Origin of the sequence: Sphingomonas sp. PAMC 26605 (assembly GCF_000241485.1) — a bacterium.
GTDB lineage: Bacteria > Pseudomonadota > Alphaproteobacteria > Sphingomonadales > Sphingomonadaceae > Sphingomonas.
In genome coordinates, this window is the sequence record NZ_JH584241.1 from 2389992 (window position 1) to 2444140 (window position 54149).

56 protein-coding genes and 1 tRNA gene are annotated in these 54149 nt (G+C 67.2%); 32 read left to right on the forward strand and 25 right to left on the reverse strand.

The features are described 5' to 3' along the window. The first annotated feature begins 17 nt into the window (after window positions 1–17). The 10 genes from ruvC (at window position 18) to ftsH (ending at window position 10388) form a co-directional block, all read left to right on the forward strand. Window positions 18–503 carry a crossover junction endodeoxyribonuclease RuvC gene (gene ruvC, locus RH90_RS11150; protein WP_029625243.1) on the forward strand — a complete coding sequence of 162 codons (486 nt, stop codon included), beginning with the start codon at window positions 18–20 and terminating at the stop codon, window positions 501–503. 42 nt (window positions 504–545) lie between these two features. Beyond that, window positions 546–1139 carry a Holliday junction branch migration protein RuvA gene (gene ruvA, locus RH90_RS11155; RefSeq protein WP_010185736.1) on the forward strand — a complete coding sequence of 198 codons (594 nt, stop codon included), beginning with the start codon at window positions 546–548 and terminating at the stop codon, window positions 1137–1139. A gap of 22 nt (window positions 1140–1161) precedes the next feature. Next, complete coding sequence (locus RH90_RS11160; RefSeq protein WP_010185737.1) at window positions 1162–1383, forward strand: type II toxin-antitoxin system HicB family antitoxin; 222 nt, start codon at window positions 1162–1164, stop codon at window positions 1381–1383. Continuing rightward, window positions 1361–1579 (forward strand): type II toxin-antitoxin system HicA family toxin, encoded by a 219-nt coding sequence (locus tag RH90_RS11165; RefSeq protein ID WP_010185738.1) that lies wholly within the window; start codon window positions 1361–1363, stop codon window positions 1577–1579. Before RH90_RS11160 ends, RH90_RS11165 begins: the two co-directional genes overlap by 23 nt. Then, window positions 1579–2607, forward strand: coding sequence for a Holliday junction branch migration DNA helicase RuvB (ruvB, locus tag RH90_RS11170; RefSeq protein ID WP_037493372.1), 1029 nt, complete (start codon window positions 1579–1581; stop codon window positions 2605–2607). Before RH90_RS11165 ends, ruvB begins: the two co-directional genes overlap by 1 nt. Window positions 2608–2786: 179 nt before the next feature. Then, window positions 2787–5054 (forward strand): phosphoenolpyruvate--protein phosphotransferase, encoded by a 2268-nt coding sequence (gene ptsP, locus RH90_RS11175; RefSeq protein ID WP_029625245.1) that lies wholly within the window; start codon window positions 2787–2789, stop codon window positions 5052–5054. 117 nt (window positions 5055–5171) lie between these two features. Beyond that, on the forward strand, window positions 5172–6134 hold the full coding sequence (locus tag RH90_RS11180) for a helix-turn-helix domain-containing protein (RefSeq protein WP_010185741.1): 963 nt from the start codon (window positions 5172–5174) through the stop codon (window positions 6132–6134). A 79-nt stretch (window positions 6135–6213) separates the two neighbouring features. Continuing rightward, window positions 6214–7218, forward strand: a complete 1005-nt coding sequence (locus RH90_RS11185) for a tetratricopeptide repeat protein (protein WP_010185742.1) — start codon at window positions 6214–6216, stop codon at window positions 7216–7218. A 1-nt stretch (window position 7219) separates the two neighbouring features. Further along, window positions 7220–8329: a tRNA lysidine(34) synthetase TilS gene (gene tilS / locus RH90_RS24275; protein WP_010185743.1), complete on the forward strand. Its 1110-nt coding sequence runs from the start codon at window positions 7220–7222 to the stop codon at window positions 8327–8329. 91 nt (window positions 8330–8420) lie between these two features. Next, complete coding sequence (gene ftsH / locus RH90_RS11195) at window positions 8421–10388, forward strand: ATP-dependent zinc metalloprotease FtsH (protein WP_010185744.1); 1968 nt, start codon at window positions 8421–8423, stop codon at window positions 10386–10388. 357 nt (window positions 10389–10745) lie between these two features. On the opposite strand, the gene RH90_RS11200 is transcribed toward ftsH, so the two are convergent. After that, window positions 10746–11807 (reverse strand): DUF3667 domain-containing protein, encoded by a 1062-nt coding sequence (locus RH90_RS11200; RefSeq protein ID WP_010185745.1) that lies wholly within the window; start codon window positions 11805–11807, stop codon window positions 10746–10748. Between the two features lie 77 nt (window positions 11808–11884). Here RH90_RS11200 and RH90_RS11205 point away from each other — a divergent pair, with 77 nt between their 5' ends. The 14 genes from RH90_RS11205 to RH90_RS11270 all read left to right on the forward strand — a co-directional run bounded on the left by RH90_RS11205 (window position 11885) and on the right by RH90_RS11270 (window position 21506). Next, a complete protein-coding gene (locus RH90_RS11205) occupies window positions 11885–13153 on the forward strand; it encodes a glutamate-5-semialdehyde dehydrogenase (RefSeq protein WP_010185746.1) in 1269 nt (422 codons plus the stop codon). Between the two features lie 124 nt (window positions 13154–13277). Beyond that, on the forward strand, window positions 13278–13451 hold the full coding sequence (locus RH90_RS11210; RefSeq protein WP_232280346.1) for a hypothetical protein: 174 nt from the start codon (window positions 13278–13280) through the stop codon (window positions 13449–13451). Continuing rightward, window positions 13448–13732, forward strand: a complete 285-nt coding sequence (locus RH90_RS11215; RefSeq protein WP_010185748.1) for a type II toxin-antitoxin system RelE/ParE family toxin — start codon at window positions 13448–13450, stop codon at window positions 13730–13732. The genes RH90_RS11210 and RH90_RS11215 overlap by 4 nt, the downstream gene beginning before the upstream one ends. Continuing rightward, window positions 13729–14346, forward strand: a complete 618-nt coding sequence (locus RH90_RS11220) for a nicotinate-nucleotide adenylyltransferase (RefSeq protein WP_037493375.1) — start codon at window positions 13729–13731, stop codon at window positions 14344–14346. The genes RH90_RS11215 and RH90_RS11220 overlap by 4 nt, the downstream gene beginning before the upstream one ends. Before the next feature lie 8 nt (window positions 14347–14354). Next, complete coding sequence (gene rsfS / locus RH90_RS11225; RefSeq protein ID WP_010185750.1) at window positions 14355–14756, forward strand: ribosome silencing factor; 402 nt, start codon at window positions 14355–14357, stop codon at window positions 14754–14756. Window positions 14757–14765: 9 nt separating this feature from the next. Next, complete coding sequence (locus RH90_RS11230) at window positions 14766–14963, forward strand: hypothetical protein (RefSeq protein WP_010185751.1); 198 nt, start codon at window positions 14766–14768, stop codon at window positions 14961–14963. A 6-nt stretch (window positions 14964–14969) separates the two neighbouring features. Next, window positions 14970–15392, forward strand: a complete 423-nt coding sequence (locus RH90_RS11235; protein WP_010185752.1) for a 23S rRNA (pseudouridine(1915)-N(3))-methyltransferase RlmH — start codon at window positions 14970–14972, stop codon at window positions 15390–15392. 4 nt (window positions 15393–15396) lie between these two features. After that, window positions 15397–16581, forward strand: coding sequence for a peptidoglycan DD-metalloendopeptidase family protein (locus RH90_RS11240; protein WP_010185753.1), 1185 nt, complete (start codon window positions 15397–15399; stop codon window positions 16579–16581). 131 nt (window positions 16582–16712) lie between these two features. After that, window positions 16713–18050, forward strand: a complete 1338-nt coding sequence (locus RH90_RS11245) for a S41 family peptidase (protein WP_010185754.1) — start codon at window positions 16713–16715, stop codon at window positions 18048–18050. Further along, window positions 18050–18523 carry a disulfide bond formation protein B gene (locus RH90_RS11250; protein WP_010185755.1) on the forward strand — a complete coding sequence of 158 codons (474 nt, stop codon included), beginning with the start codon at window positions 18050–18052 and terminating at the stop codon, window positions 18521–18523. Before RH90_RS11245 ends, RH90_RS11250 begins: the two co-directional genes overlap by 1 nt. Continuing rightward, complete coding sequence (locus RH90_RS11255; protein WP_010185756.1) at window positions 18520–19056, forward strand: demethoxyubiquinone hydroxylase family protein; 537 nt, start codon at window positions 18520–18522, stop codon at window positions 19054–19056. Before RH90_RS11250 ends, RH90_RS11255 begins: the two co-directional genes overlap by 4 nt. 11 nt (window positions 19057–19067) lie before the next feature. Continuing rightward, window positions 19068–19499 carry a hypothetical protein gene (locus RH90_RS11260; protein WP_010185757.1) on the forward strand — a complete coding sequence of 144 codons (432 nt, stop codon included), beginning with the start codon at window positions 19068–19070 and terminating at the stop codon, window positions 19497–19499. 14 nt (window positions 19500–19513) lie between these two features. After that, on the forward strand, window positions 19514–20029 hold the full coding sequence (locus RH90_RS11265) for a DUF2306 domain-containing protein (protein WP_010185758.1): 516 nt from the start codon (window positions 19514–19516) through the stop codon (window positions 20027–20029). Window positions 20030–20033: 4 nt separating this feature from the next. Continuing rightward, complete coding sequence (locus tag RH90_RS11270) at window positions 20034–21506, forward strand: hypothetical protein (RefSeq protein WP_010185759.1); 1473 nt, start codon at window positions 20034–20036, stop codon at window positions 21504–21506. Here the strand turns inward: RH90_RS11270 and RH90_RS11275 are convergent. The 8 genes from RH90_RS11275 to RH90_RS11310 form a co-directional block, all read right to left on the reverse strand. Continuing rightward, window positions 21498–21845: a tRNA-binding protein gene (locus RH90_RS11275; protein WP_010185760.1), complete on the reverse strand. Its 348-nt coding sequence runs from the start codon at window positions 21843–21845 to the stop codon at window positions 21498–21500. The two genes, RH90_RS11270 and RH90_RS11275, sit on opposite strands and share 9 nt — an antisense overlap. Beyond that, window positions 21832–22503 (reverse strand): glutathione S-transferase family protein, encoded by a 672-nt coding sequence (locus tag RH90_RS11280; protein WP_010185761.1) that lies wholly within the window; start codon window positions 22501–22503, stop codon window positions 21832–21834. Before RH90_RS11280 ends, RH90_RS11275 begins: the two co-directional genes overlap by 14 nt. Window positions 22504–22575: 72 nt before the next feature. Then, complete coding sequence (locus tag RH90_RS11285) at window positions 22576–23016, reverse strand: hypothetical protein (RefSeq protein ID WP_010185762.1); 441 nt, start codon at window positions 23014–23016, stop codon at window positions 22576–22578. 194 nt (window positions 23017–23210) lie between these two features. Further along, on the reverse strand, window positions 23211–27722 hold the full coding sequence (gltB, locus tag RH90_RS11290) for a glutamate synthase large subunit (RefSeq protein WP_010185763.1): 4512 nt from the start codon (window positions 27720–27722) through the stop codon (window positions 23211–23213). After that, entirely contained in the window at window positions 27719–28300 is a 582-nt protein-coding gene (locus RH90_RS11295; protein WP_010185764.1) for a DUF2059 domain-containing protein, read from the reverse strand. The genes gltB and RH90_RS11295 overlap by 4 nt, the downstream gene beginning before the upstream one ends. Then, on the reverse strand, window positions 28297–29754 hold the full coding sequence (locus RH90_RS11300) for an NAD(P)-dependent oxidoreductase (RefSeq protein WP_010185765.1): 1458 nt from the start codon (window positions 29752–29754) through the stop codon (window positions 28297–28299). Before RH90_RS11300 ends, RH90_RS11295 begins: the two co-directional genes overlap by 4 nt. Window positions 29755–29909: 155 nt before the next feature. Continuing rightward, on the reverse strand, window positions 29910–30719 hold the full coding sequence (locus RH90_RS11305; RefSeq protein WP_010185766.1) for an undecaprenyl-diphosphate phosphatase: 810 nt from the start codon (window positions 30717–30719) through the stop codon (window positions 29910–29912). Window positions 30720–30742: 23 nt separating this feature from the next. Continuing rightward, window positions 30743–31693, reverse strand: coding sequence for a complex I NDUFA9 subunit family protein (locus RH90_RS11310; protein ID WP_010185767.1), 951 nt, complete (start codon window positions 31691–31693; stop codon window positions 30743–30745). A gap of 109 nt (window positions 31694–31802) precedes the next feature. Between RH90_RS11310 and RH90_RS11315 the strand changes: the two genes are divergently transcribed. Both RH90_RS11315 and RH90_RS11320 read left to right on the forward strand, forming a co-directional pair. Next, window positions 31803–31889: transfer RNA gene (locus RH90_RS11315), tRNA-Leu, on the forward strand. 301 nt (window positions 31890–32190) lie between these two features. Next, complete coding sequence (locus RH90_RS11320; protein ID WP_157134573.1) at window positions 32191–33537, forward strand: LysR family transcriptional regulator; 1347 nt, start codon at window positions 32191–32193, stop codon at window positions 33535–33537. Between the two features lie 21 nt (window positions 33538–33558). Here the strand turns inward: RH90_RS11320 and RH90_RS23435 are convergent, their stop codons facing one another. Next, a complete protein-coding gene (locus RH90_RS23435) occupies window positions 33559–33705 on the reverse strand; it encodes a hypothetical protein (protein ID WP_157134574.1) in 147 nt (48 codons plus the stop codon). A gap of 387 nt (window positions 33706–34092) precedes the next feature. On the opposite strand from RH90_RS23435, the gene RH90_RS11325 reads away from it, so the two are divergent. Continuing rightward, the gene (locus tag RH90_RS11325) at window positions 34093–34521 is read left to right on the forward strand and encodes a hypothetical protein (RefSeq protein WP_010185770.1); all 429 of its coding nucleotides are present in this window, start codon (window positions 34093–34095) and stop codon (window positions 34519–34521) included. 80 nt (window positions 34522–34601) lie between these two features. Here the strand turns inward: RH90_RS11325 and RH90_RS11330 are convergent, their stop codons facing one another. From RH90_RS11330 to rimO, 5 genes are all read right to left on the reverse strand, one after another. Continuing rightward, the gene (locus tag RH90_RS11330; protein WP_010185771.1) at window positions 34602–34988 is read right to left on the reverse strand and encodes a hypothetical protein; all 387 of its coding nucleotides are present in this window, start codon (window positions 34986–34988) and stop codon (window positions 34602–34604) included. Further along, the gene (locus RH90_RS11335) at window positions 34985–36373 is read right to left on the reverse strand and encodes a leucyl aminopeptidase family protein (RefSeq protein ID WP_010185772.1); all 1389 of its coding nucleotides are present in this window, start codon (window positions 36371–36373) and stop codon (window positions 34985–34987) included. The genes RH90_RS11330 and RH90_RS11335 overlap by 4 nt, the downstream gene beginning before the upstream one ends. Further along, entirely contained in the window at window positions 36370–37770 is a 1401-nt protein-coding gene (locus RH90_RS11340) for a serine hydrolase domain-containing protein (protein WP_010185773.1), read from the reverse strand. Before RH90_RS11340 ends, RH90_RS11335 begins: the two co-directional genes overlap by 4 nt. 78 nt (window positions 37771–37848) lie before the next feature. Then, entirely contained in the window at window positions 37849–38493 is a 645-nt protein-coding gene (locus RH90_RS11345) for a YiiX/YebB-like N1pC/P60 family cysteine hydrolase (RefSeq protein WP_010185774.1), read from the reverse strand. Between the two features lie 10 nt (window positions 38494–38503). Further along, on the reverse strand, window positions 38504–39835 hold the full coding sequence (gene rimO, locus RH90_RS11350) for a 30S ribosomal protein S12 methylthiotransferase RimO (RefSeq protein WP_010185775.1): 1332 nt from the start codon (window positions 39833–39835) through the stop codon (window positions 38504–38506). Window positions 39836–39967: 132 nt separating this feature from the next. On the opposite strand from rimO, the gene RH90_RS11355 reads away from it, so the two are divergent. The 4 genes from RH90_RS11355 to RH90_RS23440 all read left to right on the forward strand — a co-directional run bounded on the left by RH90_RS11355 (window position 39968) and on the right by RH90_RS23440 (window position 42526). Continuing rightward, a complete protein-coding gene (locus RH90_RS11355; protein ID WP_029625250.1) occupies window positions 39968–40462 on the forward strand; it encodes a hypothetical protein in 495 nt (164 codons plus the stop codon). Beyond that, on the forward strand, window positions 40459–41034 hold the full coding sequence (locus tag RH90_RS11360; RefSeq protein ID WP_010185777.1) for a DOMON-like domain-containing protein: 576 nt from the start codon (window positions 40459–40461) through the stop codon (window positions 41032–41034). Before RH90_RS11355 ends, RH90_RS11360 begins: the two co-directional genes overlap by 4 nt. Next, the gene (locus RH90_RS11365) at window positions 41031–42227 is read left to right on the forward strand and encodes an exo-beta-N-acetylmuramidase NamZ family protein (RefSeq protein WP_010185778.1); all 1197 of its coding nucleotides are present in this window, start codon (window positions 41031–41033) and stop codon (window positions 42225–42227) included. Before RH90_RS11360 ends, RH90_RS11365 begins: the two co-directional genes overlap by 4 nt. A 155-nt stretch (window positions 42228–42382) precedes the next feature. Beyond that, complete coding sequence (locus tag RH90_RS23440; protein WP_157134576.1) at window positions 42383–42526, forward strand: hypothetical protein; 144 nt, start codon at window positions 42383–42385, stop codon at window positions 42524–42526. Between the two features lie 7 nt (window positions 42527–42533). Here RH90_RS23440 and RH90_RS11370 read toward each other — a convergent pair whose 3' ends face one another. The 10 genes from RH90_RS11370 to RH90_RS11415 all read right to left on the reverse strand — a co-directional run bounded on the left by RH90_RS11370 (window position 42534) and on the right by RH90_RS11415 (window position 53508). Further along, window positions 42534–43712: a vWA domain-containing protein gene (locus tag RH90_RS11370; protein ID WP_010185779.1), complete on the reverse strand. Its 1179-nt coding sequence runs from the start codon at window positions 43710–43712 to the stop codon at window positions 42534–42536. Between the two features lie 9 nt (window positions 43713–43721). After that, the gene (locus tag RH90_RS11375) at window positions 43722–45107 is read right to left on the reverse strand and encodes a hypothetical protein (RefSeq protein WP_010185780.1); all 1386 of its coding nucleotides are present in this window, start codon (window positions 45105–45107) and stop codon (window positions 43722–43724) included. A 57-nt stretch (window positions 45108–45164) separates the two neighbouring features. Continuing rightward, the gene (locus RH90_RS11380; RefSeq protein WP_010185781.1) at window positions 45165–45710 is read right to left on the reverse strand and encodes a CHAP domain-containing protein; all 546 of its coding nucleotides are present in this window, start codon (window positions 45708–45710) and stop codon (window positions 45165–45167) included. Between the two features lie 117 nt (window positions 45711–45827). Continuing rightward, window positions 45828–46682, reverse strand: a complete 855-nt coding sequence (locus tag RH90_RS11385) for an AAA family ATPase (protein ID WP_010185782.1) — start codon at window positions 46680–46682, stop codon at window positions 45828–45830. A gap of 72 nt (window positions 46683–46754) precedes the next feature. Next, complete coding sequence (locus RH90_RS11390; protein ID WP_010185783.1) at window positions 46755–47417, reverse strand: DUF6975 family protein; 663 nt, start codon at window positions 47415–47417, stop codon at window positions 46755–46757. Between the two features lie 140 nt (window positions 47418–47557). Beyond that, a complete protein-coding gene (locus tag RH90_RS11395) occupies window positions 47558–48445 on the reverse strand; it encodes a hypothetical protein (RefSeq protein ID WP_010185784.1) in 888 nt (295 codons plus the stop codon). A gap of 191 nt (window positions 48446–48636) precedes the next feature. Continuing rightward, window positions 48637–50667: an RNA polymerase sigma factor RpoD gene (rpoD, locus tag RH90_RS11400; protein WP_010185785.1), complete on the reverse strand. Its 2031-nt coding sequence runs from the start codon at window positions 50665–50667 to the stop codon at window positions 48637–48639. Further along, window positions 50667–52544 (reverse strand): DNA primase, encoded by a 1878-nt coding sequence (dnaG, locus tag RH90_RS11405; RefSeq protein WP_010185787.1) that lies wholly within the window; start codon window positions 52542–52544, stop codon window positions 50667–50669. Before dnaG ends, rpoD begins: the two co-directional genes overlap by 1 nt. After that, window positions 52541–52984, reverse strand: coding sequence for an endonuclease domain-containing protein (locus RH90_RS11410; RefSeq protein ID WP_010185789.1), 444 nt, complete (start codon window positions 52982–52984; stop codon window positions 52541–52543). The genes dnaG and RH90_RS11410 overlap by 4 nt, the downstream gene beginning before the upstream one ends. A gap of 56 nt (window positions 52985–53040) precedes the next feature. Next, the gene (locus RH90_RS11415; protein WP_010185790.1) at window positions 53041–53508 is read right to left on the reverse strand and encodes a GatB/YqeY domain-containing protein; all 468 of its coding nucleotides are present in this window, start codon (window positions 53506–53508) and stop codon (window positions 53041–53043) included. Between the two features lie 116 nt (window positions 53509–53624). On the opposite strand from RH90_RS11415, the gene RH90_RS11420 reads away from it, so the two are divergent. After that, on the forward strand, window positions 53625–54149 hold a 525-nt coding region (locus tag RH90_RS11420; RefSeq protein WP_010185792.1), incomplete at its 3' end, for a carbamoyl-phosphate synthase domain-containing protein.

Sequence of the window (54149 nt, forward strand, 5' to 3'; positions counted from 1 at the left end):
GGGAGGGGCTTTTTGTCATGCTGATCCTCGGCCTCGACCCCGGCCTTGGAACCACCGGCTGGGGCCTGATCCGCGCCGAGGGCAATCGACTCAGCCACGTCGCCAACGGCAAGTTCAAGACCGATACAACGGCGACGCTCCCGCGCCGGCTCGCGCATCTCGACGCGATGCTCTCGGCGCTGATCATCGACCATGCGCCCGATGGCTGCGCGGTCGAGGAAGTGTTCGTCAATTCGAACCCGCAATCGACGCTCAAGCTCGGCCAGGCGCGCGGCGTCGTGCTGTGCGCGGGCGCGCGCGCCGGGCTCGAGGTTGGCGAATATGCTGCACGGCTCGTCAAGAAGGCCGTGGTCGGCACGGGCGGCGCTGAGAAGGCGCAGGTTCATGCAATGGTCTCGGTGCTGCTGCCAGGCGTCAAGATCGACGGCGCCGATGCCGCCGATGCGCTCGCCGTGGCGATCTGCCACGCGCATCATCTTGCGAGCGCGCGGCGCATCCCCTGATTTCCCTTTCCCGCGGCGGCCCGTTCCTGTTACGTACCGCGCATGATCGCCCATCTCAAAGGCCGCCTCGATGCGACCGGACTCGACCATGCCGTGATCGACGTCGGTGGCGTCGGCTATCTCGTCGGCGCGTCGAGCCGGACGCTCGCCAGCATCGGCCCGGTCGGCGAGGCGGTGACGCTCCACACCGAGATGCTCGTGGCGGAGGATTTCATCCGCCTCGTCGGCTTTTCGAGCGCGGCCGAGCGCGACTGGTTTCGCTTGCTCACCGGCGTGCAGGGCGTCGGCGCGCGCGTCGCGCTGGCGATCCTCTCGGCGCTCGAGCCGACCGACCTCGCGCGCGCGATCGCGAGCCAAGACAAGGCGATGGTGGCGCGCTCGAACGGCGTCGGCCCCAAACTCGCCGAACGCATCGTGCGCGAATTGAAGGACAAGATCGGCGGGGTCGAGCTCGGCCAGGCCGGTGTGTCGATCGCGCCGGTCGGGGCGGGGGCGGATGCGGTGTCGGCGCTGCTTAACCTCGGTTTCCGCCCCGCCGAAGCAAGCGGCGCGGTCGCGGCGGCGGAGGAGGAACTCGGGCCGGGCGCGACGCTCGACGCGCTCGTGCGGCTGGCGCTGCGCAAGGCGGCGAAGTAGAATGGTCGCGAGGAGACATGCGATGCAGTTATCCGCCGTGCTGACGCCCGCCGAAGAGGGGGGCTATATCGCGCATAACCCGGAAACCTTGACCACGACCGAGGGAGACACGATCGAGGAGGCGCTCGCCAATCTCAAGGAGGCCGTTGAGCTGTATCTCGAGGTCGCGCCGCTGCGCGTTCGCGGGAACGTCGTTCTCACCACGATCAGCGTGAGCGATAATGCCTCGGCTGCCGCGGCTTAGCAGTCGTGAAACAATCCGTGCGCTGGAGCGACTCGGCTTCGTCCTGGCTCGGCAGAAAGGCAGCCACGTCGTGCTCAAGCGGGGATCCGCAACCTGCGTCGTGCCGCAGCGCGCCGAACTCAAGCTCGGCACTTTGGCAGGTATTCTTGACCAGGCGGGGTTGACCGTCGATGAATTGCTAGGTGCGTTAAAGTGATTGCCGACGATCAGGACCGCCTCATCGCTCCCACTCGGAAATCCGACGATTTGGACGCCGCGCTGCGCCCCAAATCGCTCGACGATTTCGTCGGGCAGAAGGCCGCGCGCGAGAATCTGCGCGTGTTCATCGCCGCCGCCAAGGCGCGCGGCGATGCGCTCGATCACGTCCTCTTCTTCGGCCCCCCCGGGCTCGGCAAGACGACGCTCGCGCAGATCGTCGCGCGCGAGATGGGGGTGGGCTTCCGCGCCACGTCGGGGCCGGTGATCGCCAAATCGGGCGATCTCGCCGCCCTGCTCACCAATCTCGAGGATGGCGACGTGCTGTTCATCGACGAGATCCACCGGCTCCAGCCCGCGGTCGAGGAAGTGCTCTACCCCGCGATGGAGGACCGCGCGCTCGATCTGATGATCGGCGAGGGGCCGTCGGCGCGCTCGGTGCGGATCGACCTGCCGCGCTTCACGCTGATCGGCGCGACGACGCGGCAGGGGCTGCTCACCACGCCGCTGCGCGATCGCTTCGGCATCCCGGTGCGGCTGAGCTTCTACACCATCGAGGAGCTCGAAAAGGTCGTGTCGCGCGCGGCGCGACTGCTCGACCTGCCGCTGTCGCCCGACGGCGCGACCGAGGTCGCGCGCCGTTCGCGCGGGACGCCGCGGATCGCCGGGCGGCTGCTACGCCGCGTGCGCGATTTCGCGCATGCCGCGGGGCACGATCTGGTCGATGCGAAGGCCGCCGATGCCGCGCTCAACCGGCTCGAGGTCGATCGGCTCGGGCTCGACGCGATGGACCGGCGGTATCTGATGATGATCGCGGATATCTATCGCGGCGGTCCGGTCGGGGTCGAGACGCTGGCGGCCGGCCTGAGCGAACCGCGCGACACGGTCGAGGAAGTGATCGAACCCTATCTCATCCAGCTCGGCCTGATCGCGCGGACCGCGCGTGGGCGCTGCCTGAATGCGGGCGGGTGGAAGCATCTAGGCCTCACGCCGCCCGAGGGCGCGCAGGAGAGTTTGTTCGATAGCTGACCTAAAAGCCCCTCCCCTTCAGGGGAGGGGTTGGGGTGGGGCTGTAATGGGCGCTGGCTCTCTGCGAGGCACTTCCCCACCCCCGGCCCCTCCCCTGAAGGGGAGGGGAGGAAGCAAGAAGCAAATCTTGTGCGCCGCACGATAGCCAAGGGGCGGGTCTATCTGTTAGCCCCGCCGGCATGACCGCAGCCGCCTCCGCCCGCGAAATCCTCGTTCGTCTTCACGACGTGATGGCCTCGCGCACCGCGCCGCAGGCCAAGCTCAACGCCGTGGTCGCCATCGTCGGCGAAGGCATGGCGAGCGAAGTGTGTTCGATCTATCTGCTCCGCGAAGGCGTGCTCGAACTGTTCGCGACGCGCGGGCTCGCGCAGGAGGCGGTCCACGTCACCAAATTGGCGCTCGGCGAAGGGCTGGTCGGCACGATCGCGCAGCAGGCCGAGATCCTCAATCTCGCCGAGGCATCGAGCCACCCCGACTTCGTCCAGAACCCAGAAACGGGCGAGGAGAAGTTCCGCAGCTTCGCCGGCGTACCGATCATCCGGCGCGAGCGCGCGATCGGGGTGCTGTCGGTCCAGCACGTCGACCCGCGTAAATATGACGAGGTCGAGATCGAGGCCTTGCAGACCGTCGCGATGGTGCTGTCCGAACTGATCGCCAATGCCGAACTGGTCGATGCGAGCGGCGCCTCGAACCTGCGCCCGCAATCGACCGCGCCGATGCGGATCATGGGGTTGAAGCTCGTCGAGGGCATGGCGAGCGGCTATGCCGTCTTCCACCAGCCGCGCGTCCATGTCGAGCATACCGTCGCCGAGGATACCGAGGCCGAGCGCCACCGCGTTTACGCCGCGTTCGACAAGATGCGCGAGCAGATCGAGCGGATCGCCGCACAGGCCGAATTCGGCGTCGGCGGCGAGCATGAAGAGGTGCTCGAGACCTACAAGATGTTCGCCTATGACGAGGGCTGGGCGCGACGGATCAACGAGGCGATCGATTCGGGGCTGACCGCCGAGGCCGCGATCGAGCGCGTCCAGCAGCGCACGCGGATGCGGATGCGGCAGATCGACGATCCCTTGCTCGCCGACCGGATGCACGATCTCGAGGATCTGTCGAACCGGCTGCTGCGGATCGTCTCGGGCCAGATGGGCACCGCCGCGCAGATGGGGCTCAGGCAGGACACCATCCTGATCGCGCGCAACCTTGGGCCGGCCGAACTGCTCGAATACGATCGACGGCGCCTCAAGGGCGTGCTGCTCGAAGAAGGCTCGCTCACCGCGCACGTCACGATCGTCGCGCGCGCGATGGGGGTGCCCGTGCTCGGCCGCGTGCGCGACGTGCGGCGGCTGATCGGCGAAGGCGACTTGCTGTTGCTCGACGTGACCGCGGGCAATGTCTTTGCGCGACCTTCGTCCGCGATGGAGGAGGTGTTCGACACTGCGCTCAATCTGCGCCAGAAGCGCCGTGCGATGTTCGCCGCGCTCAAGACCGAAGCGCCCGTCACCAAGGACGGGCATCGCCTCACCGTGATGGTCAATGCAGGTCTGCGCGACGATGTCGCCGCGCTCGACGTCACCGGCGCCGACGGGATCGGGCTGTTCCGCACGGAATTTCAGTTCCTCGTCTCGGCAACGCTGCCGTCGCGCGACCGCCAGCAGAAACTGTACCGCGACGTGCTCGACGCCGCCGGCGACCGCCCGGTGATCTTCCGCACCGTCGATATCGGCGGCGACAAGGCGTTGCCGTATCTCAACAAGGAAGACGCCGACGAGGAGAACCCCGCGATGGGCTGGCGCGCGATCCGGCTCGCGCTCGAGCGCGGCGGGTTGATGAAGGTCCAGGCGCGCGCGCTGCTCGAGGCGGCGGCGGGGCGGACGCTCAGCGTGATGTTTCCGATGGTCAGCGAACCGTGGGAATTCGACGAGGCGCGCGCCTTGTTCGAGGCGCAGCGCGAATGGCTGACCGCGCGAGGCAAGCGGCTGCCGAGCGAGATTCGCTACGGCGCGATGCTCGAAGTGCCCGCGCTTGCCGAGCAGCTCGATCTGCTGCTGCCCAACATCTCGTTCCTGTCGGTCGGTACCAACGATCTCACGCAATTCCTCTTTGCCGCCGACCGCGCCAATCCCAAACTCGCCGAACGCTATGACTGGCTGAGCGGCGCGATCCTGCGCTTCCTTGCGAGGCTCGTCGCGCCGACGCGCGCAGCGGGGGTGCAACTCACCGTCTGCGGCGAAATGGGTGGGCGTCCCTTGGAAGCAATGGCGCTGATCGGGCTCGGGATCGAGCGGCTGTCGATCACGCCGGCGGCGGTCGGGCCGATCAAGGCGATGGTCCGCTCGCTCGACCGTGCCGCGCTCGCCGCGTTCATGGCCGATCTGCTCAAGACTCCGCCGCGCGACATGCGGGGGGCGCTGCTCGCCTGGGCGAGTGAAAACGGTGTCGAACTGGCGTGATAGCGAGGCGGGCGGCGTGACAAGGCGTGACAAGGCGTTGACTTGTCGCCTCCCCTTTGTGAGACAGCCGCTGGGCAAGGGAGACATCGGGCCGCACGCGCCTTGCCGGAGGAAGTGATGACCGAACCGATTCCGGCCGACGAGCCGAAGCTGTTCCCCAAAAGCGCGGGGGATACGCTGCGCGAGGCGCGCGAGGCGCAGGGGCTGTCGCTCGCCGAGGTCGCGGCGCGGACGCGGATCCCGGTGCGCCAGCTCGAGGCGGTCGAGGAGGGCAATTACGCGGCGCTGCCGTCGATCACGTATTCCGTTGGTTTCGCGAAGGCTTACGCTCGGGCGGTCGGTGTCGACGAAGTCGCGATCGCGCGCGAGGTGCGCGGCGCGAGCGACCAGCCGAGCGCCAGGCGAACGCAGTACGAAGCCTATGAAATCGACGAGCCGTCGCGCGTTCCGCCGCGCGGTCTCGCGATCACGACCCTGCTCATCGCGGTCGTGGTCGTGATCGGCGCGGCGCTGTTCTTCGGTACCTCGCTGTTCCGCGGCGACGGCGAGCCCGCGCCCACGCCGAGCAGCGCGATCGGCAACACGATGCAGGAAGCGCCCGCCACCGCGCCGTCGCCGAGTGCGCCGACCGGCGCGGTCGTGCTGACCGCATCCGACGATGTCTGGCTCCGCGTCTATGACAAGGCCGGGAAGACGCTTCATCTCGGTACGATGAAGCCGGGCGAAAGCTACGCCGTTCCTGCCGATGCGGTCGGCCCGATGATCAATGTCGGGCGCCCCGACAAATTGCAGGTCACCGTCGGCGGCACCGCGGTCGCGCCGCTCGGCGACGGCAAGCGCGCGATCAAGGACGTGCCGCTCGATGCCGCATCGCTGACAGCGCGCAGCACCCCCGCTGCCGCGGCGACGGGGTCGCCCGGCGTTGCGCCGACGACCGCGCGACGCGAAGAAACGCGCGCGTCGCGGACGCGATCGACCTCGTCCGAACCGGCTGCAGCCGCGCCGCTGAATATCGCGGCCCCGGCCACGGTCGCGCCCGAACCGGCCGCACCGGGCGGCGCCGCGACGCCGGCCCCTTAAGACTGGCGGCCAACGGGCATTGTCGGCTATGGTACCTGCTTAACCAGCACCGGGGGGTGTACGAATGCGTAACCATCTAATGACCGCTCTCCTGCTCGCGGGGACGATGCTCGGCACAGCGCCGACGCATGCCCAGAGCAACGGCAGCGGCCGCGCGATCGAGGGGCGGGTCGACCGGCTCGAGGGCGAGATGCGTGCGGTCCAGCGCAAGGTCTTCCCCGGCGGCAGCGCTGGGCAGTATATCCAGCCCGACAATCGCCCGGCCGACCCCGATGCGGTGCTCGCGGGATCACCGACCAGTCCGGTCGCCGACCTCACCGCCCGCGTGGACTCGCTCGAAAACCAGTTGCGCATGCTGACCGCCCAGACCGAGACCAACCAGCACCGCCTGCAAGGGCTCGAGGGCCGGCTGAAGACGCTCGAAGCGAACGCCGCCGCCGCTGCGCCTGCACCGGCCCCGACCGACGACGGCGGCAGCTTCGACCGCCCGGTAGCGCCGCGCGCTACGCCGGATCGCTCGCTCGACCGGCCGGCTGATCGCCCGGTCGATCGCACGCCCGATCGCACTGCCGCCGCACCGCGCACGACCCCGGCCAGGGGCAGCGTAGCGCCGCCGCCGGTGGTCAGCACCAAGGATCCAGCGCGCGCCACGCAAGTCGCTGCGGTCGAGCGGCCCGAGACCGGCGACGTCGCCGAAGACACCTATCTCTACGGCTATCGGTTGTGGGCGGCGCACCTCTATCCCGAGGCCGAGGCGCAGTTCACCACCGTGACCAGCAAATTCCCGACGCACAAGCGCGCGAGCTACGCGCAGAACCTGCTTGGCCGCTCGTATCTCGAGGACGGCCAGCCATCGCGCGCGAGCCTCGCTTTCTACGACAATTACAAGAAATGGCCCGATGGCGACCGCGCGCCCGAGAGCCTCTTCTACCTCGCACAGGCACTGGTGAAGCTCGACAAGCCCGCCGCGCAAGTCTGCAAGGTCTATACCGAGCTGCAGCGCAGCTACGGCGCGAAGGTCGATGCCGATGCGCGGATGAAGGCGGGCGTCGCCAAGGGCCGTGCCGCTTCCAACTGTTCGTGAGATGACCGCCGCCGACCGTGTGCCGGTGGAGCCGGTACTGGTCGCGCGGTTCCGCCAGGATTTCGAGCGGGTGCACTCACTGGCACCCACCGATAGGCTCGCGCTCGCGGTCTCGGGCGGCCCTGACAGCATGGCGCTGCTCGCACTCGCCGCCGCCGCTTTCCCCGGACAGATCGTCGCCGCGACGGTCGATCACCGCTTGCGTGCCGCCGCGGCGGACGAGGCGCTGATGGTGACCGAATGGTGCGCGGCGCACAGTATCCCGCATGCGACGCTGGTTGTCGAAGAGCCGATCGGCACCAGCGCGGTGCAGGGTCGCGCGCGCGACCGGCGGTACGCCTTGTTGTTCGAGTGGGTGAACGGGGTGGGCGCGGCGTGCCTCGCCACGGCGCACCATGCCGACGATCAGGCCGAGACTTTCCTGATGCGCGCGGTGCGCGGGGCAGGGGTCGCCGGGCTCGGCGGCATTCGCGCACGCCAGCGGGTTGGCGCGGTCGAGCTGGTCCGGCCGCTGCTCGGCTGGCGGGGCGCCGAGCTGCGCGCGTTCGCGCAGGCGCAGGCGCTGCCCTTCGTCGATGATCCGAGCAACGGCGACCCGCATTACGAGCGCACCCGCTTTCGCGCGCTGCTCCGCGACACGCCGTGGCTCGACCCGGTCCAGATCGCACGCTCGGCGGCGCACGCGGCCGATGCCGATGCGACGATCCGCGACGTCGAAGACTGGCTGTGGCTGACCCGCCGTTGCCCCACCCCGAACCGTCACCCCGGCCTTGTGCCGGGGCCCACCCACGTCCTCGACCAACACCCCCAGGACGAGCGGTACGGTGGATGCCGGAACGAGCCCGGCATGACGGGTGAGGGGGGCTTCGTAATTGGGCTCGACGTGTCCGACCTGCCCCGCGAACTGAAGCGGCGCCTCGCCCGACGCGCGATCCACGCCGTCCGCGCCGCGCACGTCATCACAACCCCGGCGTTCACCGACTCGGCCAATATCGAAGCGCTGCTCGACTCGCTCGAAACGGGCAAAACCGCCACCCACGCCGGAATCATCGGCAGCGCGCGCGGCACCGTCTGGAGTTTCGCGCCGCAACCGCCGCGTCGCTCACTCTGATCGACGATTTGATCGACGATTGCGCGGGTCGTTGCATTGCCATTAATCGCGCTGTGCTTATCTTATGGGTCACGAAAGGTATCCCGTGCCCATGAACGACAATGACAAGCAGCCCGGCGGCGACACTGGCGGGCCCAACCCCTGGATGAAATCGCTGCTGATCTGGGTCGGCATCCTCGTCGCGCTGGCGCTGTTCGTGACGCTGATCGACAATCGTTCGGTCGGCCCCAACGTCAACGGGATCGCCTATTCGCAATTCCTCGACCGCGTCCAGAACGGGCAGGTCAAGGACGTCAACATCGCCGGCGAGGTCGTCACCGGCACGATGACCGACAACAGCAAGTTCCGTACCTACGCCCCGCAGGACCCGCGCCTGACCGATCGCCTGCGCGAGAAGAACGTGACGATCACCGCCAAGCCCGAGGAAGGCGCGCCGATCTGGCAGGTTCTGCTGGTCAATTCGCTGCCCTTCTTCCTGTTCCTCGCGCTCGGCTATTTCGTGATGCGCCAGATGCAGAAGAACAGCGGCTCGGGCGCGATGGGCTTCGGCAAATCGCGGGCGAAGATGCTGACGCAGAAAGAGGGTCGTGTGACCTTCAACGACGTCGCCGGCATCGACGAAGCTCGCGAGGAGCTGCAGGAGATCGTCGAGTTCCTCAAGGATCCGACCAAGTTCGCGCGCCTCGGCGGCAAGATCCCCAAGGGTGCGTTGCTCGTTGGTTCGCCCGGCACCGGCAAGACGCTGCTCGCCCGCGCGATCGCGGGTGAGGCGGGCGTGCCGTTCTTCACCATTTCGGGCTCGGACTTTGTCGAGATGTTCGTCGGCGTCGGCGCGAGCCGCGTGCGCGACATGTTCGCCGAGGCCAAGAAGTCGGCGCCGTGCATCGTCTTCATCGACGAAATCGACGCGGTCGGCCGTCACCGCGGCGCGGGCCTCGGCAACGGCAATGACGAGCGCGAGCAGACGCTCAACCAGCTGCTGGTCGAGATGGACGGCTTCGAGGCGTCCGAGGGGATCATCATCGTCGCGGCGACCAACCGCCCCGACGTGCTCGATCCCGCACTGCTGCGTCCGGGCCGCTTCGATCGCCGCGTGACGGTGCCGCTCCCCGATATCGAGGGCCGCGTGAAGATCCTCGAAGTCCATATGAAGAAGGTGCCGCTCGCACCCGACGTCGATGCGCGCACGCTCGCGCGCGGCACGCCGGGCATGTCGGGCGCCGATCTCGCCAACCTCGTCAACGAGGCGGCGCTGATGGCGGCGCGACTCGGCAAGCGACTCGTCGCGATGGCGCAGTTCGAGACCGCCAAGGACCGCGTCATCATGGGCACCGAATGGCGCTCGCTGGTGATGACCACCGACGAGAAGCGGATGACGGCCTATCACGAGGCCGGCCACGCACTGGTGCGCGTTCACACGCCGGCATCGGACCCGATCCACAAGGCGACGATCATCCCGCGCGGTGGCGCTCTGGGCATGGTCGTGTCGATGCCCGAGCGTGACAATTACTCGTATCACCGCGACAAGATGTACGCCGATCTCGCCACCGTGATGGGTGGCCGCGTGGCGGAAGAATTGATCTTCGGCTACGACAAGGTGTCGAGTGGTGCCTCGGGCGACATCAAGCAGGCGACCAAGCTCGCCCGGGCGATGGTGTCGCAATGGGGCATGTCCGACGCGCTCGGCCCGCTGCAATATGAGGAGCAGCAGGGCGAGACCTTCCTCGGCTACTCGCAGACGCAGCGCCAGAACATGTCGAACGAGACCGCGCTGATGATCGACAGCGAGATCCGCAAGCTGGTCGATGGCGGTCTGGCGCAGGCGCGCGAGATCCTGACCGAACATATCGATCAGCTTCATCGCATTGCGGGTGCGCTGCTCGAATATGAGACGCTGACCGGCGACGAGATCAAGCGGTTGGCCTTCGACGGCGATATCGGTCGCGATGATGCCGATGCCAAGGTGTCGATCGTGCCGGGCGCGGGGACCTCGATCCCCAAGACGCGCCGGCCCAAGGGCGGCGGGCCGTTCGGCAACCCGGCGCCTGCCGGAGCGTAAAGCTCGCGTCATTCGGGACTACAGGGCCGCGTCCGACAAAGTCGGGCGCGGCTCTTTCGTTTCGGATGGTCAGGACGTCGTGCTCACCACCACACCGTCGTCACCCCGGCCTTGTGCCGGGGCCCACCGCGATCCGCGGTTTGCGAGCGCAGGACACGCGGCGTGGTGGACCCCGGCACGAGGCCGGGGTGACGGTTGATTGCGCAGAGCCCTGGCTATCGGCGTCCAACATCCCGCAGGTGCGCTTTCCTCCCGGACTATGGTCGCAGGGACCCTCGATCTTTCATACGGCACGTGACAGCGCCGGATGCAATGGTGCGCTTTCGTGCGACTTTCCGCCGCGCGCCGCAGGCGTGGTTATTCCATGAAGCCCATCGCCAGCAGCAGAGCGGCGAAGGCGAGCAATGCGATCCAGGCGAAGAGCAGCAACGCCACCGTCCGCCACAGCGCCGAGCGCTTGCGCAAGCCATAGGCGCCGCGCAACTGCGCGAACATGTGCGCGGGTGGGACGAGCAGCGCGGCCCAGGTGATCACGCCGCCCAATACCCCAATCACGCCTGCTACGCCGAGCATTGCTGCGAACATCATCATGAACGCGAGCGAATAGGTCACGAAAATGGCATGGTCGTAGAGCTGGTAACGCCGCCGCCACAGGAACAGCAGCGCCACGAACGGCGTCGAGATCGGGATCAGCGCCCAGCTATATTTGTAGGCGCTCGACTGCAGCTTGTAGAGCATGAGGCCAGGATTGGCCTTGAACTTCGCGATGCCATGATCGAGCGCGGGCCAATCGGTGCGCAACCCGGTGAGCGGCACGTCACCGATCGCTACGCTCGATCCGGCGAGCACGCCGCGCGCCGCGCGTAGCCCGCGCAGTTCGTGTCGCATGTCGGCGATCTTGGCGTCGGTATTGGCGGCGTGCGGGGTAGCCTGCAGCACCGCGATCTTCGCCTCGCGCTTGGCGATGTCGGCATCGACGCCTTGTACCGCAGCCCCGCGCCGCTCGGGGGAAAGGTCGCTCTCAAACTCGCCGCCAAACGCGTGAAGCGTCGCGAACATCAGGAACACCGCGAACAGGAACAGTGCGAGCGGCGAGACGAAGCGCGCGCGTTCGCCGGCGATGTAGCGCCGCGTCAGCGCGCCGGGCTGGAACACCAGCATCGGCAGCGTGCGCCAGATCTTGCCCTCGAAATGGAACACGCCGTGGAGCAGATCGTGCCCGATCGATCCAAGCGAGCGGTGGACATGCCCGGCCTGCCCGCAGGCATGGCAGAACTCGCCGAGCAGCGCGGTGCCGCAATTGAGGCACAAGCCATGTTCGTGCCGGCTATGCGCCGTCTCACCCGCGCCCGGCTCGACCGCGCGCGCGACGAACAGGCCCGTGGCGATGTCGCCCGCTGTCTCGATTCCCCCCGACATGCCGCGAGCATAGCAGCGCGTCTTGCGAATGCGATAGCTTTTGCGGGGGCGGGCCCGGTCATGATATCGCACCCGTCATGACCGATATCGCGCCCCTGCTCGCCGACATGACCAACCGCGCGCGCGCCGCTGCGCGAATCCTGGCGACAACGCCGACCGCTGCCAAGGCACGGGCCTTGCGTGCCGCGGCGCAGGCGCTGCACGATGCCGAGGCGGAGATTCTCGCTGCCAACGCGACCGACATGGCGCGCGCAGGCGAGGCCGGCCTGTCGGCCGCGCTGCTCGACCGGCTCAAGCTCGATGCCAAGCGCGTCGCGGGGATGGCCGACGGTGTCGCCGCGGTCGCGGGGCTTGCCGATCCGGTCGGCGCGGTGATCGACGAGAGCGTGCGCCCCAACGGGCTACGGTTGCGCCGCGTCCGCGTGCCGATCGGCGTGATCGGCATTATCTATGAGAGCCGCCCCAACGTCACCGCCGATGCCGCCGCGCTCGCGGTGATGGCGGGCAATGCCGTGATCCTGCGCGGCGGCTCGGAGGCGATCGAAAGCAATCGCGCGATCCATGCGGCCGTGGTCGCGGGGCTGGTCGCGGAGGGGATATCGGCGGACGCGGCGCAGCTGGTGCCGACCACCGATCGTGCCGCGGTCGGCGCGATGCTCACCGCCGATGGTTCGAACGGGGCGGGGGCGATCGACCTGATCGTCCCGCGTGGCGGCAAGGGGCTCGTCGCGCGCGTCCAGGCCGAGGCGCGTGTGCCCGTGCTCGCGCATCTCGACGGGATCAACCATATCTACGTCCACGCCTCGGCCGATCGCGCGATGGCGCAGGCGATCGTCGTCGATGCCAAGATGCGCCGCACCGGCGTGTGCGGCGCGATGGAGACGCTGCTGATCGACCAGGCCTATCCCGATCCGGCGGGGCTCGTCGCGGCGCTTTCTGCTGCGGGGTGCGAGGTCCGCGGTGGGTGCGCTCTGCATGCGCTGATCCCGGGGCTCGTTCCCGCAAGCGATGCCGATTGGGATACCGAATATCTCGAGGCGATCGCGTCGGTCGATCTGATCGACGGCATCGATGCCGCGCTCGCCTTCGTCGCGCGGCACAGCTCGCACCATACCGACGCGATCGTCGCTGCCGACGAAGCCGTCGCGCAGCGCTTCCTTGCCGAGGTCGACAGCGCGATCGTGCTGTGGAACGCCTCGACGCAGTTCGCCGATGGCGGCGAGTTCGGCCTCGGCGCCGAAATCGGCATCGCCACCGGCCGCCTCCACGCCCGGGGCCCCGTCGCGCTCGAGGGGCTGACGACCTATAAATGGGTCGGCTACGGCAGCGGGCAGGTGCGGGGTTGATGGTGGAGGGGCTGGAGCGTATCCTGTCGCGATGAACCATCCTGCGCCCTTTTCGCGATCGGTTACGGTCGACCTCGACGATGAAACGGCTGCGGGGGTCGCCAAATCGGCGGCCGCGCGTGGGATGACGGAAGCCGCATTTGCGGCCGATGCCATCCGGCATGCCGTCGAAGGCGATGCCGAGCTTCTTGCGTTCATTCAGGTCGGGATCGACGCGGCCGATCATGGCGCGCTGACCCCGCAGGCTGATGTCTTCGAAAACCTACGCCGCCGGAGGCAGCAGCGCGCGGCCGCATGAGGACTGTCGAATGGAGCGACCCCGCGATCGCCGATCTTGAGGAGATTGACGATTATTGGTCGGCCTATTCTCCCGAGGCTGCCGAGAGCATTGCGGCCCTGATCGAAAAAGCCGCCAATTTTCTCACGGTGACTCCGGCAGCGGGACCGATGATCCCCGAGGTCGACGCTCGAAAATGGCGCGTCGCGCCCACCCATTATATCCTCCTGTATCGGGTAACCGACGCGCACATCGAGGTGCTGCGCATCCGCCATGCGCGTGAGAATTGGATCCGGACCTGACCCGCATCGGCATCCTCGGCGGCTCGTTCAACCCGGCCCATGCCGGACACCGCGCGATCAGCCTCGCGGCGCTCGATGCGCTGGGGCTCGACGAAGTGTGGTGGCTCGTCTCGCCCGGCAATCCGCTCAAGGAGCGGAACGGCGACATGGCGCCCTTCGCCGCGCGCTTCGCTTCCGCAGTGCGGGTAGCGCGCCACGCCCCGATCCGCGTCAGCGCGATCGAGCAGAAACTCGGCACGCGCTACACCGTCGATACGCTCACCAAACTGCGCCGCGCCTATCCCAAGAAGCAGTTCATCTGGCTGATGGGATCGGACAATCTCGCGCAGTTCGACCAGTGGAAAGGGTGGCGCCGGATCGCCCGCGAGGTTCCGATTGCGGTTATCGCGCGTCCGGGGTATGAACGCGCTGCTCTCGCGGCTCCCGCGATGGGTTGGTTGCGGCGCGCACGTCGGCCCGCACACCAGGCGAAGAACTGGACGCAGTGGAGATTGCCGGCACTCGTGCTGTTGCGCTTCCGCCCCGACCCGCGCTCCGCGACGCAGCTTCGTGCTGCCGACCCCGCCTGGCAGCGGCATTTCCTGCCAGCCGTCCCGACCCCACCTTCTGCATAGGAATCATCTTGGCCTCACCTTCTCCCGTCTATCGCGCGTCCGAACCCGAAGAGGTCGACGCGCTGCATCGCCTCGTGCTCGCGTCGCTCGACGACGACCAGGCCGTCGACGTCATCTCGATCCCGCTCGCGGGCAAATCGAGCATCGCCGATTACATGGTGATCGCCAGCGGCCGCTCGACCCGTCAGGTCGCATCGATGGCGCAGAAGCTCGCCGAGAAGGTCAAGGCCGAGACCGGCCGGCCGTCGCGCATCGAAGGTCTGCCGACCGCGGACTGGGTGCTGCTCGATGCCGGCGACGTGATCGTCCATCTGTTCCGCCCCGAGGTCCGCACCTTCTACAATCTCGAGCGGATGTGGGCATTCGGCGACGCGCCGACGCCGCCGGCCGCGCCGGTTATCGAAGCCTGATAGCTGGGCGTGACCGGTTTGGTCTTGCAGGCGATCGGCGTCCTCGTGGCGCTGGTCTTTTGCAGCGTGCGGGTCGTGATTGACGTTCGGGCGGCCCGGTTTGGGTGGGGTGTTGCGGGAATGATCGTTTGTGGCCTGCTTGTGTGTGCCGCGCTGGCTCCGATCCCGACCCACGCGGTCAAGATCGACCTCCCGATTCGTTCCTGACGCGCTATGTTGCTCCACATCGTCGCGCGCGGGCGGATCGGGCGTGGACCCGAAGCCGAACTGGTCGAACGCTACGCCAAGCGGCTGTCCTGGCCGTACAGGCTGACCGAACTGCCCGACACCGGCGGCAAGATGCCTCCGGTCGAGCCCGGCTGCCGGATCATCATGCTCGACGAGACGGGGCAGGTGCTGCCGTCACGCGATCTTGCGGCCATCCTCGAGAAATGGCGCGACAGCGGCGTGCGCGAGGCGCGTTTCCTGATCGGCGCCGCCGATGGCTTCGACGATGCGCAGCGCGCGTCGGCGGATTTGCTGCTCAGCTTCGGGCGCGCAACCTGGCCGCATCTGCTCGCGCGCGCGATGCTTGCCGAGCAACTCTACCGCGCGACGAGCATCCTTGCCAACCATCCCTATCACCGCGAAGGATAGCGGCATGTGGGGGCGGGGGCTGATCATTGCGGGTGTCGCGGGCGTGGTCGGCGCAAGCGTCGCGCTCGCGCATGCGCCCGCCGACCAACGCACCCGCCTCGCCGAGGCCAAGGCGCAGTCCGACGCCGCCGCGCGCCGCTCCGCCGCGCTCGAACGCCAGGCCGCGGCCGAGCAGGACCAGGCGCGCCAGGCGCAGGCACAGGAAGCCGCGGTCGCCGCGCGGATCCAGCAGGCCGAGGACGATATCGCGGCCGGCCAGGCGCGGCTCGCGATCGTCGATCGCCTGATCGCTGCGCAGCGCACCCGGCTTGCGGCGAAACAGGTGCCGGTCGCGCGGCTGCTCGGCGCGCTGCAATCGCTCGCACGTCGTCCGGCGATCATCAGCCTCGTCCAGCCCGGCTCGGTCGACGATCTCGTCCATGTCCGCGCGGTGCTCGCCAACACGCTGCCGGTAATCCGCGCGCGCACCGCCGACGTCCGCGCCGATCTTGCGCGGACCCGCCAGCTCCAGGCGGCCGGCGCGCTCGCTACGCAAGCGCTTGCCGAAAGCCGGTCGCGGCTCGAGGCGCAACGCCTCGCGCTCACCCGGCTCGAGGCGGCGCACCGACTCCGCTCGCGCGCTTTCGGGCGCGACGCGCTGATCGAGTCCGACCGTGCGATCGCGCTCGGCGAACGCGCGCGCGACATCGTCGATCTGATGGACACGATCGGCAATCAGGCCGCCACGCGCGAGAGCCTCCAAAGCCTGCCCGGACCGCTGGCTCGTCCGCCGCGACCGGGCGAGGTCGCCACGCCGATCGACCGCGTCGCCTGGTCGCACGCTGCGCCGCCCTATCGCTTGCCGGTGCAGGGCAGGATCGTCACGGGGCTCGGCGAGCTTTCGGACAGCGGCGTGCACTCGCGCGGGTTGACGATCGCGACGGTCCGCGACGCACAGGTCATTGCGCCTGCTGCAGGGCGCGTCGCCTTTGCCGGGCCGTTCCGCGGCTATGGCACGATCGTGATCCTCGATCATGGCGGCGGCTGGACGACGCTCGTCTCGGGGCTCGGCAGCACGAGCGCGCGCATCGGCGAAAAGCTCGTACAGGGCGCACCGATCGGTCAGGCGCCGCCCGGCGACGCGCCAAGCGTGACGGTCGAGCTGCGCCGTCGCGATCGCGCGGTCGACATGACGGCGTTGATCGGATGACGCTCGGACGATCCCCCGCAATCCCGGTCAGCTTCCGTGCAACCCGCCTCTGCCATGCATCGCCCCGCTTTGATCCCTGCGCAAACCCCGCTACGGTGGCCCAAGACCTCCTGCTTGCCGAGAAATGATCGATGTCGCGTTTCACCTCTTCGCTGCTCCAAGCCTCCGCAATCGCGGCGGTGCTGGCGATCGTGCCCGTCGGGACGAGCGCGATGGCGGCGGTCGACAACGGCACCTACCGCGAGATGGCGATCTTCCTCGACGTCTATAACCGCGTGAAGGCCGAATATGTCGACAAGGTCGACGACAAGGTGTTGGTGAAGGGCGCGATCGAGGGGATGCTCGCCGCACTCGATCCACACAGCGCGTACGAGACCGGGCTCGATTACGACAATCTCAAGATCCAGACGATGGGGAGCTATGGCGGGCTCGGCCTGACCGTCACGATGGAGGACGGCGCTGTAAAGGTGATGTCGCCGCAGCCCGATGCGCCGGGTGCGCGCGCCGGGATCAAGTCGGGCGACTATATCACGCATATCGATGGCAAGCTGATCTTCGGCGACACGCTCGACGAATCGATCCAGAAGATGCGGGGGGCGCCGGGCAGCAAGGTCTCGCTGACGCTGCTGCGTCCGGGGCACGACAAGCCGATCATCGTCTCGCTAACCCGCGAGAAGATCATCCAGAAGCCCGTCAAATGGAGCGTCAAGGACGGCGTCGGGCTGATCACCATCACCGCCTTCTCCGAACATACCGGCGACGCGGTGACGGGGGCGATCCGCGGGATCGTCAAGCAGCTCGGGCATGACCCGCTCGGCTATGTCATCGACCTTCGCGACAATGGCGGGGGCTTGCGCGACGAATCGATCGCGGTGGCCGACAATTTCCTGTCGTCGGGCGAAATCGTCTCGCAGCGCGGGCGCGACAAAGCCGATATCGAGCCGTTCTACGCCGAATCCTATGTGAAGGGCGATCTTGCGCATGGCCTGCCGGTGATCGTGCTGACCAATGCCGGCACCGCGTCCGCCTCCGAGATCGTCGCGGGCGCGTTGCAGGACCACCACCGTGCGCTGGTGATGGGCGAGCGCTCGTTCGGCAAGGGCTCGGTCCAGACGGTGATCGACATGGGCGCCAACGCCGCGCTGCGGCTCACCACGTCGCGCTATTACACGCCGTCGGGGCGTTCGGTGCAGGAGGGGGGGATCGAGCCCGATATCGCGGTGCCGCAGGTTTCCGATCCCGACTATAAGTCGCGGCCCGTCTTCCGCGAGGACGATCTGCGCCGCCATTTGATCAACGAGGCCAAGACCACCAACGCCGCGATCGAGGAAGACGGCAAGCCCGACCCGCGCTTCGCGATGACGCCCGAGCAGCTCAAGGCCAAGGGAATCGATGACTTCCAGCTCGATTACGCGTTGAAAACGCTCGCGCGGCTGTCGAGCACGACGCAAGCCGTGGCGGCGCGCTGATGGCCCGCGATCGTTTCATCCTGGCGCGGCTGCTCGCGCTGTTGATCCCGCTCGTCCTGCTCGGCGGGGCGCTTGCGTTCCAATATATCGGCAAGCTCTACCCGTGCGAGATGTGCTGGTGGCAGCGTTATCCGCACATCGTCGCGCTGCCGCTGGCGGCGCTCGCCTTCGTCGTGCCGAGCCGCGCGCAACGCGAGACGCTGGTCAGCGTGGCAGCGGTCGCGATCCTGCTGAGCGGGTTGATCGGTGTGTATCATGCGGGCGTTGAATATCATTGGTGGGCTGGCGTCACCGCCTGCACCTCGACCGTGTCGGGGCCGATCACGCTCGACAGCATCATGAAGGCGCCGATCATCCGCTGCGACGTCGCGCAATGGACTCTATTCCATGTTTCGCTCGCAGGCTTCAATGCGCTCTTTTCGGTCGGCGGGGCGATCACCATTTTCGCGCTGATGCGAGGAGCAAAGGCATGAGCGGCTGGAAACCCGGCGACCCCAAGCGCGACACCGCCTCGATGGTGCGGGTCGATCAAGCGGGCGAATATGGCGCGACACGGATCTATGCGGGGCAGCTCGCGGTGCTCGGCGATCGCAGCCCGGCGGCGCGCGCGATCGCGGGGATGGCGAATCAGGAAGAGCGCCACTGCGCCTTTTTCGATGCGATGATGGCGCGCCGCTCGGTGCGACCGACGCTGCTCGCGCCGATCTGGAACGTTGCCGGCTTCGCGCTCGGTGCGGTGACCGCGGCGCTCGGGCCCGACGCGGCGATGGCGTGCACCGCTGCGGTCGAGACCGAGATCGACAAGCATTACGAGGATCAGCTCGTCGTGCTGGGGGACAGCGATCCCGAACTCGCCGAGGCGATCCGCGATTTCCAGGCCGAGGAGGTCGAGCATCGCGAAACCGCGCTCGCCGCGGGGGCGGAGAACACGCCGGGCTATCCGCTGCTGAGCGGGCTGATCCGGCTCGGCTGCAAGGTCGCGATCGCGACCGCGAAACGTATTTGACGGGAGACAGGATGATGCAGGGCCTGGTGACGAAGGCGACGCTCGCGGCGCTCGTGCTCGGGGGGTTCGCTGCCGGCGGAGCCGTGTCGGCGCCCGCCGCGGCGCAAGGCGTGAGCAATCCGCCGCTGGTGATCTATGGGAAACAGAAGTGCCCGACCGACGCCGATGGCAATGAGATTGTCGTCTGCGTGCGCCGCGCGCCCGGTGAGCAGTTCCGCATCCCCAAGGAGTTGCGCGATCTGAAGGTTACGCCCGAGAATGAGAGCTGGGCCGCCAAGGGCGCCGCCAACGATCGCGTCGGCGCGACCGGGATCGGCAGCTGCTCGACCGTCGGCCCGGGCGGAGCATCGGGCTGCGCCGTGCAGGCCGGTCGTTTCTACAAACGCGAGAAGCAGGACGCCAAGGCCGACCAGCGCGCCGTCGACGCCGCGCTCGTGCCCTGACGCGGGCTGGGGGGATGACGACGCTGGCGGGGGCAGGGCGGTCGAAAGCGAGCGGATCGCTGCGCGCCGATCGCTATGAGACGATACTCGCCGGCGCAGCTGTCGCCCTGTTCGGCACGATCCTCGTCGCGCTTCTCAAGGGCGCGACACATTGGGCAAGCGTCCCGCTGGTGATCTGGGTGCATCTCGCGACGGTGCTCGTCGCGCTGGGATTGACCCCGGCCATGTTGCTGCGCCCGCGCGGCGACGCGCTGCACCGGACGCTCGGCAAGGTGTGGGTCGCCGCGATGTTTCTCACCGCCGCCGAATCCTTCTTGGTCCGCACGACCCATCCGGGGCATTTCAGCGTCATCCATATCATCTCGGCCTATGTCGTACTTGCCGCGCCGCTGATCTGGTGGACCGCGGCGACGCACCGGATCGCGGCGCATCGGCGGCAGGTGCGCGGGATGGTGACCGGCGCGCTGCTGATCGCGGGGTTCTTCACGCTGCCGCCGTTCCGGCTGCTCGGCCAATGGTTGACCGCCTGACCCGATGACACCATCCGCTCCGATCGTTCGCGCGCCGCATGCGGTCGCGCTGCTGCTGTTCGCGCTCGTGTGGCTGTCGTGCGCCTGGTTCGGCTCGTTCGAGTTCAACCCCAACAGCGCGACGCGGATGTTCGGCGCGCTCGCTTTGGTCGAGCGCGGCGAGGCGACGATCGACCGCTACCAGACGCTGACGATCGACAAGGCCGAGTTCAAGCAGGGGCCGGTCACGCATTACTATATGGACAAGGCGCCAGGCATGACGCTGATGGCCGCGCCGGTGGTGTGGGCGACCAACACGGTCACCGGCGTGCGGTCGTACGATACCATCATCGACGTCACCAATCCCCGGCTCGCGGAGTTCCTGCGGTTGCGTCAGCAACTCGCGGTCGCTTGCAGCGCGGCGATCCTGACCGCCTTTGCCGCGGTGCTGCTGCTCGATCTCGGCACCGGGATCACCGGCAGCCCCGCCGCCGGGCTGTTCGCCGCGCTCGGCTATGCGCTGGGGTCGGTCGTATGGGGCTGGTCGACGACGCTGTTCGGCCATGCGCCCGTCGCTGCGCTGTTCATGATCGCGACCTGGGCGATCTGGCGCGGGACGTCGGGCGCGCGCGAACTCGCGCGCTGGCGCTATCCGCTGATGGCGGGGGCGGCGCTTGGCTGGGCGGTGACGATCGAATTCCAGGCGGCGCTCGGTGGCCTGGTGATCGGCGGCTGGGCGCTGTGGCGCAGCCGTGGAGCGGCGTGGCCGACGCGGCGGCGGCTGTATCTCGTCGCTGTGGCGACCGCGCTCGTCGGCGTGGCGCCGATGCTCGCCTATAATCAGTTCGCCTTCGGAACGCCGTTCATGACGGGCTATACCGGCGTGGTCGGCTTCAGCGGGATGAACCAGGGGCTGTTCGGGCTGACCTATCCCAAGCCGGCGGCGCTCTTCGGGATCACCTTCGGCGTGCGGCGCGGGCTGTTCTGGGTCGCGCCGATCCTGCTGCTTGGCGGGGTCGGCGTGGTGAAGCTGGTGCGCGCGCCTGCGACCCGCGATCTCGGAATCCTGTGCGTCGCGATGATCGTCATCGTGCTGTCGATCAACGCATCCTACGCCTATTGGGACGGCGGCGCCTCGGTCGGCCCGCGCCATTCGGTGCCGGCGATCCCGTTCCTCGCGCTCGGCCTTGCGCCGTTCTGGGTCGCGCTGCGGCGGCCGTCGGCTCGGAGCGGGTCCGCGGCGCTGCTTGGCCTCTCGATGCTGATCAACCTCATCGTCGCCGCGACCGACATTTTCGCACCCGAGGGCATGACGACGCCGGTCTGGTCGCGCAATATCCTGGGCCTGCTCTCGCACGGCTATCTCAACACCGTGCCGAGCCTTTACTGGGGCCTGTCGCCGTGGCTCGGGCTGTTCCTGTATCTCGATCTGGCGCTGCCGATGCTCGGCCTGATGTTGTGGTGGACGCGTCGCGCCGAGCGCCGCGGCTCAGTATAGGCGACCGCCATTGGGCACGGGGAGGTTCGGCTGGATCAGCACGACCTCGCCGTTTTCATCGGGGAAGCCGAGCGTCAGCACTTCGGACATCATCGGGCCGATCTGGCGCGGCGGGAAGTTGACCACCGCCGCGACTTGCTGCCCGGGGAGATCCTCGAGCGCATAGCGCGCGGTGATCTGCGCCGAGGAGCGCTTGATGCCGATCTCGGGGCCGAAATCGATCGTCAGCCGATAGGCGGGCTTGCGCGCCTGCGCGAAGGGCAAGGCCTCGACGATCGTCCCGACACGAATGTCGAGTTTCGCGAAATCGTCCAAAGTGACCTGCTCAGAAATCGACATCGTCATAATGTTTCGGCGCCATGATGCCTTCCATCCGTTCGGACAGCAGGGGACGGAAACTCGGACGGCTCTTGAAGCCGCGATACCATTTCGCGGTCTGCTCGTGGTTGCGCCAGTCGATCCCACCGAGATAATCGGCGACCGAAATCTGCGCCGCCGCCGCCAGATCGGCGAGGCTCATCGTCGCGCCGGCCATCCAATTGTGATGGTCGAGCAAATAATCGGTATAATCGAGATGGCGCACCGCCGCCTTCATCGCATCGCGCAGCCGCTTCGAATCGGGCGGCTCCTTGGTGACGAGGCGCTTCTCCATCCGCTCGTGGAGCAAGGGCGCGACGATATCGGCGAAGAATTGCGAATCGAACCAGGCGACGAGCCGACGGATTTCGGCGCGGTTGACCGCGGTGCCGTTGATCATCGCGTTCTTCTCGACCGTCTCCTCGAGATATTCGCAGATCGCCATCGAATCCATCAGGCGGATGCCGCGCTGCGGGTCGGTCATCACCGGGACCTGGCCCGCGGGGTTCATGTCGAGGAATTCGTCGCGCTGCTCCCACGGGTTTTCGCGCACGAGCTCACACCCGACGCCCTTCTCACCGAGCAGGAGCCGGACCTTACGCGAGAACGGGCAGAGCGGGAATTGGTAGAGTTGCCACATGCCCGCTTGGTAGAACGCACAGGCCGGGAGGGGAAGGCGTCACACGACTTTGTGTCGGCCGACGGCCACGGATCAACGGACTGCGTTGACCTCGGCCTGGGTCAGCGCGAGCGCGGCGCGCAGGCGCTCGGTGGTGTGCTTGAGCTCGGCGCTGAGGCTGGCGATGTCGCGCGCGGCCTGGCCTGTAGCGGCGACGGCATGGCGCGTCTGATTGTGCAGGTCGCGGCGATAGTCGGGGTGGCTGCGCGCGGCGAGATCGCCGAGCGTGTCCTCGGGGCGGACATGGTCGCGTGTGTCGGTCAGTTTGGCGAGCGGGCCGACATGCGTTTCGAGCAAGGCGTCGGCATATTGATCGACCGTCGTCGCGATAATTTCCTGGACGAGCGGGCTCGACAGCAGCGCGCCGACCTGCGCGGCATCGGGGGCCGGGCGCGGCGGGGGTGGGGCGCTGTCATTGGCGAAGGCCGGAATGGCGATGCCGCAAGCGAGCAGACCGAGCAGAATGTGACGCATAATCAACCCTCGAACGCCCCCGATCGAGCGGAGCGCGTAGCACGATTCGGGGCGTTTTGTCGACTAGCGAGTGCAGGACAACGAACGAACCTCCCCCCGTCATCCCCGCGAAAGCGGGGATCCCGCTTCTTCTACCGCCGCCGGAAGCAGAAGCGGGACCCCCGCTTTCGCGGGGGTGACGGGCAAGACGTGACCTACTCCGCCGCGACCTGCTCCACCCGATCGTCGAGCGGGTGGCTCAGCCGGGTGAGCATCTCCTTCGGCACCACCTGCCAGAAATGCTCGACCACCCGACCCCAATCGTCGAGCAAGGCCCCCGACCATTTTGAATCGGTCGCCGCATGCTGCGCGCGGACGAGCCCGAGCAGCACCGCCTCCCAATGCAGCGACGACAGCCGGTTCCAGGTGATGTTCTCGGGATTGGCGCGCCGGGCGAAGCTGCCGTCGGCGTCATAGACGAACGCCATTCCGCCGGTCATGCCAGCGCCGAAGTTCGCGCCGACCGGCCCGAGCACCACCGCGGTGCCGCCGGTCATATATTCGCACCCGTTCGCGCCGCAGCCTTCGACCACGACGGTTGCGCCCGAATTGCGCACCGCGAAGCGCTCGCCCGCTTGCCCTGCGGCATAGAGGCTGCCCGAGGTCGCGCCATAGAGCACGGTGTTGCCGATGATCGTATTGTCCTGCGATGCGAGCGGCGAGCTCACCACCGGGCGCACCGCGATGATCCCGCCCGACAGCCCCTTGCCGACATAGTCGTTGGCATCGCCGAACACTTCGAGCGTGATGCCCTTGCACAGGAACGCGCCGAGGCTCTGCCCGGCCGAGCCGCGCAGGCGGACATGGACGTGCCCGTCGGCGAGCGCCGACATGCCGAAGGTCCGCGTGATCTCGCTCGACAGCCGCGTGCCGACCGCGCGGTGCGTGTTGCGCACCGAATAGGTCAGCTGCATCTTCTCGCGCCGGCTGAACACGGCGGCCGCATCCTTGATGATCTGCGCGTCGAGGCTGTCGGGCACTTCGTTGCGGCGACCGGTCAGGCTGAAGCGCCGCTGATCGTCGGGCGCATCGACCTTGGCGAGGATCGGGTTGAGATCGAGATCGTCGAGATGCTCGGCACCGCGACTGACCTGGCGGAGCAGTTCGGTGCGGCCGATCACTTCGTCCAAGCTGCGGAAGCCGAGCCGGGCAAGGATGTCGCGGACTTCCTCGGCGATGAAGGTCATCAGGTTGATGACCTTCTCAGGGCTGCCGCTGAACTTGGCGCGTAGCTTCTCGTCCTGTGTGCAGACGCCGACCGGACACGTGTTCGAATGGCACTGCCGCACCATGATGCAGCCCATCGCGACGAGCGACAGCGTACCGATGCCGAATTCTTCCGCACCGAGAATCGCGGCGATGACGATGTCGCGGCCGGTCTTGAGGCCTCCATCGGTGCGCAGCTTGATGCGCCCGCGCAGCCCGTTGAGCGTCAGCGTCTGGTTGACCTCGGACAACCCCATTTCCCACGGCGTGCCGGCATATTTGATGCTGGTCTGCGGGGAGGCGCCGGTGCCGCCGACATGCCCTGCGATCAGGATCACGTCGGCATGCGCCTTGGCGACACCCGCCGCGACGGTGCCGATGCCCGCCGAGCTGACGAGCTTCACGCAGACGCGCGCGACCGGATTGATCTGCTTGAGGTCGTAGATGAGCTGCGCGAGATCCTCGATCGAATAGATGTCGTGGTGCGGCGGTGGCGAGATCAGCGTCACGCCGGGCGTCGCATGGCGCAGCTTGGCGATGAACTCGGTCACCTTGAAGCCGGGCAGCTGCCCACCCTCGCCGGGCTTTGCGCCTTGCGCGACCTTGATTTCGATCTCGTCGCAGGCGTTGAGATATTCCGCCGTCACGCCGAAGCGGCCCGACGCGATCTGCTTGACGCCCGAATTGGCGTTGTCGCCGTTGGCGTACGGTTGATAGCGCGCCTTGTCCTCGCCGCCTTCGCCCGACACGGCCTTGGCGCCGATCCGGTTCATCGCGATCGCGAGCGTCTCGTGCGCCTCCGGCGAGAGCGCGCCGAGCGACATGCCGGGCGTCACGAAGCGCTTGCGGATCTCGGTGATCGCTTCGACCTGATCAACCGGAACGCCCTCGGTGGGGAAGTTGAACTGCAGCAGATCGCGCAGATAGACCGGGGGCAGGCCCTCGACCCCGCGCGAGAATTGCAGGTAGGTCGAATAGCTGTCGGTCGCGACCGCATTCTGCAGCAGGTGCATCAGCTGCGCCGAGTAAGCGTGCGTCTCGCCGGTGTGACGCTGGCGATAGAAGCCGCCGATCGGCAGCGTCGCGACGCCCTCGTCGAACGCCTTGTCATGGCGCAGCTGCGCGTTGAGGTGGAGCGAGGCGTAGCCCTCGCCCGAAATCTTCGCGGGCATGCCCGGGAACAGATCGTTGACCAGCGCACGGCTGAGGCCCACCGCCTCGAAATTGTAGCCGCCGCGGTACGACGAGATCACCGCGATCCCCATCTTCGAGATGATCTTGAGCAGACCCTCCTCGACCGCATGGCGATGCCGCGCGAGGCATTCCTCGAGACTCAGCTCGCCGAACAGCCCGCGCGCGTGGCGGTCGGCGATCGACGCTTCGGCGAGATAGGCATGGACGGTGGTCGCGCCGACGCCGATCAGCACCGCATAATAATGCGTGTCGAGGCATTCGGCGGTCTGCACGTTGATGCTGGCGTACGAGCGCAGGCCCATCCGCACGAGATGCGTATGCACCGCCGCCGCTGCGAGCACGCCGGCGATGCCGATCCGCTCGGGGTCGATGTTGCGATCGGTCAGGAACAGTTCGCTATGCCCCTGGCGCACCGCAGTGACCGCCTCGGCGCGGATCCGTGCGATCGCGGCGCGCAGTTTCTCGGGGCCGCCGCCGGCCTCGAAGGTGCAGTCGATCTCCGCCGCCTGCGCGCCGAAATGCGTTTTCAGCTTGGCCCAGGCCGCGCCGTCGAGCACGGGCGATTCGAGCACGAGCACGCCGTCGCGCCGGTCCTCGGTGTCGAGGATGTTGGCGAGATTGCCGAAGCGCGTCTTAAGCGACATGACATGGCGTTCGCGTAAAGGGTCGATCGGCGGGTTGGTGACCTGGCTGAAATTCTGCCGGAAGAACTGGCTGATCAGGCGCGGCTTGTCCGAAATGACGGCCAGCGGCGTGTCGTCGCCCATCGAGCCGATCGCTTCCTTGGCGCCCTCGACCATCGGCGCGAGGATCAGCTCCATATCCTCGAGCGTCTGGCCCGCGGCGACCTGGCGGCGCGTGAGGTCGGCGCGGTCGAAGCGCGTGATCGGGTCGCCCTCGGGGAGCGGCAGGTCGGCGATGCTGGTGAATTCGCCGATCATGCCGGCATAGTCATGCTCGCCCGCGATGCGGTCCTTCACCGCGCGGTCGTGGAGCAGCACGCCCTCGTCGAGATCGATCGCGATCATCTGGCCCGGCCCGAGCCGGCCCTTCTCGATCACGGTCGATTCGGGAACGACGACCATCCCGCTCTCCGACCCGACGATCAGCAAGCCGTCGATCGTGCGCACATAGCGGAGCGGCCGCAGCGCGTTGCGGTCCATGCCGGCGACCGCCCAGCGGCCGTCGGTCATCGCGAGCGCGGCGGGGCCGTCCCACGGCTCCATCACCGAGGCGAGATACTGGTACATCGCGAGATGGTCGGCGGGCATGTCGATCGAATCGGCCATCGCCTCGGGGACGAGCATCAGCTTGGCGGTCGGCGCGTCGCGGCCCGAGCGGCAGATCGCCTCGAACACCGCATCGAGCGCCGCCGTGTCGGAGGCGCCCGCCGGGATCACCGGCTTGATGTCCTCGCTATGCTCCCCGAACGCGAGGCTCGCCATGCGGATCTCGTGGCTGAGCATCCAGTTCTTGTTGCCGCGGATCGTGTTGATCTCGCCATTGTGCGCGAGCGTGCGGAACGGTTGTGCCAGCCACCATTGCGGGAAGGTGTTGGTCGAATAGCGCTGGTGGAAAATCGCGACGCGGCTCTCGAAACGCTGATCGCGCAGATCGGGGTAGAAGATCGACAGCGATTCGGCGAGGAACAGCCCCTTGTAGATGATCGAGCGGCATGACAGGCTGCAGATGTAGAAGCCCTGGATCTGCGCCGCGATCACGCGCTTCTCGATCCGGCGGCGGACGAGATAGAGGTTCTTCTCGAACTCGGCGGCGCTCGCATCGTCGGGGAGGGGACCGGCGATCATGATCTGCTCGATCTCTGGCCGCGTCGCGAGGCCCTTCTGGCCGATCACCGAGACGTCGACCGGCACCTGGCGCCAGCCATAGATGGTATAGCCTTCGTCGATGATCACGCTCTCGATGATCGTGCGGCACGCCTCCTGCGCGCCGAGATCGGTGCGCGGCAGGAAGATCATGCCGACCGCCAGCCGGTTGGGCAGCGGGCGATGCCCCGACGCGGCGATCGCATCGTCGAAGAATTTGAGCGGCAGGTCGATGTGCAGCCCGGCGCCGTCGCCGGTCTTGCCGTCGGCGTCGACCGCGCCGCGGTGCCACACCGCCTTCAGCGCATCGATCGCCGACTGGACGACGCGGCGCGAGGGCGTGCCGTCGGTCGCGGCGACGAGGCCGACGCCGCAGGCATCGCCCTCAAATTCGGGGCGGTACATGCCGTGTTCGGCGAGATAGGCGTGCTGGTCGGTCATCGTTGGGACCCTTTGATGTCGGCTGACGCGGCGGCGATCAGATAGCGACGCACGATCTCGCGCTTGCGGATCTGCACTTCGTTGAGGAGCTGCGGAGAAATCGAAGCGTAGCGCTGGCCGACCGGCGTGCGGAAGAAGCGCGCGATCTCATCCATCTCGGCGGCGGTGAAGCGTCGCGCATAGATCGTCTGGCTTGCTGCCATCAGATCGTCGAGGATCGCCGTTTCGCTGGCGACGATACGCGCCTTGATCGCGGGGCTCGGGCTGACGAGCGCCTCGCACGGCTTCATGTCGCGGCCCGCCGCGGCGCGGTTAAGGCATTCCTCGGTCATCTCGGATTCGGCGGCGCGGATCGCGTCCTTGATTAGCACCGCCTGGCGCGCGCGGAAGCGGCTGACGACGAGCAACCGTGCCGCCGCCGCGCGGCGCGCGTCATAGTCCGCTGCGGCATCGGCATTGGCAGCGGGCGCGGGCAGCGGGGAAGGGCGAGTCTGCGCCGAGACCGACGCCATGCCCAGCAGCCCGATGCCGAGCGCGACGCCCCAGCGCTGCGCGCGGTCGTAAGACCGCCGCATCATGCAGCCACCTTGGCGGTTGCGGCTTGGGCCGCGACCGCCTTGGCCTTGAGATAGCGGTGCATACTTGCCGCGACATCGCGGCCGTCGCGGATCGCCCAGACGACGAGGCTCGCACCGCGCACGATGTCGCCCGCCGCGAACACGCCGTCGAGCGACGTCATCAGCGTCTTGTTGTCGACCAATACGGTGCCCCAGCGCGTCACCGTCAGCTCGGGCGCGCCGAACAGCGTCGGCAGATCCTCGGCGTCGAAGCCGAGCGCCTTTATGACGAGATCGGCGTTGAGCTCGAACCCGCCCGCCGGGTCGATTTCGGGCGCGCGGCGGCCCGAAGCATCGGGCGCGCCGAGCCGCATCGCGCTCGCCTTGACGGTGGAGACCGCGCCTTCGCCGGCAAAGCTCTCGGGCGCCGACAGCCAGACGAACTCGACGCCTTCCTCCTCGGCATTGGCGACTTCGCGCTGCGACCCCGGCATGTTGGCGCGGTCGCGACGGTAGAGGCACTTCACCGACGCGGCGTCCTGACGGATTGCGGTGCGGACACAGTCCATCGCGGTGTCGCCGCCGCCGATCACCACGACATGCTTGCCCGCGGCGTTGAGGCTGCCATCGTCGAAGCTCGGCACAGCGTCGCCGAAGCCCTTGCGGTTGGACGCAGTGAGGAAGGCGAGGGCGTCGACGACACCTTCCGCCTCGACCCCTGGCGCCTTGATCGCGCGGGCGCGATACACGCCGGTGGCAATCAGGACCGCGTCGTGGCGTTGGCGCAGTGCGTCCATGCTGGCGTCGCGGCCGACCTCGAAATTCGCTTGGAAGACGATTCCGGCAGCCTTGAGCCGCTCGACGCGGCGCATCACGATCGGCTTTTCGAGCTTGAAGCCGGGGATGCCATAGGTCAGCAGCCCGCCGGCGCGATCGTAGCGGTCATAGACATGCACATCGTAGCCGTTACCGCGCAGATATTCGGCGGCGCTGAGGCCCGCCGGACCCGCGCCGATCACGCCGACCGATTGCCCGCGCGCGCGGCCTGGGACGAGCGGCTCGACCCAGCCTTCTTCCCACGCGGTGTCGGTGATGAACTTCTCGACCGCGCCGATCGTCACCGCGCCGTGGCCCGAGAATTCGATCACGCAATTGCCTTCGCACAGGCGGTCCTGCGGGCAGATTCGGCCGCAAATCTCGGGCATGGTCGAGGTCGCGTTGCTCAGCTCATAGGCTTCGCGCAACCGGCCCTCGGCGGTCAGCCGCAGCCAGTCGGGGATATGATTGTGCAGCGGGCAGTGCACCGAGCAATACGGCACGCCGCATTGCGAGCAGCGCCCGGCCTGCGCCTCGGCGTCGGGCACGGGATAGCGCTCGGCGATTTCGCGAAAGTCCTCCGCGCGGAGCTCGGGCTCGCGCTTGGCAGGATAGGCCTGCTCGCGATCGACGAATTTCAGCAGCGACGTGTCAGCCATTTGCGCACCTTTCAAGCGCGCAAATATCGAGCGATCGTCACGCTGTCATTACGAAAACGTAATATCCGACAGTATCGCTTACCTATTTATTTCGCTAGCCACGTGCTGCGATAACACTGTGAGCACAGAGGTTGCGATATTAGGACCGTACCGGTCTAAATAGTCATAAGCCATATGAACGCGGCACTTCCCGCAATAATCCGATACCAAGCGAACGGAATGAAGCCGTGGCGGGTCACCACGCCAACGAACCACTTCACCACGAGCAACGCGACGACAAAAGCGACCAGAAAACCGAGCCCGATCGCGCCAAGCCCCACGCCATGCCCGCTCGCCAATTCGTGCCGGTTCTTGACGAGCTCGAGCGTGGTCGCGCCAAGCATCGTCGGGATGGCAAGGAAGAAGCTGAACTCGGCCGCGGTCCGCCGCTCGACCCCGAGCGCCAGCGCGCCGAGGATCGTCGCGCCCGAGCGGCTGACGCCCGGCACCATCGCCAGGCATTGCAGGCAGCCGATCCCGATGACCTTGCCGAGCGGGATGTCGGCCACGCCGACGATGTCGCTCTTCGGCGCGAGCCGCTCGACCGCGATAATCGCGATCCCGCCGACGACCAGCGCGACCGACACCACCAGCGCATTGCCGAGCAATGCCTCGATCTGCTTGTGGATCGCGAGGCCAAGCACCGCCGCTGGAACGAACGCGACGAGAATGTTGCGCACGAAGCGCAGCGCCACCGGATCGCGCCGCGCCAGCCCCATCGCGACCGCGAGGAACGTCCGCCAGTACAGCACGACGATCGCCAAAATCGCGCCCAGCTGGATGACGATGTTGAACACCTCCCAGCGCGCCGCGTCATAGCCGAGCAGCTTGGTCGCAAGGATGAGGTGTCCCGTCGACGACACCGGCAGGAATTCGGTCACCCCCTCGACGATGCCGAGCAGGATGATGTTGATGATGTCGCCCACGAAATCCCCCTAAAAGACGGCGCTTATGCCGCCGCCGGCACCGCGAACCGGCCACCCTTGCGATAGCGCACCAGCCAGCCCGGCGCGACCGCGTCGAGCGGCGTCGGCGTGATGCCGAGCAGCTCTAGCCCGTTGGTCGCCGAAACGACGTTGTCGATTGCCAACATCTTCCACTGATCCTGCGTGATCGGCGCACCGGGCAGGAACCCCGCCGCGGCGATCGCGCCGCCGATCGCGTCGGGCAGCTCGACGATATGCGGCGTGCGATTGGTCGCCTTGGCGATCCAGCGCACCAGCGCGCCCATCGACAGTATGTCGGGCCCGCCGAGCTCGAGCGTCTTGCCGGCGGCCAACTCGGGGTGGGCGAGCGCCGCCATCACGGCGTCCGCCACGTCGCCGACATAGACCGGCTGGAACTTGGTGCCGGCACGCAGCACGGGGACGACATGGACGAGCGGCATCGAAGCAGCGGTCGCGACCATCGCGGCGAAGCGATTGACGAACTGGTCCTCGCGCCCGAACACGATCGACGGGCGCAGGATTGTCGCGCTCGGGAAGGCGGCACGCACCGCGGCCTCGCCTTCGCCCTTCGAACGCCCATAAGCCGAGGGGGAGGCGGGGTCGGCGCCGATCGCCGAAAGATGCACCAGCGCGCCGACGCCCGCCGCCGCGGCGGCCTCGGCGACGATCCGCGCGCCATCGACCTGGATCTTCTTGAAGTCGCCGCTGAGGATCCCGACGAGATTGACCACCGCATCCGATCCCGCGACCGCGCGCCGGATCGATTCGGGCTTGGTGATGTCGGCAACCGCGAATTGCGTCTGGCCGAGCCCGCCGAGCGGCTTGAGGAAAAACGCCTGGCGCGGATCGCGCTGCGCGATTCGCACGCGCGCGCCGCTGTCGAGCAGCGCCTGTGCGACATAGCGGCCGAGGAACCCTCCGCCGCCGATCAGCGTAACCAATGTATTCTTCATCGCGTGCGCCTTGTGCCTGCCATTCGCTTGGGGTGGTCAGCCCTTGCCCCAGCATACAGTGTGTTGACAAGGCCGACTCGCCTCCCCTAAGGCCCGCCACCTACCCAGTGCCCGGATGGCGGAATTGGTAGACGCACCAGCTTCAGGTGCTGGCGCTCGCAAGGGCGTGGAGGTTCGAGTCCTCTTCCGGGCACCATTCTTGCGAAATCGGACGTTGTGCAGTGCAAGGCCGGGCAACCGCCTAGGCTTTTCGCCGTCGGTCGCCGCAACTGCCGATTGACTTGTAGGAAAATGTTGCTCAAATGTTCTCGCTGCGCGAGCCAGTGAGCGTGGCATGATTCCCATAACTTATAACGAGCGGCGACGCGCTTTTTCGATCTGGCTGCGGACCGGCAGATGGCCGACCGTCACCATTGCCGACGACGTCGAACTCAAATTTAATCCTTGGCATGATCCCGCGGACGGTCAGTTCACCTTTGCTGGGTCGGGGCGTAACTATGGCCAAGGCGGAGGTGGCGGCGTTCGCAGCAGCGGGGGATCGGGCGGCGGTGCGTTATCTCGCGAAGAATGGTCGCGCGAAACTCGTTCGACGACCAATCGACAGCGGCCACGCCCGGGCCCGACACCCACAGCAAGGGCGTCCGACACGTCCCCTCGTCCGTCCCCGAACACAAACACGCAACGACCGATTTCCGATAATGGTTGGGGCGGTGGGGGCTTTACTAAAGGCGGTGGTGGCAGCTTCGGCGGTGGGGGGGGCGTCGGGCGATTGGACAACTGGCGGCAGGATCGGGATGAGCGGTGCGTTTACCATGGATATCGCAGCGATCAGCGCGTCCGTCGCGGTCGGTGACCAGGGGGGCTTTCGGGCCGCGGCGACGGCGCTCGGCCTCACTTCTGCGGGCGTCAGCAAGGCCGTCGCGCGGCTCGAGGCGCAGCTCAGCATGACGCCCTTCGCGCGAACGACCCGCTCGGTCCGCCCGACATCCGTTGGCCTACTATTCCATGCCCGGTGCAAGGCGATCCTCACCGATCTCGACCAGGCCGCGCGCGAGGCGGCGGAGGGTGCGGCAGTGCCGCAAGGCCGCTTCGTCATCAGCGCCTCTCGCGCGTTCGTCCGCCTTCGCGTGCTGCCGGTCATCGCCGACTATGTGCGGCAATACCCGCAGGTCGAAGTCGAGGTCCGTCTCGACGATCGCCCAGTCGATCTCGTGAAGGACGGTGTCGATCTGGCCGTCAGGATCGGCCACCTGCCGGACTCCAGCCTGATCGCCGCGCGCGTCAGCGGGACCGGGTTCGTCCTCTGCGGCTCGCCGGAATATCTCGCGACCTATGGCGTACCTGCGCACCCGGACGACCTGCAGCGCCATAGCATTGTCGGCTATGTCGCGCCCGGCACGTCCGTCCGCTTTAGCTATCGCTTCCTGATCGACGGGGTCGAGCGGACGATGAGCCTTCCGACTCGGTTGACGGTCGACGATGGCGAGGCAGCGGTCAGCGCGGACGTGCGATCGGTCGGGTTGGCGATGGTGAACGAGTATCATGTCGAGCAGCATGTCGCCGACGGGAGCCTTGTCCGCCAGTTGCGGGCGTTCGAGACACCTCCAGTGCCGATTAGCGTCGTCCAGCTCCGGACCCGCAATCCGTCGCGCGCCATTCAAGCCTTCACCGTCATGCTTCGTCGCCGCCTGACCGCTCCTGCATGCGCGATCGGTAGGCCTGAACTGCAACACCGGCGGGCGAACATGCGGCACGGGCAATGGAAATTATGGATGTTGCCCGAAACGCCGTTTCTCATGGGAGCAGCTCGTCCCTCCAGTCCGTCGCGAGATGCGTGTGTGTAGCGGGGGCGCCGCGGTTGGTCGTTACAACGCGCCGTTCCAATCGGCACGCTTGAAGCGCTTCAGTTTCATGAACATTTTGCCGTAACGGGGCAGCATGCCTTCATTACAGTAGTGCCGGAAAGGCAGCGTCGCGACCGCGACGCCATGCTCTTCGGACAATCGATCCATAACCGACTGTCTGTCGACTTCGAAAGCGCCCGGTTAGCAGCTAGGCAAACGATTTCCGAAATTCGATGCCGATTGCTATCGTGGAGGTTATGAGCCTCCAGCACCGGATCGAGCTGCATGAAATCTATTATCGATCAAGAAGGATAGACTCCCATCCTTCTCGCCATCCCGAGTCCGCGCTACATTTTGGATAGCTCGACGCGTAAGCACGGCGGCGATGCGGCGGTCATCTGTGACGCAGCGCCGACCGACCGTTCGCCGTGGTCGCTATCGATCCCCCGCAACCGGCGCAAAAAGGCGATCGGGACGTCGCGGCGTTAAACGCTGTGAAGGCATTGCCGCGCTAGAAAGGCCGTGCCGCCAACAGGATAGCGTGGAGCAGACACAGTGGCGACGTCCCCTTCGATCCGTCTGTCTGCGGGCGCGTTCGCGCTCAGCCTGCTGCTTTCGGCGGCGCTGGCCTATAACGCCAGCCACACTTTGTCGTTCGCCTTCCCGCTCGCGCCCGCGGCGATGGCGACGCTGGTGCTGCGGATCCAGCTCGTCCGTGCGGTCGGCCTGGGCTTTGCCGTGGTGCTGATGGGGCTGGTCGTCTTTGCGGCGTCGCGCGACGCACGCAACGCGCTGGCGCTGCGCTGGCTGCTCGGCCTCGTCACCAGCATGGCCTTTCTGCGCGGCGCGGGGCTGATTCACCCGATGGCGCAGCACGATACGCTCGTCATCGCCGCGTCGGCGTTGCAACTGGGCCTGGAGGCGCTGGCGATCCTGCTGCTGTACAGCGCGGATGCGGGCGACTGGTTCGAGCTGCGCCGCTGACCGGCCGGATCGAAGTGGATCGCGTGGCTGGGCCCCGGGTCCGCTCTGGTGGCGTTACGCCGCTATCGACGTGACGACGATCAAACCGGCGGCGGCACCAGCCCGATCAGCTTCATTGCCACCGCCTGCGCCACCATCGTCCCCAGCCAGAACAGGCTGTCCGCCGCGATCCGGCGCGCCGCCGCGCCGTGATAGCGCTGCGTCACCGCCACCACCGGCAGCACGAAGCCCGCCCAGATCACCACTGCGCTCCCCACCGCCATGATCCAGGGGGCGGCCTTGGGCGGGGCGAGGATCAGCGCGCCCGCCAGGATCGAGGCGAACCAGAACAGGCCGAGTGCCGCGACCACGATCGCGCTCGTCGCGACCCGCCCGCGGCCCACCGCGACGTGATAGGCGGCGCCGAGCATCAACCCGATGGCCGTTGCGACGAGGATCGGCACGAGGTTGATCAGAATGTAGATCATGCCGGGAAACGCCCCTTGAGCATCGCCCACGCCGCGCGCAGGCCGAGCGCCTCGCCGCCCTTGGGCCGGCCGGGCTTGGCCGACGGGCGCCAGGCGAAGGTGTCGAAATGCGCCCAGGGCGTGCCCTCGGGGACGAAGCGGCGCAGGAACAGCGCCGCGGTCACCGATCCGGCGAAGCCGCCGTCGGGGGCGTTGACGAGATCGGCGATGTCGGAGGCGAGCATCTCGTCATAGCCGTCCCACAGCGGCAACCGCCACAAGGGATCGCCGACCGCCTTGCCGGCCGCGAGCAATGCCGCCGCCAGCGCATCGTCATTGGCGAAGGTCGCGGGCAGATCGGGCCCGAGCGCGACACGCGCCGCGCCGGTGAGCGTCGCGAAATCGAGGATCAGCGTCGGGTTTTCCTCGACAGCCCGCGTCAGCGCGTCGCCGAGCACGAGCCGGCCTTCGGCATCGGTATTGGTGTTCTCGACGGTGAGGCCCTTGCGCGTCTTCAGCACGTCGCCGGGGCGGAAGGCGTTGCCCGAAATGCTGTTCTCGACCGCCGGGATCAGCAGGTGCAGCCGCACCGGCAACCGCGCCGCCATCACCAGCCCGGCGAGCGCGAGCGCGTGCGCCGCGCCGCCCATGTCCTTCTTCATCAGCCGCATTCCCGACGACGGCTTGATGTCGAGCCCGCCCGAATCGAAGCACACGCCCTTGCCGACGATCGCGATGCGCGGATGCGCGGGGTTGCCCCATGCGAGCTCGATCAGCCGCGGCTCGCGCCCGCGCCCGGCGGCCTGGCCGACCGCGTGGATCATCGGATAGCCCTTTTCGAGCGCGTCGCCCTTCGTCACCGACAGCGTTGCGCCGTGCGTCTGGGCGAGCTGCTGGGCTTCGGCTTCGAGCTCGGCCGGGCCGAGATCGGCGGCGGCGGTGTTGACGAGATCGCGCACCTTGGCGGTCGCCTTCGCGATTCGCACGGTTTCCTCGATCCGCGCGGGTTCGCCGGTGAGCAGCACGCGCGCGCCGACCGCAGTCTCCTCGCTGCGATAACGATCGAACTTGTGCTGCGCGAGGCACCAGCCGAGCATCGCCGCGCCGGGCTCGCCCTCGGCGAGGCGATAGGTACCCTCGGGCAGTTGCTCGCCGAGCGAGGCGATCCGCCACGGCGAGTCGAGGCTTTCGTTGCAGACCAGCAGCATCGCCCAATCCTCGGGCTTCTCGCCCGGCAGCACGGCGCGGTTGCCCGCCTTGCCGGTCAGCCGGTGCACCGCGACCGTCGTGCGGATGCGCGGCGGCTGCGCCCCGAGCCAGGCGTCCCACGCGTCGGGATGGACGACGTGGATCAGGCGCGCGGGCTGGCCGCGGTCGGGTTGGAGCAGCGTGCTGAAATCGGTCATGGCTGGGTGGGGGTCACGAGCAATTGCTCGAGCTTTCCGTTGGCGCCGGGTTCGGCATAGGTGCTGATCGACAGCGTCGTCGTGGGATAGGTCGCGCGGTAAGTGCGGTTGACGAAGCCGCCGCGCAACCGCGCCTTGCCGGTCTGGACGAACGCGGTCGGCGCACCGAGCGGGGCGAGGCTATTGCGGTAGTCGGCGAGCGTCGTCGCGGTGAAGTAGAAATTGGCGTCGTCGGTCAGCTGGCTGCGGTCGAGCGTGCCGGCGCGCAGCTGGTCGAACGCGGTGCGGACGCACGCCAGTACCGCCGCATCGGCGGGATCGGCCGGGGCGGTGCCAAGCACGATGCCGGCGAGCTTCTGCGCGATCGTCTGCGAGGCGTCGCTCGACCAGCTGTTGATGAGGACGGCGACCGCGGCCTTCTGCTCGGGATAGACGATGTTTTCGGACAGGAAGCCGACCGCCTCGCCGCTATGCTCGACGAAGCGGCGGCCGTTGGCGGTGCCGGTCGAGACGCCGAGGCCGTAGCCGTTGGTCGTGCCGTCGGCGAGCTTGACCGGGGTTTCCTGCGTTGCCCAGTCCTGCGGCGCGAGGACCGTGCGGTCGAGCCGTGCGACGTCCCAGGTCGCGAGCGCGCGTGCGCTCATCGCGAGTTCGCCCGCGGCATAGAGCCAGCCGTGCGCGGCGGGGGTGACCGGGCGCACCGGGCCGAGCGCGGCGCGGCCATAGCCTTGCGGGAAGCCGGGGCCGACCGCGAGATCCTGATCGTAGACGGTCATGCCGAGCGGCTTGAAGATCCGCGCCTTGAGAAAATCGAGCAACGGTTGCCCCGACACCTTTTCGACGATCATCCCCGCGACGACATAGCCGGTGTTCGAATATTGCCACTGCGTGCCCGGCTTGAAGTCGAGCGGCTTCTTCGCCCAGCGATCGACGATCTGCTGCGGCGTAACCGGGGTCGCCATCGCCTTGAAGCTATAATCCTGCGGCCAGTAATCCTGCAGCCCGGCGGTGTGGCTGAGGAGCTGGCGGATCGTGATCGTGTCGCCGCCGGTGATGCCGGGGACGTATTTCGAGACGTGATCGTCGAGGCTGAGCTTGCCGTCGCGCTGCAGCAGCAGGATCGCGGCGGCGGTGAACTGCTTCGAGACCGAGGCGATCTGGTACGGCGCGTCGTCGCGCGTCGCGCCGGTCTCGGCCTGTTTGCCGTACGCCTTGGTATAGACGATCCGCCCGCCGCGCACGATCGCGACCGAGGCCGAGGGGACGCCCGATTTGGCGAGCGCGTCGGTGACGGTGGTATCGACCGCCTGCGTCTCGGCCGGGGTGAGCGATTGCGCCAGCGCCGGCGCGGCGGTGGCGAGCAGGACGGCGGCGAGGCCGAGGCGGGAAAGGGTCACGGGCGGTCCATCTTGGTCGAAACGAGCGCCGGTATGTCACTGCAGGGTCGCAAAAGGAAAGCGGAAAGCCGTTCGTGCTTACCGCGCCGTATCGCCGAACGGGTGGCGGGCGACGCGCGCGACGGGTTCTACCTTGGAATCGGCGGCGAAATCATCGGGGGCGATGAAGCCGCGCCCGTCCCACGGGATCGCGATGCCGATCCGCTTGTAGCATTCGGCGAGATATTCGGAGCAGAAATATTCGTCGGTCGGCGTCGCCATGCGCGGTACCCGCACGCCGAACGCGCCGAGAAAGATGCGGAAGCCGATCTTGGCGATCTCGAACGCGCTGAACGGCGTGCCGAGCCGGTCGAAGGCAAACCCGTCGAGTTTGCGCAGGCCACCGCTGGCGGCGCGCGCCGCGAAATCGGCGTGGCGCGCGATCACCACCGTGCCGGCGAACGGCTTTCGATGCCGCGCGTCGCCGCCCGACAGGAAGCGGCTGAGCGGCACGACGCGCACACCGATCTTGGCGACCGCCTCGACCACCATCACGCGGTCGAGATCGTCGAGCCGGACGACCATCGCGATATGGCTCCACGGGCTGCTCGTCGCCCATTGAATGACGCGCGAGAAGGGCGGGGTGCCAGAGCAGAGCGCGAGATCGCCGGTCTGCACCAGGCGGCGGATCTCGGCATAGGATCGTTCGGGCAGCGCGGTGAGCGCACTCGACGGGACCGTCACGCTCGCCGCCTCAGCGCGTCGGGACGCCGTACAAATCGTGCTCATCGGCATCCTCGATCTGGACGGGGACCACGTCGCCCTGTTTGAGGTGGCCGGCGTCGCGCAGGAACACCTCGCCGTCGATCTCGGGCGCATCGGCCTTCGAGCGGCCGGTCGCACCGCCCTCGTCATCGACCGCATCGATGATCACGTCGAGCGTGCGGCCGACCTTGGCCTGGAGCTTGTCGGCCGAGATCCGCGCGGTGAGTTCCATCAGGCGGGCGTAGCGCTCTTCCTTGATCTCTTCGGGCACGTGGTTGGGGAGGTCGTTGGCGGCGGCGCCCTCGACCGGCTCGAAGCGGAACGCGCCGACGCGGTCGAGCTGCGCTTCCTCGAGCCAGTCCATCAGATAGGCGAAATCGTCCTCGGTCTCGCCGGGGAAGCCGACGACGAAGGTCGAGCGGATCGCGATGTCGGGCGCGATCGTGCGCCACTGCTTGATGCGCTCGAGCACCTTGGTCTCGTTCGCCGGGCGCTTCATCAGTTTCAGCACGTTACGGCTGGCGTGCTGGAACGGGATGTCGAGATAGGGGAGGATCAGCCCCTCGGCCATCAGCGGGATGACCTGATCGACGTGCGGGTAGGGGTAGACATAGTGCAGGCGCACCCAGGCGCCCAATTTGCCGAGTTCGCGCGACAGATCGGTCATGTGGGCGCGGACTTCCTCGCCGTGCCACATCCGCGGCTGGTGGCGGATATCGACGCCGTAGGCCGAGGTGTCCTGGCTGATGACGAGCAGTTCGCGCGTGCCGGCTTCGATCAGCTTCTCGGCTTCGCGCAGGATCGCGTCGGGGCGGCGGCTGACGAGGTCGCCGCGCAGGCTCGGGATGATGCAGAAGCTGCAGCGGTGGTTGCAGCCTTCGCTGATCTTCAGATAGCTGTAGTGGCGCGGGGTGAGCTTCAGCCCGCTGTCGGGAACGAGGTTGAGAAACGCGCTCGGCGGCATCGGCGCCGCGTCGTGGACCGCGCCGACGACTTCCTCATATTGATGCGCGCCGGTGACGGCGAGGATGCCGGGGAATTTGGCGCGGATCATCTCCGCTTCCTTGCCCATGCAGCCGGTGACGATGACGCGGCCGTTCTCGGCGATCGCCTCGCCGATCGCTTCGAGCGATTCTTCCTTCGCCGAATCGAGGAAGCCGCAGGTGTTGACCAGCACGACGTCCGCCCCGGCGTAATCGGGCGACATGGCATAGCCATCGGAGCGCAGCTTGGTCAGGATCCGCTCGCTATCGACCAGATTCTTGGGACAGCCGAGCGAGACCATGCCGATCTTCGGCGGGGAGGGGAGTGTTGTTGCCATGGGAGGGGCGGCACATAGGCGTGTTTGGCGCAATTTTCCAGCGGTAGCGGCGCAAGTCTCACCCTGCGTTCATCGAGCGCCGCCGTTTCTTCGCTTTGCCGATCCCGCGATCGCACTTATCGATGCGCCTGCATGGCACATCATAGACCTTGGCTGGCGTTGCTGCTCCTCGCGGGATGCACGCCCGAGCGACCGCCGCCGCCGCCGCCGCACCTCGTCTTCGCCGGGCTGCCGGTGAGCGGCAGCGTGACGGACGCGCGCCGCGCCGGTTTCACCGACTGCGTCCAGCCGGATTGGGGAAGCCTGCGCTGCCGCCGCCACGGCGTGATGGTCTTGGGCGCGGGGCCGTATGAAGCGGCGGTCGATCTAGTCGGCGGCGATGGTGGCGGCGGGTTCGACCAGGTGACGGTGTGGCAGCCGCAGGATCAATATGCCGTCTACAAGATCACCGATGTGCTCGACCGGCAGGGCTGGAAAAATTGCAGCACCGGCGATGGCGAGCGTGGCGACCAGATCATCTACACCCACACCGCAATGCCGGTCCGGGTCTCGATGGATCTGAGCTATTGGGGCAAGCGTCGGCTGCGACTAATTCCCGATTGGAACAAGAAGGAAAGGCGCTGTTGACCGATCTTGCCCCGGGAACGCCGCGTTCGGGCGCGACGCGTTATGCCTTGGTGCCACACCCGGACCGGCCGGCAAACGCGGTCGAGGCGGTCGGTGTGGATGTCGTGCGCGATGGCGACGCGGTCGTGCTGACCTTCACCGTCGCGGGCTACGAGCATGTCGTGCTGCCCGATTGGGTCGCCTCCACCCGCGCCGACGATCTGTGGAAGACGACCTGCTGCGAGCTGTTCCTCGCCGCGCCCGATGCCGCGGGATATTTCGAGTTCAACTACGCGCCATCGACACAGTGGGCGGCGTATCGCTTCGAATCGTATCGCGCGGGGCAGCAGAATCTGTCGCTCTCGGCCGATCCGCATGTCGATCGCGGCGACGACAATTCGGCCTATCTGGTCGAGGTCGACCAATCGCTCGCCGATCTTCCTGGCGGTCCGCTGCAGATGGGCCTGTCGGCGGTGGTCGAGGAAACCGACGGCACCAAATCCTATTGGGCGCTCGCCCATGCGGACGGCCCGCCCGATTTCCACAACCGGGATTGCTTTATCGCGACCCTCCCGGCACCTGAGCACCCATGAACTTCGGTATCGATCGCCTCCTCGCCGACCCCGCGCTGCGTGCCCCGCTCGAGGGCAAGCGCGTCGCCTTGCTCGCGCATCCCGCCTCGGTCACCGCCGACCTGACGCATTCGGTCGATGCGCTGATCGCGGCGGGGCTCAACGTCACCGCGATGTTCGGCCCGCAGCACGGCGTGCGCGGCGACCTGCAGGACAACATGGAGGAGTCGCCCGACTTCACCGATCCGACCTACGGGATGCCGGTGTTCAGCCTGTACGGCGAAGTGCGCAAACCCACCGGGCAGTCGATGGGCACGTTCGACGTCATGCTCGTCGACCTGCAGGACCTCGGCACGCGAATCTACACCTTCATCACCACGCTGCGCTACGTGCTCGAGGCCGCAGCCGAGCACGGCAAGACGGTGTGGGTGCTCGATCGCCCCAACCCGATCGGCCGGCCGATCGAGGGGCTGACGCTGCTGCCGGGTTGGGAGAGCTTCGTGGGCGCCGGGCCGATGCCGATGCGCCACGGGTTGACGATGGGCGAGCTCGGCCACTGGTTCATCGACCTGCTCAAGCTCGATGTCGACTATCGCGTCATCGCGATGGAGGGCTGGCAGCCTGACGCGGCGCCGGGCTTCGGCTGGCCGACCGACCGCGTATGGATCAACCCCAGCCCCAACGCGCCCAATGTGATGATGGCGCGCGCCTATCCCGGCACGGTGATGCTCGAGGGCACGACGCTGTCCGAAGGCCGCGGCACGACGCGCCCGCTCGAGCTGTTCGGCGCCCCCGACGTGGACGCGCGCGCTGTCGTGGCGGAAATGCGCCGGCTCGCGCCCGACTGGCTCCACGGCTGTACGCTGCGCGACATCTGGTTCGAACCGACATTCCACAAGCATGTCAAGGCGTTGTGCAGCGGCGTTCATATCCATGCGGAGGGCCGGTCGTACGATCACGCCGGCTTCCGCCCGTGGCGCATCCAGGCGCTGGCGTTCAAGGCGATCCGCGAGCGCTATGCCGAGTACGACCTGTGGCGCGACTTCCCGTACGAATATGCCTTTGGAAAATTGCCGATCGACGTGATCAACGGCGGGCCGGGGCTGCGGGAATGGGTCGATGATTCGGCGGCGACCCCGCACGATCTCGAGTCACTGACGCGCGCCGACGAAACCGCCTGGGCCGAGTCGCGCGCGCGATTCCTGCTCTACTGAGCGTTGGGATGAAAGCGACACTCGTTTCGTCGCGCATGCGCAACGACTCGAAGCGCGCACGGGATTCGAAGGTGGCGGTTTATCGTTCGGTAATTCATGGGGAATACCATCGATTGCTGGCCCGGGGGGGTCGTATCGTGTGCCGGAGAAACGTCGTGGAATCCGATCGTCACTTCTACATGCGCCGTGTCGTCGCCGAACGCCTTGCCGCCGCCCGCGCCGTGACCGAGGAGGGCCGCCAGCGCCGCCTCGTCCTCGTCGAGACCTATCTGCAGAAGCTCCAGGCGATGCCGGCCTAAGCCGGCCTCACCGCTTCCGCGTCAGTTCGCGCATCGCCTCGTCGAGCCCGGCGAGCGTCAGCGGGTACATCCGCTCGGTCATCAGTTCGCGGATGATGCGCAGGCTCTGCGAATAGCCCCATTGCTGCTCGGGGATCGGGTTGAGCCAGACTGCCGCCGGATAGGTGTTTGTCAGCCGGTGTAGCCACACCGCGCCCGATTCCTCGTTGAAATGCTCGACCGAGCCGCCGGGATGCGTGATCTCGTACGGGCTCATCGACGCATCCCCGACGAACACCAATTTATAATCGTGGCCGAATTTGTGGAGCACGTCCCACATCGGCGTGCGCTCGGCGAAGCGGCGCGTATTGTCCTTCCACACGCCTTCGTACGGGCAATTGTGGAAATAGAAGAATTCGAGATTCTTGAACTCGGTCGTCGCCGCCGAGAACAATTCCTCGCAAAGCTTGACCCACGGGTCCATCGATCCCCCGACGTCGAGGAACAGCAGCAGCTTGACCGCATTGCGCCGCTCGGCGCGCATCACGACGTCGAGCCAGCCCTGCCGCGCGGTGCCGCTGATCGTCGCGTCGACGTCGAGCTCGTCGGCAGCGCCTTCGCGTGCGAACTTGCGCAGGCGGCGGAGCGCGATCTTGATGTTGCGGGTGCCGAGCTCCTTGGTGTTGTCGAGATTCCTGAACTCGCGCTGGTCCCACACCTTCAGCGCGCGCTTGTGCGTCGATTCGCCGCCGATGCGGACGCCCTCGGGATTGTAGCCGCTATTGCCGTACGGGCTGGTGCCGCCGGTACCGATCCACTTGCTGCCGCCCTGATGGCGCTCGTGCTGCTCGTCGAGCCGCTTCTTGAGCGTCTCCATGATCTCGTCCCACGAGCCGAGCGATTCGATCTTCGCCATTTCCTCAGGCGTCAGATATTTCTCGGCGACGGCCTTCAGCCAGTCGGCCGGAATGTCGGCGCTGGTCTGGCCGAAGGTGGTGGCGATGCCCTTGAACACCTTGGCGAAGACCTGGTCGAACTTGTCGAGCAGGCCCTCGTCCTTCACGTACACGGCGCGCGAAAGGTAATAGAAATCCTCGGGCGTGCGGTCGATCACCTCGGCGTCGAGCGCCTCGAGCAGGAGCAGATGCTCCTTGAGACTGGCCGGAATGCCCGCGGCGCGGAGCTCGTCGAGAAAGTTCAGGAACATGGGCGTATGCTAGGGCTGGCGCTCGTACAGTGTCCAGTGGGTTCCGGACAGGCCTCTCGCCCTGGCTGCCGCAATCGCACGATAGCGCATGCCGCAGCGCACGGGATCGGCCGGGAACGTCTCGCCCTTGAAGCGATCGACGAACAGGAAGCGCGCGGGTTGGCAGCCGGTCTCGACGATCGTGAGCGGGTAGTGGAGATGCGCCGCCGCGACACGCAGCATCGCAAGACCGCTCTCTCGGTCGAGCAGCACCACCGCACCGGACTGCGCGCGATCGTGTAGTGCGACGATCACCTGACCTGGATCGCCGCGCTGATTCCGGATCAGGTCGATATCCTGCCACAGACTGCCACATACGATCGCGACCAACACGACCAGCGCGACGCCGCGCTGTGTGCCGCGATCCGCGATCATCGTGCCGGTCGCTTCGGCGAGCAGCAGCAGGAGCGCCAGTGAGGCAACGAGATAGTAACGCGGATAGCCGGGATTTCCGGCGTGGAGGATCGCGAGCGTGATCGGAAACGCGGCGACCGCAAGCGCATAGAGGGGGGCATGCCGAACGCCGATACGCCGCGCTAGCACGACGAGGATCAGCGCCGCGGGTATCAGCCAAAGCGACACGAGCGGCCAGCCGATCGTATAGCCGAGCATCTCGACGATTGCGTGGAGGAACAGCAGGATTTCGAACGGTTTGTAGCTGCCGAACTGAAAGCCCGTCGGGCTCGCCCAGGCCGCGCCGAAGATCACCGCCAGCACGGCGCCGAGCGAGATCAGCGCGGGTAGGAACAGTGCAAGCGTGCGCTGCGCAGCGGCGATCACACCGTGCCGCGCGGATAGCGTGAAGAACATCCAACCGATCACCGCGATGCACCCGAACAGCATCGTCAGCTGCGACAGCGCACCCAGCGCGAAGCACAAGGCCAGCCGAATCCGCGTCCGCCCGCCGCGTTCGTCGATCAGCCAGCGCTCGACCAGCAGGATCGCCACGAGCAAGGCGAGCGACATGCCGGCATAGCCGCGCGCTTCCGATCCCATCGTCACGACCATCGGCGAGACCGCGAAGAGCAGCGCTGCGATCAGCGCGATGCGGTGGTCGCGCGCGCGAAAGATCTCAGCCGCAACCGCGATGGCGGTTGTTCCCGCGAGGATCGAGAGCGCGCGCTGCAGCAGCGGCGGCGCGTCGTAGCCGACGAACTGCAGCCATAGCGAATTGAGGTGGTGATTGTTGTCGTGGTTGATGTTGAGGAAGACGCCGAGCGGGGTTCCTGCCTGATGCGCGAGCTCGGCCGACCAGGCTTCGTCGAGCCACAGGCCCCCCGTCGCGGCGGCGATCCGCAGCGCCAGGCCGAGCAGGACGATCGCGGTGAGGAAAAGAGAGAAACGTCGCTGAACCAAAGCCTGCCCCCCGATTGCGCGGGTCTAGCGAAGCGGTCTTGCGCGATGGTTAACGCATTACCGGACGTACGAATCGATCAGCGCGCCGACATAGTCGGGATCGCGCCCGGTCAGTTCGGGCGCGGGCTGGGCGCGGCTGCCATTGTCGAGCGTGCTGCCATAGACGAAGCCGTAGGTCGGGTAGATCGTGCTGCCGAGCCCATCCATGTCGCGATACCACACTTTGACCGCGCTCCAGTCGCCTCTTGCGGAAACGTCGGTGAGCGTGACGTCCTGCTCGGCATGGCCGCGTTCGCCATTCTGGCGCGACCAATTGGCATGCGTCACCATCACGACATGGGGATCGACGACGCGGCTGATTACCGCGACATGGCCGAGCGGCAGGCGCGACGTGCGTTCGAACACGATCACCGCGCCCGGGCGGGGGATGTCGCCGCGCTGATAGCGCCCGGCGGCTTGCGTCCACCACGTCCAGGCGTCGCCATAGATCGCGATGCCCGACGCCGCGCGCGCGAACGGCACGCATTGGCCGACATAGTTGAGCAACGAGGTCTTGGCGCCCGCCGGCATGCTGATCGGCAGCAGCGCGGCCAAGAGGCACATGGGAAAGGTAATCCGCATACAGGCATCCGATACCGGGTGCCCCCCAAAGACCGCGTAACGGGAAAGGGTTTAAGACAAGGTTACCATTCCGCGATTCGCACGCCGCGGATCAAGCACTTAGCCCTTGTTCTGCTGTCGCTTGGCCATGAAGGCGAGGCGTTCGAACAGCATCACATCCTGCTCGTTCTTGAGCAGCGCGCCGTGCAGCGGCGGGATCGCCTTGGTCGGATCGCGGTTCTGCAGCACGTCGAGCGGCATGTCCTCGTGGAGCAGCAGCTTGAGCCAGTCGAGCAGCTCGCTCGTGCTCGGCTTCTTCTTCAGGCCGGGTACGTCGCGCACGTCGTAGAAGATGTCCATCGCGCGGTTGACGAGGATCTTCTGGATGCCGGGGAAGTGGACCTCGACGATCGCCTGCATCGTCGCGCGGTCGGGGAATTTGATGTAGTGGAAAAAGCAGCGGCGCAGGAACGCGTCGGGCAGTTCCTTCTCGTTGTTGCTGGTGATGATGACGATCGGGCGCTCGACCGCGCGGACCGTCTCCTTGGTTTCATAGACATGGAATTCCATGCGATCGAGTTCCTGCAACAGGTCGTTGGGGAATTCGATGTCGGCCTTGTCGATCTCATCGATCAGCAGGACGGGAGGCGTGTCGCGGGTAAAGGCTTCCCACAATTTGCCGCGGCGGATGTAGTTGGCGATGTCGTGGACGCGCTCGTCGCCGAGCTGGCCGTCGCGCAGCCGCGCCACCGCGTCATATTCGTACAGGCCCTGCTGCGCCTTGGTGGTCGATTTGATGTTCCACTCGATCAGCTCGGCGCCGAGCGCCTTGGCGATCTCATAGGCCAGCACGGTCTTGCCGGTGCCAGGCTCGCCCTTGACCAGCAGTGGGCGGCGCAGCGTTACGGCGGCGTTGACCGCGACCTTGAGGTCGTCGGTTGCGACATAGCCCTGTGTGCCCTCGAAACGTTTCATCGCCGCAACCCCGTTTCATTTGAATACCGGGTACGGCGATAGAGGGAAACGGGCGGGCAGCGCAAGCCGCGGCTAGAGCCGGTCGCGCGCGATCGCCCGTGACTCGATCAAATCGCACAGGCCACGATGCTGCGCGAAGGTCTGTTGCGCGCCGAACGCCATCGCGCGGTGCACGCCGGGGCTTGCGCCCGGGGCGGCGGCGATCGCCGCGGCCTCGGCGAGCGTCGGCAGCTGTGTCGGCGTGACGGTCGTGCCGGCGCGGTGCGCCGCCGCATCGAGGATCGTGCGGAAGGCATGCCAGTCGATCACCAGCGCGAGCGCGGCGCCGGTCGAGCAGCCCGCCCGGTCCGATCGCGCAAGCATGTCGAAGGTATGGCGCTGCGCGGCAAAGGCGGCATCGCTCTCGGCTTGGCCCGGAGTCGACGGCAGCGGCCCGACCGCGGCGGTGAGATGCGCGAGATAGGCACGCTCGATCTGGAATGCGTCGCCTGCAGCCGTCATCCAGCGCTGATCGAGCGCGTCGACGCTGCGCTGCGCGGCTTCGTCGAACAGGGCGTTGAGCCGGCCATGGACCGAGCACAAGGCGTGGACGGTATCGGCAAGGTCGCGACCGGCGACGCCGGGGGCCGTCAGCCGGTGGAACAGCGAATGGCCGGCAACGCCGTCCGCGACCGCCAAGCCCGCGATCGAGCCCGCATTCTCCGCCTTCGTGGTTTGAGTCGATGCGCTCGCCATGTGTTCCGTACTGTCCCTCTTGTCCCGCGCCATGCGTGGAGCGGGTGTGTCCGATCCGAGGAGTGGACCCGAGGGATATACCGAACGACGTAAAGAGCTGGTGTAGAGGCGGTTAAGGGTACTTAAACCAGATCAGCAACTTAACATCGAGGAAGGATGATCGCCGTCGCGCCCCCGCCGACGCTGCCGCGGTCGGTTGAGGCGAGTCCGATCCGGACCGGGAGCAGCGTGCCAGACGCGGTCACCAGGTCGCTGTCGAGCCCGGCGGCGGAGCGATCGCGCAACACTCCGGTCAACGCGGCATCGAGCGCGGCGCGTGCCTGGTCGGTGGCGAGGGCGGTCAACGGGCGCTGCCGCAACGCCAGCGGGTCGATGTCGATCATCGCGGCGAGCGTCGCGTTCGGCTGATCGATCCGGCCGTTCGGATCGAGCGTGATCCGCGCACCGCCGGCGGCGCGCAACGCCGCGATGCTGGCCGCGCCGACCGTCCGATCGGCGCACGCGTCGGGCTCGCGCGCGGCGTCCTGTGCGATCACCGCGACGCCGCGGCCGGCGGGCTCGATCGTCAGCAGCAAGATCCGCGCGGTCCGCGCCGCCGACGCGATTTCGAGCCGCTCGCCGATTCCCCGGTCGATGACGTGGCGGATCACGGCGGTCAGCCGCGCGCGAACCGTGGACGGGGCGATCGCCACGACCGGAGCGCCTGGGCGGGCAAGCGCGCCGAAATAGGCGCGGGCGGTGCGACTCGAGGCGAGGATGCCGCCCTCGGCATCGGCGAGGAGGACCAGGTCGCCAATCGCATCGAGCACCGGAGTCGCGTCGATCACCGCGGCGGCGGGGGGCGCCGCTGGATGCGCCGCGCACAGCGCATCCATCGTCTCGATCGTCGTCAGCACGAAGCGCGGTCGCCCGCGATGGAGAATGTAGAGCGGCGCCCGCGCGGCGCGTTCCTGCCAGACGCCGAAATGCCGGACGAGGTCCGACGCGGTGACGAATTGATCAGCGGGGTGGGCAGGGTGGGACGCCATTGCGCGAGCAGTACGGAAAACCGCCGCGTTCGTCACACGCTCGCTCCGGAATGGACCAATCTCGCGGCGGAATTCCGGCGGCCGCCGTTACGTAAAGTACGTAACGGCTCGCGATTGCGCCGCTCGGCGGGCTGAGCGGCGCTTTTTTCGAAACGGGCAACGGTGGCGACCTGCCACCGTTGCCGTCAGGCTTACTGGTCGAGGAACGACCGCATTTTCCGCGAACGGCTCGGGTGCTTGAGCTTGCGCAGCGCCTTCGCCTCGATCTGGCGAATACGCTCGCGCGTGACGCTGAACTGCTGGCCGACTTCCTCGAGCGTGTGATCGGTGTTCATCCCGATCCCGAAGCGCATGCGCAGCACGCGCTCCTCGCGCGGGGTGAGGCTCGCCAACACCCGCGTGACGGTTTCCTTGAGGTTCGCCTGGATCGCGGCATCGACCGGGATGATCGCGTTCTTGTCCTCGATGAAATCGCCGAGATGCGAATCTTCCTCGTCGCCGATCGGCGTCTCGAGGCTGATCGGCTCCTTGGCGATCTTCATCACCTTGCGGACCTTCTCGAGCGGCATCGACAGACGCTCGGCCATTTCCTCGGGCGTGGGCTCGCGGCCCTGCTCGTGGAGGAACTGGCGGCTGGTGCGCACCAGCTTGTTGATCGTCTCGATCATGTGGACCGGGATACGGATCGTGCGCGCCTGATCGGCGATCGAGCGCGTGATCGCCTGACGGATCCACCACGTCGCATAGGTCGAGAACTTGTACCCGCGGCGATATTCGAACTTATCGACCGCCTTCATCAGGCCGATATTGCCCTCCTGGATGAGATCCAGGAACTGCAGGCCGCGGTTGGTGTATTTCTTGGCGATCGAGATGACGAGCCGCAGGTTCGCCTCGACCATTTCCTTCTTGGCGATCCGCGCCTCGCGCTCGCCCTTCTGGACCATGTTGACGATGCGGCGGAACTCGGTGAGCGCCATGCCGGTGGCCTGGCTGATCTCCGAAATCTCGGTGCGGATACGGTCTGCGGCATCGCTCTCGTTGGTGACGAAGGCGGTCCACTTCTTATCGATCTTGGCGACTGACGACAGGAACTGCTCGTCGAGCTCGTGGCCGATATAGCGATCGAGGAAGTCCTTGCGCGGCACCTTGTGGCGCTCGGCGAGGCGCAGCATCTGGCCGCCCAGCGCGGTCAGGCGCCGGTTGAAGGCATAGAGCTGGTCGACCAGATATTCGATCTTGGCGTTGTGGAACTGGACGCTCTCGACCTCGGCCGTGAGCTCCTCGCGCAGCTTGTGATACTTCTTCTCGTCGCCGCTCGACAGCTCGCCGCCGCCCGCCATCGCGTCGAGCCGCGCCTGCTGGATCTTGGAGAACTTCTTGTAGAGCGCGGTGATGTTGGCGAAGCGTTCGAGCGCGATCGGCTTGAGCTGTTCCTCCATCTGCGCGAGGCTGAGCGTGTTGTCCTCTTCCTCGTCGTCCGAAGCACGCGGGGTGCGGCGCTCGCCATCCTCGTCCTCGTCGACCGACGGCTCTTCGGGCTCGGCCTCTTCCTTGAACGACGGGCCGGCGGTCTTCTCGCTGATCTCGCCGCTCGCATCGCTGTCGTCGTCGGTGAGCGATTCGGGCGCGGGGTCCTTCGACAGCATCGCGTCGAGATCCATGATCTCGCGCAGCTGCATCGTGCCCTCGTTGAGCGCGGTCGACCAGTCGATGATCGCGTTGAAGGTGATCGGCGATTCGCACAGACCAAGGATCATCGTGTCGCGGCCGGCCTCGATCCGCTTGGCGATGGCGATTTCGCCCTCGCGGCTGAGCAGCTCGACCGCGCCCATCTCGCGCAGGTACATCCGCACCGGATCGTCGGTGCGATCGATGACTTCCTTCTTCTTGACGTCGAGCGCGGGGCCGGCGTCTTCGCCGGGCTCGGCCGTCTCGGCGTCGTCCTCGTCGTCCTGCTTGGGGCTCTCGTCGCCTTCTTCGCCCTGCTCGTCATTCTCGACGATGTTGATGCCCATTTCGGACAAAGCGGCGCTGATGTCCTCGATCTGGTCGGACGACATCTCGCCTTGCGGCAGGGCTTCGTTGAGCTGCTCGTAGGTAATGTAGCCACGCTTCTTGGCGCGCGCGATCACCTTCTTGATCGACGCGTCGTTCAAATCGATCAGCGGTGCGTCGCTACCCTCGGTCGTTTCACCGACATCCGCCATATCCGTCTTCGCCATCAACTGCCCTCAGCAAAAGCCCTGGCATCCTCGTTCGACTGCACCAGATTGGCGAGTCGCGCGTCCAGAGCCTGTTGTTCCTTCACGAGCGACACTTGCCGCTCGAACGCCTCATCCGAATAATCGGTCTGCATCATCGCCGTCGCCTCGGCCAGAGCCGCGTCCACTTCAGGCCGCGCCACCAGGATCGCGATCGCCTCATCGAGCTCCTCGCGTGCCCTGGCGGGCTCGGCATCTCTTTGGGTGAACGAACACATGAGTTGGTCGGCCCGCAACAGATCGTGCGCGATTATATCAAATCCAGATGTCGCCAATATGGTAAGAAGGCGCTCACTATCAAGCGTCTGTTCTTCGAGCGCTGCATCTATCATCGCATCGAGCAGATGCGCGAGGCGATGATCGGTGATGTTGAGGCGGCTGAGCTCGCCGATATGGCGCCCGATTTCGGTCGGATGGCGGAGCAATCCGATCAGTACGGGCTTGGTCAGCACGCCGTCCATGCCGCGTGCGTGGATCCCCTTGGCGCCGTCGCCGACCGGGCCGGGGGCGGGCTTCCACGGCTGGTTGCCCTTGCGCCCGCCACCGCCCGCGGGGCGGGGGACATAGGGCGCGCGGGGTGGGCGGGCGTTGAGCGCGTCGGTGCGGCGGCGGAACTCGGCGATATATTCGGACTTCACGTTCGCATCGGCGATCGTGTTGGCGATTTCGGTCAGGCGCTGTTTGAGGCCGGCGCGCTGCTCGGGGGTGGCGAGCGGTTCGGCGGCGAATTCGCTTGCCCACAGCCGGTCGACCAGCGGCTCGGGGTTGGCGAGCAAGGCCTCGAGCGCACCGGGGCCCTTGGTGCGGACGAGATCGTCGGGATCGACGCCCGGCGGGAGCGTGACGAAGGCGAGGCTGCGGCCGGGCTGGAGCAGCGGCGTTGCGCGGTGCGCGGCGCGGATCGCGGCCTTCTGCCCGGCGCTGTCGCCGTCGAAGCACAGGATCGGGACTTCGGCGAGGCGCCACAGCCGCTCGAGCTGCGCTTCGGTCAGCGCGGTGCCGAGCGGGGCGACCGCCTCGCGGAAGCCCGCCTGCGCGAGCGCGATGACGTCCATATAGCCTTCGACCACCAGCACGCGGCCGGTTTTGCGCGTGGCGGGGGCGGCCTTGTCGAGATTGTAGAGCGTGCGGCCCTTGTCGAAGAGCGGAGTCTCGGGCGAGTTGAGATATTTCGGCTCGCCATCGCCGATGATCCGTCCGCCGAACGCGATCGTGCGGCCGCGGGGATCGCGGATCGGGATCATCAGGCGGCCGCGGAAGCGATCGTACGGGGTCTTTTCGTCGACTTTGATGAGCAGGCCGGCCTCGACCAGCAGCGGGTCGCCATAGTCTTTTAGCGCGCCCTTGAGGCTCCCGCGCGAATCGGGGGCGAAGCCGAGCCCGAACTCGCGCGCGGTCTCGGACTTGATCCCGCGCTTGGTGAGCACGTCGCGCGCGGTGGCGCCCGCCAGGCCGTTGAGCTGGTCGGTGAACCAGCTGGCGGCGTCGGCGCAGGCTTCGTGCAGGCCCTTGGCGGCTTCGGCCTTCTCGGCGGCTTGGCGGTCCATTGCCGGGAGTTCCATGCCGGCGTTTTGCGCGAGTTCCTTGACGGCATCCATGAAGGGCAGGCCGCGCTGGTCGGTCATCCAGCGGATCGCATCGCCATGCGCTGAGCAGCCGAAGCAATGGTAGAAGCCCTTGTCGTCGTTGACGTAGAACGACGGGGTCTTTTCATTGTGGAACGGGCAGCAGGCGCGCCATTCACGGCCGGCTTTCTGGAGCTTGGTGGTCTTGCCGACGAGGCCGGAGAGCAGCGTGCGGGCGCGGAGTTCGTCGAGGAATTGCGGGGAAAGGGTCATGCTTTCTCACTTGCCGCATCTGGCGAGGCCAGCCCAACAGTCTCCCCTCCCGCTTGCGGGAGGGGGTAGGGGGTGGGCGCGCGCTCGGTTGCAGGTGCGGCGGCGGCGATCATCTCCAGCGCACCATCCATGTTCGACGTCAGATCGTTGTTCCAGAAGCGGATCACGCGGTAGCCGGCTTTCTCAAGCGCACGAGTCCGCGCTTCGTCATAGGCAATCGCTTCCGAATGCTGGCTGCCATCAAGCTCGATGATCAGCTTCTGGGCGCGACACACGAAGTCGACCCGATACCCGGCGATCGGCATCTGCCGACTGAATTTCAGCCCGGCAAGCCGCTTGCCCTTGAGCTGACGCCACAGCAGTTCCTCATGCACCGTCGCGTTGTTGCGCAGGTCGCGCACCTCGGCTGTCGGCCTACCCAGACGATAGCGCGCGCCCACCCCTCGGTCCCCTCCCGCAAGCGGGAGGGGAGGAAGATGGGGCTCGCCCTCTTTCATTACGAAAGCGCCGCCTTCACCGCCGCGCTCGCCTTGCTCATGTCGAGCGTCGTCGCGTGGCGCGCCTTCAGCTCGGCCATCACGCGGCCCATGTCCTTCATGCCGCTCGCCCCCAGCTCACCCTTGATCGCCTCGATCGCCGCCGCAGTCGCTGCTTCGTCCATCTGCGTCGGCAGGAAGCGCTCGATCACCGCGACCTCGGCCGCTTCGCCGTCGGCGAGCTCCTGGCGCCCGCCCTTGACGAACATCTCGATCGACTCGCGGCGCTGCTTGACCATCTTCTGCAGCACTTCGACCACCAGCGCGTCGTCATCGTCGGGCGCCTTGCCATCCCTTGACTGTGGGGCGCGCGCCTCGATGTCGCGATTCTTGATCGCGCTCTGGACGAGGCGGAGCGTGGCGGTGGTCGCCTTGTCGCCGCCCTTCATCGCGGTGATGAGGGCAGCCTTGATGTCGTCGCGAATCATGATCGTTCCTTTGGTGGTCGATGATCGTAGCGGGTTTAGCGGATTGACGCATCGTCCATGCGCTTCTAGTCCCCAGCGCTTAGCGACATCGACAATTTCACGGAGTGCCCGCCGCAATGGCCGACGCCTATCCTACGACCGCGTCCAAGGCTCCTGAGGGCGCCACCGGCGTGCTGGTGCTCTCCAGCGGGGAGGTCGTATGGGGCCGTGGCTTCGGCGCGGAGGGCGCCGCGGTCGGCGAAGTGTGCTTCCACACCGCGATGACGGGCTATCAGGAGATCATGACCGACCCGAGCTTCGCCGGGCAGATGGTCACCTTCACCTTCCCGCATATCGGCAATGTCGGCGCCAATGCCGACGACGTCGAGGCCGACAATCCGCATGCGCTCGGCATGATCGTGCGCGAGGACGTGACCGGGCCGAGCAATTTCCGAAGCGTCGAGCGGCTCGATGCGTGGATGGCGAAGCACGGGCGGATCGGGCTTTCGGGCGTCGATACGCGGGCTCTCACGCGGCGGATCCGCGCGGGCGGCGCGCCCAACGCGGTGATCGCGCATGTGGCGGATGGCGTGTTCGATGTGCCGGCGTTGCTGGCGATGGCGCAGGCGTGGCCGGGGTTGGAGGGCATGGACCTGGCGATC

What these genes read in the sequence shown, in the direction of transcription:
- ruvC (WP_029625243.1), top strand. Translation starts at nt 18, where the DNA reads ATGCTGATCCTCGGCCTCGACCCCGGCCTTGGAACCACCGGCTGGGGC.
- ruvA (WP_010185736.1), top strand. Translation starts at nt 546, where the DNA reads ATGATCGCCCATCTCAAAGGCCGCCTCGATGCGACCGGACTCGACCAT.
- RH90_RS11160 (WP_010185737.1), top strand. Translation starts at nt 1,162, where the DNA reads ATGCAGTTATCCGCCGTGCTGACGCCCGCCGAAGAGGGGGGCTATATC.
- RH90_RS11165 (WP_010185738.1), top strand. Translation starts at nt 1,361, where the DNA reads ATGCCTCGGCTGCCGCGGCTTAGCAGTCGTGAAACAATCCGTGCGCTG.
- ptsP (WP_029625245.1), top strand. Translation starts at nt 2,787, where the DNA reads ATGACCGCAGCCGCCTCCGCCCGCGAAATCCTCGTTCGTCTTCACGAC.
- RH90_RS11180 (WP_010185741.1), top strand. Translation starts at nt 5,172, where the DNA reads ATGACCGAACCGATTCCGGCCGACGAGCCGAAGCTGTTCCCCAAAAGC.
- RH90_RS11185 (WP_010185742.1), top strand. Translation starts at nt 6,214, where the DNA reads ATGACCGCTCTCCTGCTCGCGGGGACGATGCTCGGCACAGCGCCGACG.
- tilS (WP_010185743.1), top strand. Translation starts at nt 7,220, where the DNA reads ATGACCGCCGCCGACCGTGTGCCGGTGGAGCCGGTACTGGTCGCGCGG.
- ftsH (WP_010185744.1), top strand. Translation starts at nt 8,421, where the DNA reads ATGAACGACAATGACAAGCAGCCCGGCGGCGACACTGGCGGGCCCAAC.
- RH90_RS11200 (WP_010185745.1), bottom strand. Translation starts at nt 11,807, where the DNA reads ATGTCGGGGGGAATCGAGACAGCGGGCGACATCGCCACGGGCCTGTTC.
- RH90_RS11205 (WP_010185746.1), top strand. Translation starts at nt 11,885, where the DNA reads ATGACCGATATCGCGCCCCTGCTCGCCGACATGACCAACCGCGCGCGC.
- RH90_RS11210 (WP_232280346.1), top strand. Translation starts at nt 13,278, where the DNA reads ATGACGGAAGCCGCATTTGCGGCCGATGCCATCCGGCATGCCGTCGAA.
- RH90_RS11215 (WP_010185748.1), top strand. Translation starts at nt 13,448, where the DNA reads ATGAGGACTGTCGAATGGAGCGACCCCGCGATCGCCGATCTTGAGGAG.
- RH90_RS11235 (WP_010185752.1), top strand. Translation starts at nt 14,970, where the DNA reads ATGTTGCTCCACATCGTCGCGCGCGGGCGGATCGGGCGTGGACCCGAA.
- RH90_RS11240 (WP_010185753.1), top strand. Translation starts at nt 15,397, where the DNA reads ATGTGGGGGCGGGGGCTGATCATTGCGGGTGTCGCGGGCGTGGTCGGC.
- RH90_RS11245 (WP_010185754.1), top strand. Translation starts at nt 16,713, where the DNA reads ATGTCGCGTTTCACCTCTTCGCTGCTCCAAGCCTCCGCAATCGCGGCG.
- RH90_RS11250 (WP_010185755.1), top strand. Translation starts at nt 18,050, where the DNA reads ATGGCCCGCGATCGTTTCATCCTGGCGCGGCTGCTCGCGCTGTTGATC.
- RH90_RS11255 (WP_010185756.1), top strand. Translation starts at nt 18,520, where the DNA reads ATGAGCGGCTGGAAACCCGGCGACCCCAAGCGCGACACCGCCTCGATG.
- RH90_RS11260 (WP_010185757.1), top strand. Translation starts at nt 19,068, where the DNA reads ATGATGCAGGGCCTGGTGACGAAGGCGACGCTCGCGGCGCTCGTGCTC.
- RH90_RS11265 (WP_010185758.1), top strand. Translation starts at nt 19,514, where the DNA reads ATGACGACGCTGGCGGGGGCAGGGCGGTCGAAAGCGAGCGGATCGCTG.
- RH90_RS11270 (WP_010185759.1), top strand. Translation starts at nt 20,034, where the DNA reads ATGACACCATCCGCTCCGATCGTTCGCGCGCCGCATGCGGTCGCGCTG.
- RH90_RS11275 (WP_010185760.1), bottom strand. Translation starts at nt 21,845, where the DNA reads ATGTCGATTTCTGAGCAGGTCACTTTGGACGATTTCGCGAAACTCGAC.
- RH90_RS11280 (WP_010185761.1), bottom strand. Translation starts at nt 22,503, where the DNA reads ATGTGGCAACTCTACCAATTCCCGCTCTGCCCGTTCTCGCGTAAGGTC.
- RH90_RS11285 (WP_010185762.1), bottom strand. Translation starts at nt 23,016, where the DNA reads ATGCGTCACATTCTGCTCGGTCTGCTCGCTTGCGGCATCGCCATTCCG.
- gltB (WP_010185763.1), bottom strand. Translation starts at nt 27,722, where the DNA reads ATGACCGACCAGCACGCCTATCTCGCCGAACACGGCATGTACCGCCCC.
- RH90_RS11295 (WP_010185764.1), bottom strand. Translation starts at nt 28,300, where the DNA reads ATGATGCGGCGGTCTTACGACCGCGCGCAGCGCTGGGGCGTCGCGCTC.
- RH90_RS11300 (WP_010185765.1), bottom strand. Translation starts at nt 29,754, where the DNA reads ATGGCTGACACGTCGCTGCTGAAATTCGTCGATCGCGAGCAGGCCTAT.
- RH90_RS11310 (WP_010185767.1), bottom strand. Translation starts at nt 31,693, where the DNA reads ATGAAGAATACATTGGTTACGCTGATCGGCGGCGGAGGGTTCCTCGGC.
- RH90_RS11320 (WP_157134573.1), top strand. Translation starts at nt 32,191, where the DNA reads ATGGCCAAGGCGGAGGTGGCGGCGTTCGCAGCAGCGGGGGATCGGGCG.
- RH90_RS23435 (WP_157134574.1), bottom strand. Translation starts at nt 33,705, where the DNA reads ATGGATCGATTGTCCGAAGAGCATGGCGTCGCGGTCGCGACGCTGCCT.
- RH90_RS11330 (WP_010185771.1), bottom strand. Translation starts at nt 34,988, where the DNA reads ATGATCTACATTCTGATCAACCTCGTGCCGATCCTCGTCGCAACGGCC.
- RH90_RS11335 (WP_010185772.1), bottom strand. Translation starts at nt 36,373, where the DNA reads ATGACCGATTTCAGCACGCTGCTCCAACCCGACCGCGGCCAGCCCGCG.
- rimO (WP_010185775.1), bottom strand. Translation starts at nt 39,835, where the DNA reads ATGGCAACAACACTCCCCTCCCCGCCGAAGATCGGCATGGTCTCGCTC.
- RH90_RS11355 (WP_029625250.1), top strand. Translation starts at nt 39,968, where the DNA reads ATGGCACATCATAGACCTTGGCTGGCGTTGCTGCTCCTCGCGGGATGC.
- RH90_RS11365 (WP_010185778.1), top strand. Translation starts at nt 41,031, where the DNA reads ATGAACTTCGGTATCGATCGCCTCCTCGCCGACCCCGCGCTGCGTGCC.
- RH90_RS11370 (WP_010185779.1), bottom strand. Translation starts at nt 43,712, where the DNA reads ATGTTCCTGAACTTTCTCGACGAGCTCCGCGCCGCGGGCATTCCGGCC.
- RH90_RS11380 (WP_010185781.1), bottom strand. Translation starts at nt 45,710, where the DNA reads ATGTGCCTCTTGGCCGCGCTGCTGCCGATCAGCATGCCGGCGGGCGCC.
- RH90_RS11385 (WP_010185782.1), bottom strand. Translation starts at nt 46,682, where the DNA reads ATGAAACGTTTCGAGGGCACACAGGGCTATGTCGCAACCGACGACCTC.
- RH90_RS11390 (WP_010185783.1), bottom strand. Translation starts at nt 47,417, where the DNA reads ATGGCGAGCGCATCGACTCAAACCACGAAGGCGGAGAATGCGGGCTCG.
- RH90_RS11395 (WP_010185784.1), bottom strand. Translation starts at nt 48,445, where the DNA reads ATGGCGTCCCACCCTGCCCACCCCGCTGATCAATTCGTCACCGCGTCG.
- rpoD (WP_010185785.1), bottom strand. Translation starts at nt 50,667, where the DNA reads ATGGCGAAGACGGATATGGCGGATGTCGGTGAAACGACCGAGGGTAGC.
- dnaG (WP_010185787.1), bottom strand. Translation starts at nt 52,544, where the DNA reads ATGACCCTTTCCCCGCAATTCCTCGACGAACTCCGCGCCCGCACGCTG.
- RH90_RS11415 (WP_010185790.1), bottom strand. Translation starts at nt 53,508, where the DNA reads ATGATTCGCGACGACATCAAGGCTGCCCTCATCACCGCGATGAAGGGC.